This window comes from Herbaspirillum sp. RV1423 (genome assembly GCF_000577615.1).
Lineage (GTDB): Bacteria > Pseudomonadota > Gammaproteobacteria > Burkholderiales > Burkholderiaceae_D > Herbaspirillum.
This window is the reverse complement of sequence record NZ_CBXX010000056.1, coordinates 1-46,218: the sequence shown is the minus strand read 5'-3', so window position 1 is coordinate 46,218 and position 46,218 is coordinate 1. Positions and strand designations below refer to the sequence as shown.

43 protein-coding genes and 1 pseudogene are annotated in these 46,218 nt (G+C 52.5%); 23 read left to right on the top strand and 21 right to left on the bottom strand.

The annotated features are described in order from the left end of the window. From RV1423_RS26885 to RV1423_RS30225, 6 genes are all read left to right on the top strand, one after another. Positions 1-594, top strand: a 594-nt coding sequence (locus RV1423_RS26885) for an IS256 family transposase (protein ID WP_034303668.1), incomplete at its 5' end; no start/stop codon positions are given. Between the two features lie 749 nt (positions 595-1,343). Further along, positions 1,344-1,766 carry a helix-turn-helix transcriptional regulator gene (locus RV1423_RS26880; protein ID WP_034303667.1) on the top strand — a complete coding sequence of 141 codons (423 nt, stop codon included), beginning with the start codon at positions 1,344-1,346 and terminating at the stop codon, positions 1,764-1,766. Between the two features lie 207 nt (positions 1,767-1,973). After that, positions 1,974-2,690 carry a hypothetical protein gene (locus tag RV1423_RS26875; protein WP_155835325.1) on the top strand — a complete coding sequence of 239 codons (717 nt, stop codon included), beginning with the start codon at positions 1,974-1,976 and terminating at the stop codon, positions 2,688-2,690. Continuing rightward, on the top strand, positions 2,687-4,657 hold the full coding sequence (locus RV1423_RS30230) for a hypothetical protein (RefSeq protein WP_155835324.1): 1,971 nt from the start codon (positions 2,687-2,689) through the stop codon (positions 4,655-4,657). The genes RV1423_RS26875 and RV1423_RS30230 overlap by 4 nt, the downstream gene beginning before the upstream one ends. After that, the gene (locus RV1423_RS26865) at positions 4,657-5,643 is read left to right on the top strand and encodes an ATP-binding protein (RefSeq protein WP_081769036.1); all 987 of its coding nucleotides are present in this window, start codon (positions 4,657-4,659) and stop codon (positions 5,641-5,643) included. The genes RV1423_RS30230 and RV1423_RS26865 overlap by 1 nt, the downstream gene beginning before the upstream one ends. Next, positions 5,640-6,932, top strand: coding sequence for a hypothetical protein (locus RV1423_RS30225; protein WP_155835323.1), 1,293 nt, complete (start codon positions 5,640-5,642; stop codon positions 6,930-6,932). The genes RV1423_RS26865 and RV1423_RS30225 overlap by 4 nt, the downstream gene beginning before the upstream one ends. Here the strand turns inward: RV1423_RS30225 and RV1423_RS26860 are convergent. Continuing rightward, a complete protein-coding gene (locus tag RV1423_RS26860; protein WP_034303663.1) occupies positions 6,929-7,381 on the bottom strand; it encodes a hypothetical protein in 453 nt (150 codons plus the stop codon). The genes RV1423_RS30225 and RV1423_RS26860 overlap by 4 nt on opposite strands. Before the next feature lie 88 nt (positions 7,382-7,469). On the opposite strand from RV1423_RS26860, the gene RV1423_RS26855 reads away from it, so the two are divergent. Together RV1423_RS26855 and RV1423_RS26850 are read left to right on the top strand one after the other, a co-directional pair. Further along, a complete protein-coding gene (locus RV1423_RS26855) occupies positions 7,470-8,696 on the top strand; it encodes an IS256 family transposase (protein ID WP_034303662.1) in 1,227 nt (408 codons plus the stop codon). A 35-nt stretch (positions 8,697-8,731) separates the two neighbouring features. After that, positions 8,732-9,004: pseudogene (locus RV1423_RS26850) on the top strand (type II restriction endonuclease); the annotation flags it as partial. A 389-nt stretch (positions 9,005-9,393) separates the two neighbouring features. On the opposite strand, the gene RV1423_RS26845 reads toward RV1423_RS26850, so the two are convergent. Together RV1423_RS26845 and RV1423_RS26840 are read right to left on the bottom strand one after the other, a co-directional pair. After that, entirely contained in the window at positions 9,394-10,812 is a 1,419-nt protein-coding gene (locus RV1423_RS26845) for a heavy metal sensor histidine kinase (protein WP_034303660.1), read from the bottom strand. Then, the gene (locus RV1423_RS26840) at positions 10,809-11,480 is read right to left on the bottom strand and encodes a heavy metal response regulator transcription factor (protein WP_034303674.1); all 672 of its coding nucleotides are present in this window, start codon (positions 11,478-11,480) and stop codon (positions 10,809-10,811) included. Before RV1423_RS26840 ends, RV1423_RS26845 begins: the two co-directional genes overlap by 4 nt. A 242-nt stretch (positions 11,481-11,722) precedes the next feature. Here RV1423_RS26840 and RV1423_RS28815 point away from each other — a divergent pair, with 242 nt between their 5' ends. From RV1423_RS28815 to RV1423_RS26805, 5 genes are all read left to right on the top strand, one after another. Then, entirely contained in the window at positions 11,723-12,049 is a 327-nt protein-coding gene (locus tag RV1423_RS28815; RefSeq protein ID WP_051516991.1) for a DUF4148 domain-containing protein, read from the top strand. A gap of 164 nt (positions 12,050-12,213) precedes the next feature. Beyond that, on the top strand, positions 12,214-12,612 hold the full coding sequence (locus tag RV1423_RS26820) for a hypothetical protein (RefSeq protein WP_034303656.1): 399 nt from the start codon (positions 12,214-12,216) through the stop codon (positions 12,610-12,612). 75 nt (positions 12,613-12,687) lie between these two features. Beyond that, positions 12,688-14,025 carry a TolC family protein gene (locus tag RV1423_RS26815; RefSeq protein ID WP_051516990.1) on the top strand — a complete coding sequence of 446 codons (1,338 nt, stop codon included), beginning with the start codon at positions 12,688-12,690 and terminating at the stop codon, positions 14,023-14,025. Beyond that, positions 14,022-15,602 carry an efflux RND transporter periplasmic adaptor subunit gene (locus RV1423_RS26810; protein ID WP_034303654.1) on the top strand — a complete coding sequence of 527 codons (1,581 nt, stop codon included), beginning with the start codon at positions 14,022-14,024 and terminating at the stop codon, positions 15,600-15,602. Before RV1423_RS26815 ends, RV1423_RS26810 begins: the two co-directional genes overlap by 4 nt. Continuing rightward, the gene (locus tag RV1423_RS26805) at positions 15,599-18,757 is read left to right on the top strand and encodes an efflux RND transporter permease subunit (protein WP_034303653.1); all 3,159 of its coding nucleotides are present in this window, start codon (positions 15,599-15,601) and stop codon (positions 18,755-18,757) included. The genes RV1423_RS26810 and RV1423_RS26805 overlap by 4 nt, the downstream gene beginning before the upstream one ends. A gap of 161 nt (positions 18,758-18,918) precedes the next feature. On the opposite strand, the gene RV1423_RS26800 is transcribed toward RV1423_RS26805, so the two are convergent. The 16 genes from RV1423_RS26800 to RV1423_RS26745 form a co-directional block, all read right to left on the bottom strand. Then, positions 18,919-19,845, bottom strand: a complete 927-nt coding sequence (locus RV1423_RS26800) for a copper resistance D family protein (RefSeq protein ID WP_034303652.1) — start codon at positions 19,843-19,845, stop codon at positions 18,919-18,921. A 1-nt stretch (position 19,846) separates the two neighbouring features. Then, entirely contained in the window at positions 19,847-20,215 is a 369-nt protein-coding gene (locus RV1423_RS29480; RefSeq protein ID WP_081769035.1) for a copper resistance protein CopC, read from the bottom strand. Between the two features lie 92 nt (positions 20,216-20,307). Next, the gene (locus tag RV1423_RS26790; protein WP_231502527.1) at positions 20,308-20,577 is read right to left on the bottom strand and encodes a copper-binding protein; all 270 of its coding nucleotides are present in this window, start codon (positions 20,575-20,577) and stop codon (positions 20,308-20,310) included. 104 nt (positions 20,578-20,681) lie between these two features. Further along, a complete protein-coding gene (locus RV1423_RS26785) occupies positions 20,682-21,164 on the bottom strand; it encodes a plastocyanin/azurin family copper-binding protein (protein ID WP_034303648.1) in 483 nt (160 codons plus the stop codon). Positions 21,165-21,217: 53 nt separating this feature from the next. Beyond that, positions 21,218-22,609 carry a multicopper oxidase family protein gene (locus tag RV1423_RS26780; RefSeq protein ID WP_034303647.1) on the bottom strand — a complete coding sequence of 464 codons (1,392 nt, stop codon included), beginning with the start codon at positions 22,607-22,609 and terminating at the stop codon, positions 21,218-21,220. A 30-nt stretch (positions 22,610-22,639) separates the two neighbouring features. Continuing rightward, positions 22,640-24,046 carry a TolC family protein gene (locus RV1423_RS26775; protein ID WP_231502524.1) on the bottom strand — a complete coding sequence of 469 codons (1,407 nt, stop codon included), beginning with the start codon at positions 24,044-24,046 and terminating at the stop codon, positions 22,640-22,642. 2 nt (positions 24,047-24,048) lie between these two features. Beyond that, complete coding sequence (locus tag RV1423_RS26770; RefSeq protein ID WP_034303644.1) at positions 24,049-24,399, bottom strand: hypothetical protein; 351 nt, start codon at positions 24,397-24,399, stop codon at positions 24,049-24,051. A gap of 101 nt (positions 24,400-24,500) precedes the next feature. Beyond that, on the bottom strand, positions 24,501-24,914 hold the full coding sequence (locus RV1423_RS30220; protein WP_155835322.1) for a hypothetical protein: 414 nt from the start codon (positions 24,912-24,914) through the stop codon (positions 24,501-24,503). A gap of 182 nt (positions 24,915-25,096) precedes the next feature. After that, complete coding sequence (locus RV1423_RS26765) at positions 25,097-27,460, bottom strand: heavy metal translocating P-type ATPase (protein WP_081769034.1); 2,364 nt, start codon at positions 27,458-27,460, stop codon at positions 25,097-25,099. Then, on the bottom strand, positions 27,450-27,857 hold the full coding sequence (locus RV1423_RS30215; protein ID WP_155835321.1) for a hypothetical protein: 408 nt from the start codon (positions 27,855-27,857) through the stop codon (positions 27,450-27,452). The genes RV1423_RS26765 and RV1423_RS30215 overlap by 11 nt, the downstream gene beginning before the upstream one ends. Before the next feature lie 226 nt (positions 27,858-28,083). Further along, positions 28,084-28,401, bottom strand: coding sequence for a hypothetical protein (locus RV1423_RS30210; RefSeq protein ID WP_155835320.1), 318 nt, complete (start codon positions 28,399-28,401; stop codon positions 28,084-28,086). Between the two features lie 10 nt (positions 28,402-28,411). Beyond that, a complete protein-coding gene (locus RV1423_RS26760) occupies positions 28,412-28,690 on the bottom strand; it encodes a hypothetical protein (protein WP_034303642.1) in 279 nt (92 codons plus the stop codon). A gap of 86 nt (positions 28,691-28,776) precedes the next feature. Continuing rightward, positions 28,777-29,052, bottom strand: coding sequence for a HigA family addiction module antitoxin (locus tag RV1423_RS26755; RefSeq protein ID WP_034302315.1), 276 nt, complete (start codon positions 29,050-29,052; stop codon positions 28,777-28,779). Between the two features lie 19 nt (positions 29,053-29,071). Continuing rightward, positions 29,072-29,350, bottom strand: coding sequence for a type II toxin-antitoxin system RelE/ParE family toxin (locus RV1423_RS29475; protein ID WP_081769033.1), 279 nt, complete (start codon positions 29,348-29,350; stop codon positions 29,072-29,074). Between the two features lie 274 nt (positions 29,351-29,624). Then, the gene (locus RV1423_RS26750; protein WP_034303670.1) at positions 29,625-30,335 is read right to left on the bottom strand and encodes a hypothetical protein; all 711 of its coding nucleotides are present in this window, start codon (positions 30,333-30,335) and stop codon (positions 29,625-29,627) included. A gap of 135 nt (positions 30,336-30,470) precedes the next feature. Then, complete coding sequence (locus tag RV1423_RS26745; RefSeq protein ID WP_034303641.1) at positions 30,471-33,410, bottom strand: Tn3 family transposase; 2,940 nt, start codon at positions 33,408-33,410, stop codon at positions 30,471-30,473. A gap of 114 nt (positions 33,411-33,524) precedes the next feature. Between RV1423_RS26745 and RV1423_RS26740 the strand changes: the two genes are divergently transcribed. The 6 genes from RV1423_RS26740 to arsH all read left to right on the top strand — a co-directional run bounded on the left by RV1423_RS26740 (position 33,525) and on the right by arsH (position 38,200). Beyond that, positions 33,525-33,908: a helix-turn-helix transcriptional regulator gene (locus RV1423_RS26740; RefSeq protein WP_051516989.1), complete on the top strand. Its 384-nt coding sequence runs from the start codon at positions 33,525-33,527 to the stop codon at positions 33,906-33,908. 52 nt (positions 33,909-33,960) lie between these two features. Beyond that, positions 33,961-34,473: an arsenate reductase ArsC gene (locus tag RV1423_RS26735; protein WP_034303640.1), complete on the top strand. Its 513-nt coding sequence runs from the start codon at positions 33,961-33,963 to the stop codon at positions 34,471-34,473. A gap of 88 nt (positions 34,474-34,561) precedes the next feature. Next, a complete protein-coding gene (locus tag RV1423_RS26730; protein WP_034303639.1) occupies positions 34,562-35,845 on the top strand; it encodes an arsenic transporter in 1,284 nt (427 codons plus the stop codon). A gap of 2 nt (positions 35,846-35,847) precedes the next feature. Beyond that, positions 35,848-37,056: an MFS transporter gene (locus RV1423_RS26725; protein ID WP_034303637.1), complete on the top strand. Its 1,209-nt coding sequence runs from the start codon at positions 35,848-35,850 to the stop codon at positions 37,054-37,056. Between the two features lie 9 nt (positions 37,057-37,065). Continuing rightward, positions 37,066-37,497 carry an arsenate reductase (glutaredoxin) gene (gene arsC, locus RV1423_RS26720; RefSeq protein WP_034303635.1) on the top strand — a complete coding sequence of 144 codons (432 nt, stop codon included), beginning with the start codon at positions 37,066-37,068 and terminating at the stop codon, positions 37,495-37,497. Continuing rightward, complete coding sequence (arsH, locus tag RV1423_RS26715) at positions 37,478-38,200, top strand: arsenical resistance protein ArsH (protein WP_034303633.1); 723 nt, start codon at positions 37,478-37,480, stop codon at positions 38,198-38,200. Before arsC ends, arsH begins: the two co-directional genes overlap by 20 nt. 182 nt (positions 38,201-38,382) lie before the next feature. On the opposite strand, the gene RV1423_RS26710 is transcribed toward arsH, so the two are convergent. Further along, the gene (locus tag RV1423_RS26710) at positions 38,383-39,384 is read right to left on the bottom strand and encodes a DUF4238 domain-containing protein (RefSeq protein WP_034303632.1); all 1,002 of its coding nucleotides are present in this window, start codon (positions 39,382-39,384) and stop codon (positions 38,383-38,385) included. A gap of 210 nt (positions 39,385-39,594) precedes the next feature. Here RV1423_RS26710 and RV1423_RS26705 point away from each other — a divergent pair, with 210 nt between their 5' ends. Continuing rightward, positions 39,595-40,428: a hypothetical protein gene (locus RV1423_RS26705; RefSeq protein ID WP_034303631.1), complete on the top strand. Its 834-nt coding sequence runs from the start codon at positions 39,595-39,597 to the stop codon at positions 40,426-40,428. A gap of 14 nt (positions 40,429-40,442) precedes the next feature. Here RV1423_RS26705 and RV1423_RS26700 read toward each other — a convergent pair whose 3' ends face one another. Further along, the gene (locus RV1423_RS26700; RefSeq protein WP_034303630.1) at positions 40,443-40,751 is read right to left on the bottom strand and encodes a hypothetical protein; all 309 of its coding nucleotides are present in this window, start codon (positions 40,749-40,751) and stop codon (positions 40,443-40,445) included. A 196-nt stretch (positions 40,752-40,947) separates the two neighbouring features. On the opposite strand from RV1423_RS26700, the gene RV1423_RS26695 reads away from it, so the two are divergent. The 3 genes from RV1423_RS26695 to RV1423_RS26685 form a co-directional block, all read left to right on the top strand. Beyond that, complete coding sequence (locus RV1423_RS26695) at positions 40,948-42,192, top strand: TolC family protein (RefSeq protein WP_034303629.1); 1,245 nt, start codon at positions 40,948-40,950, stop codon at positions 42,190-42,192. Next, positions 42,189-43,673, top strand: a complete 1,485-nt coding sequence (locus RV1423_RS26690; RefSeq protein WP_034303627.1) for an efflux RND transporter periplasmic adaptor subunit — start codon at positions 42,189-42,191, stop codon at positions 43,671-43,673. The genes RV1423_RS26695 and RV1423_RS26690 overlap by 4 nt, the downstream gene beginning before the upstream one ends. Beyond that, the coding region (locus RV1423_RS26685; protein WP_034303626.1) for an efflux RND transporter permease subunit at positions 43,670-46,218 on the top strand (2,549 nt) is incomplete at its 3' end. The genes RV1423_RS26690 and RV1423_RS26685, both read left to right, overlap by 4 nt.

Sequence of the window (46,218 nt, the reverse complement as noted above, 5' to 3'; positions counted from 1 at the left end):
ACGGAAGGTGCCAAATTCTGGCTGCAGGTCGTCACCGAGCTGCGCAATCGTGGTGTGCAAGATATCTTCATCGCCTGCGTGGACGGCCTGAAGGGCTTCCCAGATGCCATCGAGGCCGTCTTCCCGGAGACCACGGTTCAGCTGTGCATCGTCCATATGGTTCGATACAGTCTGAATTACGTTTCGTGGAAACGACGCCCGGAAGTGGCGGCAGACCTTCGACTGATTTACCAGTCGGCCACCGCCGAAGAGGCAGAACTTCGACTCCGTGAATTTGAAGAGAAATGGGATGCAGAGTATCTACCTATCGGCCAATCCTGGCGGCGCAATTGGCCCCGCCTGATTCCGTTCTTCGACTATCCGCCGGAAATTCGTAAGGTCATCTATACGACCAATGCTATCGAGTCAGTCAACATGAGTCTGCGCAAGCTGACGAAGAATCGGGGGGCGTTCCCTACCGATGAGGCGCTCGTCAAACTCTTTTACCTGGCATTGCGCAACATCAGTAAAAAGTGGACACTGCCAATCCGGGATTGGAAAGCTGCGCTAACTAGGTTCACCATCCAGTTCGGTGAACGTATTTCTATGAATTAAACGAAACCCCGTTTACACAAAAATTCGCACACGCCCGAAAATAGAGTTGAAAACGAAGGATAACCAGCGATTTTCATTAGCCGGAATTCCCTTCAGTTGTTTTGATGCTCATGTCGACGGTCAGTGGCTTGCTCTTGACTGCTATCTAGCCCGCGAAAAAGGATAGCGTGTTCAAACGCACGTATTAGGACAGATTGTAGATTTATAAGTGCCGGGAACTCTCCATCTTTACTCTTCGCCCGTGGTCTCTATCCTTGAATGATTGTTTGAGTGCAACTTGCTCGGAGTTGCGCATCTTCTGCATCCAATCGCTCATAGTCAGGGCTGCCGAATTCCCTACCTACTGGAGGCGCATCTAGCCATGAACGATCGGGATCATTGGAAAACGAATAATGGAATTTATGCCGGAATCGTCGATATAAGGCAGTTTTTATGTCTTTGACTTTCATTTTTTTCCCTACGTCTCTTTACGAGTATCACTTTTAGTGATTGTCTTCTTAACGAGATCGGTAAATACATCTAATCAAACAGGTTATTGTTTAGTCACGTAAAAACAACATCACAACAAAAAATCTTAAAAATATTTTTCTCTCCTATGAAGAAAAATCATTTTTCAAATTTCGCGAACACGATCTTATATATTTCGTAGCCACGAAATATAGTATTTCGTGGTTACCCCGCATTCCTCATATTTGACAGCATTTTCCGCTTTGACTAGGCTATTTTTATAGCGTTGTTAAAGGTCGATAATGAGCCCCTTTTCTCTGTTCTTGCATAATCTTCGAATACGCCATGGTATGCGTCAATCGGAGCTTGCTGAAGCAGTGGGATATGAACCTAGCTACATATCTGCATTGGAACTCGGCATCAAGGGGCCTCCCACGGACGAATTCCTGGAACGCCTCATCCAGACTCTTTCCATGTCATTACCTGAGCAAGAGACATTGCGCGAAATGGCGTTAGCGTCGCAAAGAAAGCTAATCCTGGATGCAGATGCGCCAACGGACCTTTACTGGCTTCTTAACGATCTGCGCACAGCGCTAAATTATTTGCACCCAGTCCAAGTGAAGTTGATTCGCGAGGTAATTGATTTACCTCATTCGCTATTAAAAGACAGGGCAACCGCGCCGGTACGGATAAAACGAAAAAGAAAAGAGGAGGTATCTATGTAAAACGAGACAAACCTCGCGGCTTGTCTCGTTTTTGGGCAGTGGATACTGCTGATTGGCGTCTTTAGTATCCATATTCCTCTCAGACTCGTCAAGCCTCTTCCCTATTCAAATATCCGTTTTCAGTCAGATTTATTCTGATACGGGAAATGGTTTTTTCCCAAAAAAGCGGATCTTCCAAACCACTACTTGAAAGTGGAAGGAGAAGTCATGTCTGACGAATCTCAAGCAGTTAGTGCAGGTGTCGGATTTCCACACTTGCGCCATGTCCCTGTTTCACCGGCAATACGCAACAGGAAAAAATACCTATCGAATATTTGGATATTTGAATCTCCAAAAAACAATATCCGAATCGTGGTTGAAGGGGATGTCGCGTTTATGCATCTCGTTCTTCTCGAGGGAGATATCCATATAGCTAGATATAACGCGAATCCTGATCCCGTATCGGCAATCGTCGACGGAGAGGTGCGGCAAACAAAATTGGACGCCGTAGTCTATTTGCATAGCGGCCATTGTGAGTGGTGGGAATTTAAACGCGCAACCGATGCAACGGCACATAGGGTGGGCCGAGCTAAACCACAACTTACGGCGCAAGCACAAGCGGCCTCTATCGCCGGCGTTCCATATCGAATTAAGACTGACGCTGATCTGGCGGGCAAGGCAGTACGTTTCGACAACTGGCTTTTGTTGTGTGCAGCGATAACTCGTGTGCGTGGGATGTCGACGCATCACGAAGTAAAAGTTGTTAATCAAAAATTAGATATTCATGAGCAAATACTTTTTGGATCGTTGCTGTCAGATCAGACTATTGACGCTGCGCTCATGCTAGGTGCCGTTGCCAAGATGTTGCAAATCGGCTTGCTAGTTTGCGATTTGGATAACGAACTATTTGGGCCTGGCTCGTACCTTCAACGGGGAACGAAATGACCCGGGGGCCACAGCGACGCCTGATTCCCTATCCATTTTCGGATTTAAGTGCCTGGCCGGCGCCAGATTTAAACGTTATTAGTCTGGACGAGAAAAGTCGATATCTAGACCGAAAATTGGCGGTAGAGATGTATGCCGATAACGAGTCTTCTTCCAATATAAAAAATGCGACCGGGAAAAGCGCAAATGAAATAGTGCGCTTGGTCCGAAAATGTCTAGCGCCGAACGGGCAGGGTGGTATCGCAGGATTTACAGCACTTTTAACGGGAAGCCGGACTGGATCTTACATTCGCCAGAAAAAGATAGTGCGACGTCCTGGAGATCTTTCTGCAGGATGCGCTGGCGCGTTAGGGCAGCTCTTCTCGAAATTACCGGATGTGGAAGCGGCTGTTCAAGAATATCTGTTCAAAACAGCTTCTCGAGAAATTATCCATGAGGCTCGCATATCGTATCGGTCAATTCATCGAGAGTTCATTAAATTACTTCGCAACGCAAATATGGCGGACGATGAATGGCCGTTCAATACGCAAAATCGTGGCTACAACGCCTTAATAAAGTACTGTCATCGTCTACGAGACGACAACCTGGGCCGCTGGGTTAGCGCACGAGTAGGAAAGGACGCCGCCCGGCGTGGCGTTGTTGGGAATGGGTATAAGCCGCTTATTCCTGTTTTGAGGCCGTATTCGCATGTTCAGCTGGATTTTCATAAGATCGATGCGAGTTCAATTATTCTGCTTGAGAATGACTACGGTGGCCAGTTGGAAATACCACTCAGCCGTTGGCACATCGGCTTACTTATCGATGAACGGTCGTCAGCAGTATTAGGTGCTTGCATTGCTCTAGAAAACAATCCAAGCGGAGACTCGGTATTGGAAACAATAGAGAGTGCGCTCATCGACTATTCAGAAGAGCATCAGAGCCTGGCTTTTGCATTTCTATCGAAAGAAAAAATCCTTCCAAATCAATGCTTCTCGGAGTTGCGGCATCAGTGCTTTTCTTCACTGAAAATGGACAATGCTTGGAGCAATAGCGCCACGGAGGTCGTCAATAATGTGATTGATACCGTAGGATGTGCCGTCAACTTTGGCCCCGTTCGGGCTTGGTGGCGACGGCCATTGATTGAGCGGATATTCGGCGAGCTAACCAGAAAAGGATTGCAGAGGCTGCCGTCTACCTATGGAAATGGACCGAGTGATACAAGACGCGGCGATCCCACAGGAACAGCCGTCACCTTCAAAATAATGCTGTCCGAACTGATAGTGATAGTGTTTGGTTGTATCCAACAATATAACAACTCAATCTCTGAAGGTCTTCAATTCACGACGCCACTAAATGTGCTTCAGACTTCATTAGCCAAACCGTCAAGCGGATTTTTTCCTCAGCCGCTAGCCATTCAAACTCAATACAAACTAACGCTTCTATCACATGTCGAAGAAGGCTTTGTAAGAGGTAATCTCAACAAACATATTCGACCGCATATTCGAAGTGATAGATGCCGATATACGAATGATGTGCTGGCGAATTCCTATCATCTCGTAGGGAAGAAGCTCGTCCTCTATATTAATCGTCGAGATGTTCGGCAGGTAAGAGCGACAATTAAAGACACCGGTGAAGACATTGGATTCCTTCTTCCAGAACGCCGATGGTCTGGCTCTGCCATCTCTGTTCGAGAAAGAAAAATAATCAACCGCAGCGGACTTGCGATGCAAATTCACGACGAGCGTGAAGATGTGGTCGCGGCTTGGGGGCGGCAGAAAAAAGAGCAAATGATTTTGCAGCGAAAGGAAAAAAGAAAGCGTCTTCATCAGTCGAAAGAGGCGCTTTCCATTGCTCAACATGCAATGCGAAATACTCCTCCATCTAACGTTGTCGAACCGGAGTCTTCCCTGGATATTTCGACGAAATATCCAGATCCGTTTGGCCTTTATGACATTCCGAACATTAAATCTGTCGATCGGAGGCGCTAATGGACAGTGCAGATATCCGCCGCAATTTGTTTGATCATCATCCGCTCTTTACTTCTAGTGAGGTGCTGATTACGCCGCCAATTCAAGAGCTATTTATCCGTATATTTAGAGTCATTAAGCTTCGAGAGCCAGGCTGCTGTATTACGGGGCCGAGCGGTATAGGAAAGACCTATGCCTTGAATATGGTTCACGATATGTTGAAGGCAAAAATGCCGAAGCTAGTCATCTATGAACACGATGCCCAAAACCAGCAAATCCCTTCGATACGTGCGTTCTTCAAGCATTTCCTCAATACGGTCAGTCATAACGAAAGCAAAAGAGGGGAGACGTACGAACTTCGCCTTCGTTTAACGAATCGGATTATTGATGATACGAGAGCATCCGGTATTGACGCATGTGTCCTTTTTATCGACGAAGCTCAGGCGATGTCTATTCAGGATTTTTTGTTTCTGAAAGATGTGTACAACAGCTTGGATCGTGAAGGAGTGAAGCTAATTACCGTAATGATGGGGCAGCAACCTGACTTTCAGATCATTCTTGATCGTTTGCGAAGCGAGAGGCGCCTGGACTTGATGGCCCGATTCACAATGCGCCACAGTCCTTTTCGTGCGCTATCTACGCTGGAAGACCTGGACATAATACTGAATGGAATAGATACCGCAATTTATCCACCCGAAACGGATTGGACCTGGACTCAACTATTCTTTCCTAAAGCATATGAATCTGGATTTCGATTACGGAATGAAGCAAAGCGATTCATAGAGGCGTTGAATCATTCGGGCGATAAGGGAATTGGTCATCAATTTCCAGCACGACAATGTTTTCTTGCGATTCGCGCATTGATATTGGAGTGTAGCGGTCTGGACGCTGAGAACATGCGTTTGCCGGATAATGCTTGGAAAAACGCTATTCAGTATGCTCGGATAGACGAGGCAAGGGCGCTAATCGAAGGGACTGCACCAAAGACCATACAGGTGCAGACATGAAAAAACAAAAAGAGAAAAATTGGTCGGGGCTAGATATGTCGAGTTTGCCTCACGAATCTACCTTTTCCGTTTTGTTGAGATTCTCTTGGAGAAATGTTCTTAATGCAGAGACTCTGAGCAAAATTTGCCGGACCAATTCCTTTCGACCACTCAATCATTCGTTGTTTTCCCTGTCTTGGAGAAAGATTCATCAGATCGCAGACACCGACTGGAATTTTCCTCAAGCTGACGAGCAAATAATATTTGAAACGCTGGGAAACACTACCCCAATTTGGTTTCGTGAAAAGCTATGTATCTGCCCAATTTGCCATGAACATGGTTACCACAGTGTCTGGTTTCAGTTTCAACCGCTCTCCATCTGTCCTATCCATGCATGTAAATTAAGTAGCCGATGCAGCAGCTGCGGTGAAAGGCTACCCGAGTTTCGATTCTCTCCTGCGTTATTCGACAATCCATTTATTTGTCCTTTTTGCGGACTTTATATTTCTGGAGCGGAATCCAACCTCCGATTGCACCTCGATTACCGAGAGCAAGCAAGCTCGATACAGGAGGCATTCGATCCGTTTGTCACATGGCTTGCAACGCACATGGACAATTTAAAAGTGTTAACTACCATGATGGAGCAAAATCCCGCTTGGGAAAGTGCTTGGGAACGCTGGTGTCGACCGCGTGATTTTGTTATCTCCATTGGCGCCAACTTTGCACCGCTTCCCAAAGTTTGCAGTACCGTTCTATATCCAAACGTATCCAAGTTTCACGCCATCTTTGAGAATGCGCCGGAGCGAGAAGGGCGATATAGAGATCCAAGAAATGCAGGCGAGAGATTGCGGATCTGTTCGGAAGGATATCGGGAGGCGCTCGCCACAATTTCTTCGGCATTGAGAATTACCGAAGAAAGCGGCATGAATGAAATAAGTAGTCAAGTTTCATTGGATTTATGGCATTGCGACTTGAGTAATTTGGCATTGCGCCTACTTCGCATGAAGTTAGAAATATGTGATTGGGATATCAGTCGTCCAATTGATCGTGCTGAAGTTCGAGGGGAACCCGCATTTCCTATTCCATGGCAAGTAAGCCGAGTTTCTTCTACCGTGCTTTGCCAGATCTATTTGGCGATGTTTTGTAGCATCGTTCATATGTTAGAAAGAGCTAGAAAGCTGCGCTTCGTCGACTTGAACATGCTGGATTTGCGCGATCAGTCGTTAGTTGCGAGCGCTTGGTATTCTATCGACGGTGTAATGCATGGCCTGATAACTTCTCTATCAACGACTGATTTGCCAGACGTTTAGTAGTAAGCGATTTTCCAACGAATTACTACTCGCAACCACAGGCGCTGCCACTTCGGCGTGTCATACCTAAATGCCAGGCATGGGCGGCTCTGACTGGTTGTTCTCGCATAGACTCCGGCCGGACGATCTCGCAGCGACATGCCGGTTTCGAACGAGGCGTTTCGACTTTCAAGATCAATACTGCCGTAGGCTAACCGGACTTCGTCATCCGGCTCATTTACTTCGAATTGCGGAATCGAAAAGAGGCTGCCGTTCAACATCACATAGCCAAAATCTGCTATCCGCATTGGATGATCACACAAGCTGATGACATGCAAAAAATAGCCTGGACTAATTTGCGGATAGATCAAATCACAGGCAACCCGAATTTTGTCTTTTTTATCGCGAAACTTCCACCAGAGATTGAAGCCACTGCCGGCAGCGGCCAATACCGCGGCAGTGAGCGTCACCCAGCCCTGAATCGCTTGAATAGGGCCTGTACATAATTTTGTGTAAACGGACTATTGGCAGGAAACTGTCGCCTTGTCCGGAGCCACAATGAGTAAGAAGAAACACGACGTACCAGAAGAACTACTGGCTGGATTGCTAGCCAGTTACAAGAATCCCGAAGATTTGATAGGTGAAGAAGGCCTGTTGAAACATCTCACCAAGCTGGTGGTGGAACGGGCGCTGGAAGCCGAGCTGAGCGAGCACCTTGGTCATGACAAGCATGGGAGCGTCGCCAATGACACGGGCAACACCCGGAACGGCAAGAGTCGCAAGACGCTCAAGGGTGAATTTGGCGAGCTGCCGATTGAAGTTCCCCGCGACCGTCATGGCAGCTTCGAACCGAAGCTGGTGACCAAGCATCAGACGCGTTGGGCCGGGTTCGACGACAAGATTATGTCGCTGTATGCCCGTGGCATGACGGTACGAGAGATTCAGGCACACCTTGAAGAGATGTACGGCACCGAGGTGTCACCCAGCCTGATTTCGTCGGTCACTGACGCCGTCGTCGATGAGGTCAAGGCATGGCAAGCCAGGCCATTGAATCCGATTTACCCCATCGTTTATCTGGACTGCATCCATGTCAAAGTGCGTGAGGGAACGGTGCGGGTAAAGGCCGTCTATCTGGCCATCGGTATCACCATGGACGGCGAGAAGGAAGTGTTGGGGCTGTGGCTGGCGCAAACGGAAGGTGCCAAATTCTGGCTGCAGGTCGTCACCGAGCTGCGCAATCGAGGTGTGCAAGATATCTTCATCGCCTGCGTGGACGGCCTGAAGGGCTTCCCAGATGCCATCGAGGCTGTCTTCCCGGAGACCACGGTTCAGCTGTGCATCGTCCATATGGTTCGATACAGTCTGAATTACGTTTCGTGGAAACGACGCCCGGAAGTGGCGGCCGACCTGCGACTGATTTACCAGTCGGCCACCGCCGAAGAGGCAGAACTTCGACTCCGCGAATTTGAAGAGAAATGGGATGCAGAGTATCTACCTATCGGCCAATCCTGGCGGCGCAATTGGCCCCGCCTGATTCCGTTCTTCGACTATCCGCCGGAAATTCGTAAGGTCATCTACACGACCAATGCTATCGAGTCAGTCAACATGAGTCTGCGCAAGCTGACGAAGAATCGGGGGGCGTTCCCTACCGATGAGGCGCTCGTCAAACTCTTTTACCTGGCATTGCGCAACATCAGTAAAAAGTGGACACTGCCAATCCGGGATTGGAAAGCTGCGCTAACCAGGTTCACCATCCAGTTCGGTGAACGTATTTCTATGAATTAAACGAAACCCCGTTTACACAAAAATTCGCACACGCCCACTCCGGAATAGTGCGGATGCTAGATCTCGCCTTGGGGACGAAAGTCGGAGAAAACAGCACGCTCTTCCTCGTTGCCCCAGACAACCGCCGTACCGAGGTGGAACAGCAGCTTTGCCGGCCGGCGTTTTCCCGCGTAGCCGAGCTCGGCATACGCTATCTCCCTTACGGTGCCCTGCAGGTTCACCGAGAGGCTATTGCCAGATTCGGCGCAGGGATGAAGCCGCTTATCGAGATTTCACAGCAGCTGCACCCCGGCACCAAGCGTAGTTAGGGGTCAGATAGCACACTTACAACATGGCCGATTCCCCCCCTACTGCACACGCCTGGGAGTATCTCCACATGGTCCCCCACTTTGACCATTAGGGAGGCAGGTGCTTCCGCCAAATCTATATGAGCCCGGTTTCCATGTGGCGGGCGGAATTCTACCTGATAAAAGGACCGCTGCATGAAGTCAGTGGCAGTTACTTGTTTCAAGCAAGAAAATTGGCTTTGATCGTTGGTTTCAGGCGTAACAATCGAGAGGACCCGTGCATCAACAGCACCTGGATGGGTCGGCTTAGCCGTATGCAGAGGAGCAAAGCTACAGGCCGTCAGCAACCCGACCATAGCCAAGATGGTGACGAGGGATTTAGACGAAAACATAGCAATCCTTAAAAGTAGTTAGTTTGAAGAAACGAGATCGCTCGGAAAACGCAGTTTGAATGTCGTCCGCCCATTGTTTCCGCTACTCACCTCGACACTACCTGCATGTAAGCTCATAATCGATTGCACAATTGCCAGCCCTAAACCAGTCGACGACCCGGCATTCGATCGCGCCGCATCACCTCTATAAAAACGATCGAAGAGCCTTGAAAGGTGCTTCTCATCAATTTTTTCACCGGGATTAATGACGCTAATCGTTGCCATGCCCCCCATTGCTTCAGCACGCAGCTGAATTACGCCGCCTGGCGCGGTATAGCGAATCGCATTAGCCATCAGGTTGTTGACCGCCCTGCGTAAAAGAATCGGATCGGCAAGTATTGTTCCCGTAGCCTCTACTGCAATAGATACACCTGCATCGTCACTTACACCCTCAAAATAATCCGCAATACGCGCCAATTCTTCCTTAGCATCCAAACGAGCTTTGTTGACAACGACATGTGCGTGCTCCGCGCGCGCCAGAAAAAGCATGCTTTCCACCATGCGTGCCAGTCGTTCATATTCTTCTATGTTTGAAGATAATAGACTCTCATAATCGTCAATCGTTCGGGTCTTTGAGAGCGCTACATGCGTTTGGACCATTAAATTATTTAACGGCGTTCGAAGGTCATGGGCGAGGTCTGCTGAGAACTGACTTAACCGCTGAAAACTGTCATACAACCTATCCAACATGGCATTGAAAGCCTCGACCATTTCCTGCAACTCGTGCGGAGCAGACTGCACGTCAAGCCTTGTTTCCAAACGATGGGCGGTAATGGAATGGGCTTGACTGGCGATGCTCCGCACGGGACGCAAGCCCTGCCGCACCAGAAAATAGCCTAAGACGGTGGCGAAAAGCGTACCGAAAGCTGCGGCAATCCACACTTCTGCACGATAGTTTTCCAATAACTCCATCCGATCAGAGGTGGTGCGCGCTACGATGATGTCAACCGGCTCACCTGATTTACCAATACGGCCTTTCGCTGCGATAGCGCGCGCCGGTAAATTTGTCGACGTCGGCAACAAATGAATGGCGTCTTTTGTGGGACTCGTACCGTAGGATATCGTGGGTACGTTCGACAAATCGCCTTGATCGGCATGGTTATGCAGCAGAATTTTGCCATCGTCCGCTTTCAGAATCACAATCATATTGTCGTGATTGGCGGCGGCGTCTAAAAACAAATGGGGATCCTGCCTGATTGCCGCAACAGAATCAGCTTCTTCCGCGATATGACGCATCAGGTTAATTTTTCCAAGCAACTCTTGATCATCTCTTGACTCCAGTTGCGCAGACAGGGAGCGATATAGATAAGTACCTACCCCTGCAAAAGTGACCATCGCCACCAATGCGAACAACAGGCCCAATCGCGTTGTAATTGATGTAGGCCGCCATAGCTTCATTGCCTATCCTCCAGTACATACCCCATGCCACGTACGGTATGAATGAGTTTCTGAGCATGAGGATCATCAAGCTTGGCACGCAAGCGTCGCACGGCGACTTCAACGACATTGGTATCACTGTCAAAATTCATATCCCAGATTTGCGAAGCAATCAAGGATCGCGACAAAACTTCACCGCACCTTTTCGCCAACAAGTGCAACAAGGCAAATTCTTTGGCCGTTAAGTCGACGCGTTCGCCGCTGCGTATTACCTTGCGCTTGAGTACGTCAATTTGCATGTCTGCAATTTGAATAAGCTCGGCCTCACGCAATGGTGCTCGGCGTAGCAGGGTTCTCACGCGTGCAATCAATTCTGTAAAGGCGAACGGTTTGACCAAGTAATCGTCGGCCCCAAGCTCTAAGCCCTTAACGCGATCTTCGATCTCGTCGCGTGCGGTCAAAAAGAGAACCGGAGTATCGTGTGACTTACGCAATTGTTCGAGCAGTTGCCATCCGTCCATTAGCGGCAGCATGACATCTAGAATAATCAAATCGTAAGATTCGTGGAGTGCGAGGTGAAGTCCATCTGGGCCAGTCTGCGCCCAGTCGACAACGAAACCAGACTCGATCAGTCCCTTACGCAGATATTCCCCTGCTTTAACCTCATCCTCTACCAACAAGATACGCATTTTATTTTTCCCCATAAGGCGACATAGTCGTCATCTTCCTCCAGATAGTGCAAGGAAGTGATTACAAATTTGTAATCCTGACGCAATCTTCTCGTGTACTGGTGCTTCCTACAATGCATCTCATCGATACGTCACATCGCTCGATGGCGAACATAGCGTATCGCCCTGTTGCCTCGATAAGACAACAGCCATCTTTCTGATGAATCACCCACGGACACTTGTCCCTCTCTTGGAGAATTAACATGAACGCAAAATACATCCTCGCCATCGCTGCCCTGACAATCGTTTCTGGCTCCGTCTTTGCTCAAACATCGACGGCTATCGCAGCACGCGATCAAGCCAATGCGTCGGTACGCAACAACTACCCGGTTGTGCCTTTCGTCGCCTCCAAAACACGCGCAGAGGTCATCAACGAACTGAAGCAAGCACAAGCACAAGGTTTGATCACCAACGGCAACGACTATCCCATCGTGCGCATCGCCCCAAGTCATAAAGTCCGCGGCGAAGTTCAAGTCGATACCGCCCGCGCCAATGATAACGGCAATACAAATCTGTATTCCGGCGCTTAAAGCGCCATTGAAGGTACGCTAGCACAGCAAGAGTGATCAGAATCAATCAACTGCGATTCTTGTTGACCTTCACCCGGGGGCAAGCTTGATAGTGCAGCATAAGCAGGCTTGACAAGAACAAGAGATGCTACGTACCATCAATGCACTAAAAATTTGAATAACTCATGATCCTTTCGCGTCCGTCTCGCCTTATCGCAGCACTTATCGTGCTGTGTAGCGTGCTGTTTATGCAGCTCGCTGTGGCGGGATACGCCTGTCCTGGCCATACAAGCCCACAGGATCAAGAAGTCATGATGATGGATGGCGATGTATCCATGTCCTCATGCGAAGGCATGGATACATCACAGCCTAATCTGTGCCACGAGCATGAACAGGTCGGCAACCAGTCGTTAGATAAACCTCCTGCCCCTCATGTCGCACCTTTTGTGGCGTCAATATTGACGGTGGTATTTCAAGCTCTGATTTTTGACGCTGCCCCCATCACATCCCACCCGGCTGACATACTGCTTACCCGCTCTACCTCTCCACCGCTCGCCATTCGCAACTGCTGTTTCCGTATTTAACACTCCAGATCGCTTAGTCCGTCGCCGATGTACCTTGCGTACATCCGGTGCAGTCGCTTGCTATCTGGAGGTTTCATGCTATCCCCATTTCTTGCGTGTCGTACAGCGCGCAACAAGATTCCTCAGTATTTTCTGAGGGTCATTCTCGCCGCTTTGGCGGCAGCTTTTTCGATTGCATCCGATGCCTACGCCGTCGATACACCGTTGACGATGGCCGAAGCACAACGTCGCGCCGTCATACGTTCGCGTCAGCTAGTCGCACGAGATTATTCCGCCTCAGCGTCGCGTGACATGGCCGTCGCTGCTGGTCAGTTACCCGACCCTGTTTTGAAGGTTGGTGTCGACAATCTGCCAATCAATGGCAGTGACCGTTATAGCCTTACTAGCGATTTCATGACCATGCGCCGTATCGGCGTCATGCAGGAAATCACCCGCTCCGACAAGCGTCGCCTGCGTTCTGATCGCTTTGAACTCGATGCTCAGAAAGCACTTGCGGAAAAAAATGAGATTGCAGCGACAATCGAACGTGATACGGCCTTGGCATGGCTGGAGCGCTACTACGCCGACGCGATGGTAGCTGTTGTCGCCGAACAAGGCGAGCAAGCCAAATTTGAAATTCAATCGGCTGAAGGCGCTTACCGTAGCGGGCGCGGCAATCAAGCAGATGTGTTGGCAGCCCGCAGTGCCCAAGCAACCTTTGAAGATCGCGCCAGCGAAGCGCAACGTCGTGTTCGCAACGCCAATACCGTCTTAGCACGCTGGATCGGCACTGCCTCGGACATGACATTGGCCAGCAAACCGGCGACGGATACCATCCGATTCGATACCGACGGCATCGACAGCACACTAATGCGTCATCCTCAAATGGTCATTCTCACAAAACAGGTCGAAATGGCTGAAGCCGACGCCAAGCTAGCCAAGGCCAATGAGAATGCAGACTGGAGCGTTGAAGTCGCCTACCAGCAACGTGGCTCAGCTTATTCCAACATGGTCTCCTTCGGCGTTTCCATTCCGTTGCAACTGGATCGAAAAAATCGCCAAAACCGTGAGCTCTCTTCCAAACTCGCCATGGTCGAACAAGCTAAGGCCGAGCGCGACGACATGCTGCGAACGCTAGTAGCGCAAACACAGACCGTGATCAATGAATGGCAGAACAATCGTGAGCGCTATACGCGCTACGAGCGCGAGTTGATACCTCTAGCCAATCAGCGTGCACTGGCTCTCATCGTGGCCTACCGCGGCGGCAAGGCAAGCTTAGCCGACGTTCTCGCAGCACGCCGCAACGATATCGACGTCCGCCTCCAGGCGCTCCAGCTTGCCGCAGAAACCGATCGTTTATGGGCTCAGCTCAATTTCATCTTTCCGACCGATCGCGCCATGACTCAGACTGGATTTAACAAGGACACGCAATGAAGAACAACATTTTCAGTTTGACAGTCGTCGTCGCTAGTATTGCAGCAGCGGGCTATGGTCTCTATTGGCTAGGCATGCAACAAGGTAAGAAGGCTGCAGCCCCCGTGAACACATCGGCTATAGCGCCAGTGGCGGGCAATGAAGGTAAGAAGGTTCTGTATTGGCATGATCCCATGGTACCGAGCCAAAAATTCGATAAGCCTGGAAAGTCACCATTCATGGATATGCAACTCGTACCGGTGTATGCGGGCGAGACAGCCGACGACAGCAAAGTCAATATCAGTCCTCGTGTCCAACAAAACCTGGGGATACGCACAGCAGAAGTCACACGCGGCAATTTTTCCTCTGTAGTAAGGGCTGTGGGCAACATCGCTTACGATGAACGTGCTGTCGCCTTGATTCAGGCCCGCAGCAATGGTTTTGTCGAGCGCCTATATGTACGTGCCCCGCTCGACCCCGTCCGAAAAGGGCAGGCATTGGCTGAGATATATGTACCTGAGTGGGTTGCCGCACAAGAAGAGTATCTGTCAATAAAACGCATGCAAAGCTCAGGGCTAGGAGAACTGCTGAGTGGCGCCCGTCAACGTATGCGCTTAGTCGGTATGACAGACGATCAGATCCGCTTGATCGAGTCCACCGAAAAAGTACAGGCGCGCACGACGATCGTCTCTCCCGTCAGTGGTGTCGTTTCCGAACTGACTGTTCGGGAAGGAATGACCGTCATGGCCGGCGCTGCAATGTTCAAAATCAATGGGCTGAGCACTATCTGGGTCAACGCCGATGTCCCTGAGGCGATCTCTGCACAAATACGCCCAGGCAATACGGTAGAAGCACATACACCGGCACTCCCTGGCACGGTATTTAAAGGCAAGGTCAATGCCTTACTGCCAGACGTAGACTCCGTCACACGCACGCGCAAAGCTCGCATCGAACTAGCCAACCCCGATAATCAGCTCGTGCCTGGCATGTTTGCATCGGTCAGTTTCGCAACGGTCGCCCGTAAGGATGTCTTGGTGGTACCCAGCGAAGCAGTCATCACCACGGGCACACGTAATCTAGTGATGCTGGCACAAGGTGATGGAAAATTCATGCCTGTTGATGTGGAGATTGGTACCGAAAGCAACGGTCAAACCGAAATCCGCAAGGGACTCGACACAGGACAAAAAGTCGTCGTATCGGGTCAGTTTTTGATCGATTCAGAAGCAAGCCTGACCGGTGCCACTACCCGCATGGGCGGCAACGATCAACCGTCTCCGTCGACATCTATCACACCGGTCCACAGTGGGCAAGGAAAAATCGAGAATATCGATAAAGAAGAAGTCACCATCTCGCACGGTCCGATCCCTTCGCTGCAATGGGGGGCCATGACCATGAGCTTCAAGTTGCCGGCCGGAGGTTTGCCGAAAAATCTGAGGGTCGGTGACAATGTTGCGTTCGAAATTCGTCCCATCCACGACGACGCATTCCAAATTGCCAGGATTGCAACGGCAACAACGTCTCCGACGACCAAAGACCAAGGCAAGCCTAACGAGAAATCAATACCAATACCCCAAGCGCCTGCCGGAGGTACACGATGATCGCCAAGTTAATTCGCTGGTCCATTGCGAATCGCTTTTTAGTACTGCTAGCCACGTTGATGATGACAACATGGGGTATATGGTCACTCTCGCGCACGCCACTGGACGCGATTCCTGATCTGTCCGATGTACAAGTGATCATTCGCACCAGCTATCCGGGCCAAGCCCCTCAGATTGTTGAAAACCAGGTGACCTATCCACTGACCACGACAATGCTGTCGGTCCCTGGGGCTAAGACTGTCCGTGGCTATTCTTTTTTTGGCGACTCTTTCGTCTATGTGCTATTCGAGGATGGCACCGATCCTTATTGGGCACGTTCCCGTGTACTGGAATATCTGAATCAAGTTCAATCGCGCTTACCCCCTCAGGCTAAGACTGCTTTGGGCCCAGATGCGACCGGTGTGGGTTGGGTCTATGAATATGCCTTGGTCGACCGCAGTGGAACAATGGATTTGTCGCAGCTACGTGCATTGCAGGACTGGTTTCTCAAGTACGAATTGAAGTCCGTTCCCAACGTATCCGAAGTAGCGAGTATCGGCGGCATGGTTCGCCAATATCAGATCGTGCTCGATCCAGACAAGATGCGCGCATTTAATATTCCCCACGGCAGGATCATTGATGCTGTGCAAAAGTCCAACCAAGAAACCGGGGGCGCAGTCCTTGAACTAGGCGAAGCAGAATACATGGTTCGCGCTTCCGGCTATCTGAAGTCATTGGATGATTTCCGAAAAATTCCACTGATGACCAATGATGCGGGCGTCGCAGTACGTTTAGGTGACGTAGCACGCATTCAGATCGGACCGGAAATGCGACGCGGAATCGCCGAACTCAACGGGGAAGGAGAAGTCGCTGGCGGCGTCATCATCATGCGATCGGGTAAGAATGCTTTAGATACCATTAACGCCGTCAAAGCGAAACTGGATAAGCTGAAATCCGGTCTGCCACCTGGCGTGGAAATCGTACCGACCTATGATCGATCAAACCTTATCAAGCGAGCTGTCACCAATCTGCAGGAAAAGCTGATCGAGGAATTCATCGTCGTTGCTATTGTTTGCGCGATCTTCTTGTTTCATCTTCGCTCGGCGCTGGTGGCCATCATTACGTTACCGATCGGCATCCTGATAGCCTTCATCATCATGTACTACCAAGGAGTCAATGCCAATATTATGTCGCTAGGTGGCATAGCGATTGCCGTTGGTGCAATGGTCGATGCGGCCGTCGTGATGATTGAAAACGCCCATAAGCACATCGAAACCTGGAATCACACGCATCCCGGTCAAGAGTTAAAAAGCAACGAACGCTGGCATGTCATTGGGGACGCGGCTGCCGAGGTAGGCCCTGCGTTGTTCTTTTCTCTCCTCATCATTGTCCTGTCGTTCATCCCTGTCTTTACCCTAGAAGCGCAGGAAGGCCGACTATTCTCGCCGCTGGCTTTTACCAAAACCTATTCAATGGCAGCAGCCGCAGCTCTGGCGGTAACGCTCATCCCGATTTTGATGGGCTATCTGATCCGAGGTCGAATTCCCGACGAACAGAAAAATCCATTAAACCGCTTCCTGATCACCCTGTACCGTCCGCTACTCGATATCGTATTGCGTTTTCCAAAACTAACCTTACTGGCAGCTGCATTCATCGCCGTATTGACCATCTGGCCGATGACGAGGCTGGGCAGCGAATTCATGCCACCGTTGGACGAAGGTGATGTGCTCTATATGCCTTCGGCACTTCCAGGCCTGTCCGCGGGGAAAGTCTCACAATTGCTTCAGCAAACAGACCGTCTGATCAAGACCGTCCCTGAAGTGCAAAGCGTTTTTGGTAAAGCCGGACGTGCCGAGAGCGCAACCGACCCCGCGCCATTGGAAATGTTTGAAACGATGATCCAATTCAAACCGCGCGACCAATGGCGAATCGGCATGACGCCGGACAAGCTAGTCCAGGAACTAGATAGCGTGGTCAAAGTGCCAGGATTGTCTAATATCTGGGTACCGCCGATACGCAATCGCATCGATATGCTCGCAACAGGAATCAAGAGCCCGGTAGGAATCAAGGTAGCGGGTGTCAACCTTCAAGAAATTGATCGCATTACCGGGGAAATAGAACGTGTCGTCAAAAAGGTATCTGGTGTTTCTTCCGCCTTGGCCGAACGCCTCAATGGTGGGCGCTACATTGATGTAAACATTGACCGAGACGCGGCAGGCCGCTACGGCTTGAACATCGCGGATGTCCAAAATGTCGTATCGGCGGCTATTGGCGGCGACAATATCGGAGAAACGGTCGAAGGATTACAGCGTTTCCCAATCAACGTACGTTATCCGCGTGAGGTGCGCGATTCGGTCGAAAAACTTCGTCAGTTACCGGTGCTCACGGAGCGTGGCGCACAAATTAGGCTGGGCGACGTGGCATCTATTCGCATCGATGATGGCCCACCAATGTTAAAAAGTGAAAATGCGCGGCTATCCGGATGGGTCTATGTTGACATACGGGACCGAGACCTCAGCTCGACGGTACGGGACATGCAACAGGTCGTGGCACGAGAAGTCCAACTCCCTGCAGGCTACGCCGTCTCTTGGTCCGGGCAGTTCGAGTATCTGGAACGCGCTACCCAAAAACTCAAAATCGTCGTGCCGGCGACACTATTCATCATATTTGTGCTGCTGTATTTGACCTTCAAACGTTTCGATGAGGCGGCCTTGATTATGGGGACATTACCCTTTGCGCTTGCCGGGGGTATCTGGCTGCTATGGGTACTCGGCTACCATTTTTCCGTGGCTGGAGGCGTAGGTTTCATTGCCCTAGCAGGCGTTTCAGCCGAGTTCGGCGTCATCATGCTCCTTTACTTGAAGCAAGCATGGCATGAACGGCTGGACAACAATCAGAACACCGAAGCCGATTTGCTTGACGCCATACGTGAAGGAGCGGTTCTACGTGTTCGTCCCAAGGCAATGACTGTTGCCGTGATCATAGCGGGTCTGGTACCCATCATGCTTGGTACGGGAACAGGCTCAGAGGTAATGCAGCGTATTGCTGCACCTATGGTCGGAGGAATGATTACTGCGCCGCTTCTTTCCATGTTTGTTGTGCCGGCTGTCTATCTGCTAATGCGACGCCGTCAGACTTCATCGACACCCGTAGCGCTTCGACTGGAATCATCATGAGATCTGTGCACTCTCTCAGCACCGAAGCTTTCATACAGGTTCTTGCGATGGCTATCGGCTGGTTCCGGCTATAAGGGAGGCCGTCAGCTCAACCATCTGCTCATGATGGTTTCAGATGTCGATATCGCTATGACATCGACATCTTCGTTTCGATTATCGCATTACGAAGCGTCGGGCCCAACTGCTGTCGTCAGAATAGCCGTGGTGGCCAGAATGAGCAACGCCAACACAATTTCACTTCGAATCGAGAATCGCAGAGTACGAATTGCAGACCAGTCCCCCTCCATCAATCGAGGAGTCAGGCGAGTTTTATTCAATGCGGCCAAGCCAAGTAGCAAAGCGACCCAAAACATCTTGATCACAAACAGAGTGCCGTATTCCGACGACCAGAGCGCCTTGGGCGTACCCAAGATAATCCATAGCAACCAGATTCCACAAAGCAGCAGAATACCGACCGCCGCAGCGGCGTACTGACCAAAACGATGTGAAACAGCAGCGATATTCGGCAAGCTGTCGCCATACGTAAGACGATGCAACGGCCACAAAGCCCCTATCCAAAATGCGACGGTCACCAAATGCAATGACACGAGAAGCTGCGGTAGCCATTTAATTTGCGGGGCGATCGCGACTTCTCCGGCATGTCCGACCAGCGCAAAGGAGGCAACGGCAACAACACCGCCAAAGCTAGCGATAAGCTGAGTTCCGGCCCTCATCTGCGAACGCCGCACTAGTAAAACGATAGTCAAAAGACCGGCGACATGTAAAAACGTTGCAGGGCCTTCGGTGGATTCGACAACCATCCGTAACATGGGCCCATCTAGCAGACCTCCCACATCGCCCGTCATCATGGCACTCATGATGCAGACCCGGAAAAGCGACAAAACAATCCCAACAACACCAGTTACCGAAATGAAATTCTTTATCGAGGCATTTTCCTGCTCAGTCAGCCTCCCTGAAAATATGGCCAAAAAGAAAACCCCACCTGAGGCAGCGAAGCTGGCGCCGTAAGTGAAGGCCTTGGTAACGATGGCAGAAATCTGCCATACATCGAGATCATAGTAAAACGACAATGATGCGAGACCTAGCATGTTATTTGCCAGATACAGTAAACGAGGCAGAACCTGTCATCGCGTGACCGTCATCGCCCAGCGTGGACCATTTTGCGTGGTATTTACCGGCTGTGAGTGGGGGCAAGGAAACATTGAAAGTTGTCGATGCCGCCGCCGCCGGATCAACTGGGACAGCAATCTCTTCCGATTCTTTATTCAATTTAAACTTCGTCAGCTTTGCTGCATGACCAAATTCCAGATGAAAAACTTTTGGTGCATCAGTCAGAACAGCCCCATTGGCTGGTGTTGACGATTTCAAGGTTGCGTGTGCCGAAGCCGAGCCGGGAACGAAGAGTGCTGAGGAGATCAGTGCAAGAGTGAGGGCGGATAAAATGCGTTTGTTAAACATGGGACTTCCTTATGGGAGGAACTACGATAAAAATACTGGATACAGCAGGCCGGCCAAGACGATCCTCGTGTGTTACCGGCCTACAGTTTGATTTACTTCGCTGCGTCGATCTTGGTGACGGTCAACGCACCACCCACTTTTTCTGCAATGAAATGAATCTGATCGCCAGCCTTGACCTGGTCGAGCATCGCAGGATCTTTTACGCGAAAGACCATTGTCATACCGGGCATATCCAAGTTGGCCAATGGACCGTGTTTGATCGTTACTTTGCCGGCATCCTTGTCCACTTTTTTGACTTCGCCAGAAGACATTGCCGATGCGCTATCCATTTTCATATCGCCCATCGCACCCGGCTTAGACATATCTTCGGCAGCCATTGACGAGAGTGGCAACGTCATCGCCAACAACACTGTTGCACACAACATCGAACGTGATTTCATGATCATTTCCTTAATTTAAAAGTTAATTATTTGACAGCAACTGTGCCCTTCATACCGGCTTCAAAGTGACCCGGTTGAAGGCATGCAAAATCAAAAGTACCTGCCTTTGTAAACTGCCAGACGATTTCACCTGTTTTACCTGGATCAACGGAGACTTGATTTTCATCGGCATGCTCCATCTCTGGATTCTTACGCATGACCTCGGCGTGCTCCTTCAGTTCTTGCATTGTCCCCAGCACCATTTCGTGCTTGATCTTGCCGGAATTTTTAACAATGAACTTCACTGTTTCGCCGCGTTTAACGTTGATCGTCGCTGGGGTAAAGCGCATGGCGTCGCTCATGTCAACGGTCATCGTACGCGTCACTTTCGCAGGATTTCCGGGCTTTCCAATGGCCGAGGCATGATCGTCATGACCGGCGCCATGCGCGTGTTCTCCGGTGCCGCTGGCAACTGCGGTGAGGGACAGGGAAGATAAGAGTAATGTCGAAACGAACAATAATTTTTTCATGATTATTCCTTTTTGATAAACGGTATTAAATGAATGGTTGATAAGATAGGAAGTCAATGGTCGCTGTGTGATCCTCCCTTAGTCACCTTGAGTATTTTTTCTCCAGGCTTAGCGGCCATCCGCTGTGTATCCGGGGAACGAGTCGCTGCCGGCATATCGGCATCAGCACCTTTCCATTCATAGGCGACGGTGCCAGCCGGATGCTTGTACCAGCCAGGATCCTTGTAATCGTTACGCGCTATGCCTTTGCGCACTTTGACAGTCGTAAACATGCCCCCCATTTCAATCCCACCGAAAGGACCAGTACCGGTCATCATTGGCAAGGTATTGTCTGGAAGTGGCATTTCCATCTCTCCCATCGAGCCGCCTTTATCTCCCATGACCATATAGTCAGGAATCAAGGTATTGATTTTACTCAGTGCACTGCGCTGATCGACGCCGATCATGGTGGGAACGTCATGCCCCATCGCATTCATCGTGTGATGCGACTTATGGCAATGGAATGCCCAATCGCCAAGATCCGTGGCATCGAACTCGATGGCCCGCATCTGACCAACTGCGATATCAGTTGTCACTTCTGGCCAACGTGACGCTGGGGGCGTCCAGCCGCCATCAGTGCCAGTGACCACGAATTCATGACCATGCAAGTGAATCGGATGATTAGTCATTGTCAGATTGCCGACGCGAATACGTACACGATCTCCCTGATTGCAGACCATGGAATCAATACCGGGGAACACACGACTGTTGAAAGTCCACAGGTTGAAATCGAGCATGGTGCTGGTTTTAGGTGTGAAACTGCCCGGATCAATGTCGTAAGCATTCAACAGAAAGACGAAGTCACGATCTACCTTGTGCTGGCTCGCATCTTTTGGATGTGTGATCCAAAACCCCATCATGCCCATGGCCATTTGTGTCATTTCGTCTGCATGGGGGTGGTACATAAATGTCCCGGGACGCTTGGCGACAAATTCATATACGAAGGTTTTTCCTGGCTGAATGCCGGGCTGAGTCAACCCAGTAACACCGTCCATGCCATTGGGCAACCGTTGACCATGCCAATGAACGCTCGTGTGTTCTGGCAATTTGTTGGTCACAAAAATACGAACACGGTCACCTTCCACGACTTCGATGGTAGGCCCCGGCGATTGGCCGTTATAGCCCCACAAATTGGCTTTCATTCCTGGCGCCATTTCGCGCACAACGGGCTCGGCCACCAAATGAAACTCCTTCACGCCATTTTTCATGCGCCAAGGAAGAGTCCAGCCATTGAGGGTGACCACCGGGTTGTAAGGGCGACCGTTAGGAGGCACCAGAGGAGCTTGCGTGTTAGGGCCGTCCATGGTGACAGCTTCAGGCAACGAGGCAGCACCGACACGGCTTACCAATCCAGCACTCAAGGCAACGGCGCCGGCACCGGTAAAGAAATTTCGACGAGAAACCATAATATGTATCCTTTGAAAAACTGTTCGCGATTAATCAGCAGAGGCCCCAACCTTGGCGCTGCCAAGGCCTGCCGCATCGGCAGAGCGGCCGGTTTGTGCCATCTTCAGCGCGGACTCTGCAATCCAGTAGTCGCGCAAGGCGTCAATGGCGCCATTGACACTCATGACCTGATCCCGTGCATCTGCCAACAAAGTAAAAACACCGATCAGCATTCCGTTGTAGCGCAGCATCTGCTCCTCAGAGATGCGCTTCTTTAACGGAACGACTTCATCTCGATAATGTCTGGCAATGTCATATGCGCCGCGATAGGTGGAATAGGCTTGCCGTACTTCGGAGCGAGCATTGATCGCCAGTTCGGCCGATCTGTTAACGGCTTGCATATACATTGCTTCGGCCTTGGAGACACGTGCCGTACCCCAGTCAAACAAGGGAATCTCAAAGCTCACTTCGAACCCGTTTTCGGTAGTCGGTGATTCGCGATAGGAGTTATGCAGGAAACCGACGTCCAGGACGTTCACAAAACGAGTGGCCTTTGTCAGCCCCAGCGAATCAGCAAGCCCAGACAATTCGCGTTTGGTCATGAGAATGTCCAGACGATTTTGCATGGCACGCGCTTCGGCATCGTTGATTTCTTCAGGCGCCTTAGGCAGTGCTGGCAACCGGTCCGGTAATTTGAAAGCAGTGTTAGTGCCCCACAGCCCCATAAGTCGTGTCAACTTCTCACGTTCAATGGTGGCCGTTTGCATTGCTTTGGCCAGTTGTACCGTCACGTCAGCATAAAACCCCTGTTCACGCGAATGTTCCAGCTTGCTCCAGTTACCCACGGAGGTCATCTTGCGTGCGAGCTCAGCACTTGCTTCCGTTGAGTCTTTGACCTGACGCATATATTTCACGGTTTCCTGCGCAGCCACAGCAGAGAAATAAGCGCGACGTGTTGCATCTACCACCGCCAAAGCATCACCGGCGGCCCGTAGTTGCGCTTGCTCGAAGCGGCGACTTTCAATCTTGGTCGCAAACGGCATCGTCAGCAGGCTCATGACAGGAATCATCAACTTGCGATCGACTTCCAGGTCACCGCCGCGGCGAACACGGCCAAAGGTAAAGCTTGGGTTGGGAATTCTGCCGGCTTGCACCAGACTCGATTCCGCAATACCCAGCTCTGCGTAGTTGGCTTGCAAGCCACGATTGTTGAGCAGAGCGATCGTGACGGCATCATCTACGCTCAGCGGCTTGGCAAGCAACGGATCAATGGTCTTGCGGACATCGGACGCATCTTCGTCGGTTTTGACCCATTTCACATTTTGACCGGTGCGTTCTTTGGTCAGGCTCTGCACGGTATTAAAGCCGCCATCAGCCGAAAAGGATGCACAGCCACCGAGGAACAATACGGATACCGCGATTGCTACGGGGCGCAGGGATTGAGAAAATTGGCGCATCGTCATTCCTTTGCTTTCCTAGAGCCCATCGACGACATATCGTGAGCTGGCGCCGGTGCCATTGATTTATCTTTACCTGATGTCGGCATCTCCGCCTTCATCGAATCCATGTTATGAGTGGCTTCACCGTCACCTGCTTGACGCACGGTGTCGTTCGATTGGCGCCAAGGGATCAATTTGGCTTCTTGGAAAGACTGGTAGCCAGAAAACGCTGAGTCATAGGTCGTAGCCGGTACAACTGCAGCCGGATCCAACGGATCGTTGCTCTTTTGTGATGTCTGCGCAAAGACGGTGACGGGCAAAACAAATGCCACAGCAAGCGTCGCGCTCTGCCAGGAACGGAGATTGGTCATGATTGCCCCCTAAAGGGATAGATGATGTTAATAGGTACGGATTTCCGCGAAAGCGGAGCTGCTACGGCAGCCGTCGGCCAAAAAATGGACGAGGCTAGGGTTTACAGCAGGAAGGAGTGAGGCGGACGTTCGAGGCCATCGGGAAAATTGATGGCGAAACGCTTCTCTGGAGAAATGTGAACAGGCAAACGGCTAATTGACGGGGAAAGGACGGCAGGAATGGGTTGCGAAAGCGCGGTACCCAGGCAACAACCGGCGCAGGCACTGCATTTCCCATCAAGGTCATGCCCGCCAGGGGAATGAGCGCTATCGGAACTCACGTGCACTTCTACCACGACATGAGGCTCGGCCTCATCAGCGTGATGATGAGACGCCACTTCACGTGACGCGGTGTGCGACATCGCACCGTGGTGATGACTTACTCCACAATCGAGCATGATGGCCGTGGCAAAGCTTTGCACAGGGAGTGCAAGCATGACCAACCATATCAGCACGATTTTTAGTTTCGGAAGCATCTGAGCAGTATAAGTTAAAAGATAGAGGTGAACAATTAGAGAAAAAACACATCCCTACCGCGACGTTGCCTTCAGAAAACTTGCTAAAACAAAGCTTTGACGACGGTTACCATCCTAACGAAGTCAAGATGACTCAAAGATATCTCTTAGATTACAAATTTGTAATCTAAGAGATATCAATCTCATTTCCGGCTGCGTAGCCTCAGAGCATTGGTGATGACGGAGACCGAACTCAAGCTCATTGCGAGAGCCGCAATCATTGGCGAAAGCAATTGCCCGGTAAAGGGATACAAAATACCTGCGGCCAAGGGAATACCTAAAGCGTTGTAGACGAAAGCAAAACCTAGGTTCTGTCGCATATTTCGCACGGTTTCCAAAGATAGGAGCCGTGCACGGGCAATTGCTCTCAGATCCCCTTTAACTAAAGTGAGGTGAGCACTATTGATTGCAACATCGGTACCGGTCCCCATCGCGATGCCGACATCTGCTTTAGCGAGCGCCGGAGCGTCGTTGATGCCATCGCCCGCCATAGCAACGATTTTTCCTTGCTTTTGCAGCCGCTCGACCAAGGCCAACTTGTCTTGCGGCTTGACCTCCCCATACACCTCACTGATACCCAGTTTTTTTGCCACGGCCTTCGCTGTTGTAAGACCATCGCCGGTTGCCATGATGATGGTTATCCCGGCTTCCGTTAAGGTATTGAGCGCATCCACCGTCGTCGCTTTGATGGGGTCTGATACCGCCACGAGACCCGCCAGCGCGCCATCGATGGCAAGATACATAACGCTCGCGCCTTCACTTCGCAATATCTCTGCCTGATCAGCAAGAGGATGCCAATCTATTTTCTCAGCATCCATCAGTGCAGTATTGCCAAGAGCAACCGGCAACCCTGACACACTACCACGCACGCCTATACCGCTCGACGACTCAAATCGATCTGGTTTAATCAAGGGCAAATCGCGTCGACGCGCTTCAGCCACAATGGCATGTGCAAGCGGATGTTCGCTACCCTGGTCAATACTGGCCGCAATCTGAAGAACAGAGGATTCAGTATTGTTTGCCGCAGCTATGACGCGATCAAATTCGGGGCGGCCTTCGGTCAAGGTGCCGGTCTTATCCACAATCAGGGTGTCTACCTTTCTCATAGATTCAATTGCCGCCGCATCACGAAATAACATCCCTTGCGTAGCTGCACGTCCCGTAGCGGCCATAATGGACATCGGCGTCGCCAATCCGAGAGCACAAGGACAAGCGATAATCAGAACTGCAACGGCATTTACAAATCCATAGACCCAGCTTGGATCTGGCCCAAACAATCCCCAACCGAATAGAGTCAATATCGCGATGCTCACAACGACAATGACAAAATATCTGGCAACAACGTCCGCTAGCCGCTGCATCGGAGCACGTGAACGTTGAGCTTGCGCCACCATCTGGACGATCTGCGATAGCATGGTTTGCGAGCCTACTTTTTCGGAGCGAATAACCAGACTCCCGCTAGTATTAAGTGTCGCCCCAATAACTTTGTCGTCGACCCGTTTAGTGACCGGCAACGGCTCCCCCGTAAGCATGGACTCGTCAACGGCGCTTTCCCCTTCGACAACGACGCCATCCGCAGGTAACTTTTCTCCTGGCCGTACCCGCAATAGATCGCCTAAATGCACATGGGTCAGTGGAATATCTTCTTCAGTACCGTCTTCCAGAATACGGCGTGCTGTCTTGGGTGCCAAACCTAAGAGAGATTTGATTGCAGCCGACGTTTGCGAGCGGGCCCGCAATTCCAGCATTTGCCCCAATAAGGTCAATGAAATGATGACCGCTGCAGCTTCATAGTAAACACCGAGCCGCCCATGCGCCATGAAAGATGTCGGGAAGACACCTGGCACCACTGTGGCAACAACGCTATAGCCGTAAGCGGCAGTAACGCCGAATCCAATCAAAGTCCACATGTTGGGACTGCGCTGTGTCAGGGACTGAAAGCAACGCACGAAGAATGGCCAACCAGCCCAGAGAACGACGGGCGTACTTAGGGCTAACTCGATCCAGTTTTGCTGCGGTACCCCGGCAGGAAGAAACTGATGGGCCGCCATCGCCAATACGGTCACAACAACCGTTGCTGGCAATGTCCACCAAAAACGTCTACGGAAATCAACAAGCTCCGGATTCTCCTCTTCCTCCAAGGATGGCATTACGGGTTCCAATGTCATACCGCATTTTGGACAGCTACCGGGCGTCGACTGGCGAATCTCCGGATGCATCGGGCAGGTGTAGATGGCTCCTTCTTGCGCTTCTGGCAGAGACGGAGGCTTCTGAATATCAACATAGCTGGTAGGAGATGCCTGGAACTTCCTCAGACAGCCTGTGCTGCAGAAATAATAGTCATTGCCCTGATAGGCAAGGTATTTTTTTTCATCTGCTGCCACAGTCATGCCGCAGACCGGATCGGTGAGTGTTTTGGCCGTCGTAGTAGTCAATGAAGAAGCCGCATTATTTACGTCTGAATGCACGTAGTCACCATGTGCATGTTGATGTGAATCATGTGTCATAAGCCAATCCTTCAAGAAATGAGGGCGATGGAGATCTGCAGCTAAGTGTGGACCAACGAATAAGGCTCGCTATCGGGAACTGTGATGTTACGACCTTCCACCAGGGGAAGGTCAAGTCTGCCTTCTCAGTGTTGGCCCACACTTTCATGCCTTCACCGGCGCGGGTTACGTAGACTATCCATACATCCTGCGCAACGATGTCGGCGAGACTATTACCGCCGAGTCGTTTTTTTCCTTGCTTGGCAAATCTGCCGGTCAATGTCGGCCCCGCCGATTCCAGCGTTGGAACGGCCATGGGCCGGTGCCAGGAACGGGAAGAAGCAGGGTCTCTCACTACTTCCGAAACATTCGTTATATCAATGCGAAACGCGCCGCGCAGTATCTTGCCGACGAACATGAGAGCGCTCCCCGAGCTGCTCGCTCAGTGAACCTTTTGCCAGATGCCTGGGATGATCTGAAAATTTACTCTCGGCGTCTCCGTAGCTGGAAACAATTTCGCAAAACACAATGGCGTTGAACGTCAGATCAAATGCTACCGAAGTTAGTCATTATGGTTAATTCCTGGCTACGCTTATCTTTCCGGGATTTTTATCTTGGGATGACCGACTCTAGGATTAATAGACCTAAATCGCCTTTCGCATGCGAAAGACTTCGGACTTAAGCGTGTTGCCATACAAGATATCCACAATTTCAAGATGGGATTTTGCCGACTTCGCTTCTTCGATAATTGACGTCAAGGACGCTTCAGCGTCATTAGAAGTTCGCCAAAAAAGCGCTTGAGAAATAACATCATCGCCTTCTTCACTTTCGCCTCTAAATAACACGGTAACGACGTGAAGTGCTGTTGGCCGATTCCTTGCGGTCGAGAACACGCTTTTCAAGCTCGTCGGCGTTCTTCCGCGTCGTTTCGTAATGCTTACGCTGGTGGTCGTGATCGCCATGACGTTTTACTCACTCAAAAATTTCGGCAAGCGCCGATAGAGCATCTTCCCTAGCCGATTCTTTCGAGGGGGACATCCCGCACCTCAAGCCGCTCCGCGTATTGGCCGCCCAATACGTTAGCCCAGTCTCCAAAATTTCCCCACTTTCAAAATCGACCCTAGCGTCCCAATTTGCAAGTTTTAATGCTCCAATATCCTCTCGCATAACCTCGTTGCCACTCGCTTCAAGCCACCGTTCCAACGGGACTGCCAACTGCTTGGCTGCTTCTTGAAGATTGTCGTAGTTCATTAATTTCCCCCTAACGAGGCTTGATTGTGCGACATTGCCCAATACCTGGCATTTATCAACTGTTATCCGGCGAGCATACAAGCTTCCTATGCTGCGATGCGTTCAATTTTGGGGCGCTTGACCTTGCCAGCCTGGTATAAGTCGAATTGCAGCTGCATTCCTGCCCACAATTCAGGGCTGGTACCGAAGGCAGAACCAAGGCGGTACGCCATGTCAGGCGAAATACCGGCCGCACCTGTAACGACACGTTGAAGCGTGACCCGGCCAACGCCAAGACGAGTGGCGGCTTCAGTCACGGTGACATCCCCCAGATACTCTCTCAATACCTCTCCGGGGTGAGGCGGGTTATGCATGCGAGTCATATAAAAACCTCCGTAAAATTCAGTGATAGTCGAGATAATCCACAAGGATCGCGTCCGCACCCTCAAAAGCGAAAATCAATCGCCAGTTTCCATTGACCGTAATTGCCCAATGTCCCTTTAGATCACCTTTTAAAGGATGCAGCCCCCACGATGGGGCTGATAAATCTTCCGGCTGTACAGCTTGATCCAGTGCTGCCAGTTGAAGCCGCAATTTGGTCGCGTGTGCGGCCTGGATTCCAGCTTTGCTACCCGTTTCAAAGAAGCGGTGCAGTCCTTTGTGTCGAAAGCTTTTAATCATGAGATGAATTGTATCGTGTATCGCTACACAGCGCAATGAATGGGCGGGATTATGAGTGTTCTGTTATCTTGCGGTGATGCCACGCAGTTTCATGCAAGCAGCACACATCCACATTTTTCTACCATTGCGGTTCAAGTAAGAGCCCGCCTGCGCGTCTCCATATCCTTGATGATACCCACAGAATAACTTGCCGGTAGCAAGTGCCACATTGGATGTCAGTCGCGATTTTTCATTCGCGCTTGTCGTTTCAGATGAATTCATAGTCGTAGAAGGCTCAGTGATGCATGCTGGTCAACAGATGCAAAACGGATTTTGCATTCGAATCAATTTCTTCCAAGACACCCAGCCAGTGGCCAATAACACGCTTAACACTCGGTCCAGGTTGTGTATCCCGCCATACGGATAGTATCCGGCGGTATCCAATCATATCGGCTCGCTGCACGCAATAAGAAGTGGCCAACTGGGTCTTCTCAACATCGCTGAGGGCCGTAGAAATGCCCGCAGCCCGTTGCAACAATACAATTTGTTCGGCTGTATTTTCTTGAACATCCCGTAGATGATCGATAATCAAAGGAAGGCCCAACGGATCTGGATGGGTAATGACCTTGATCTCCTCCTCGTCGCTATTTCCAGTCCTTACTTTCAAGATGTCGTACTTATCGCAGGCCACCAGGCGTACCGATGGAATATTGATCTTGGTCCAAGGAAATAGATCATTCTTTTGTGCCACAAGCATGCGAAGCTCATCTTTAAACCCACGCTCTAGCCTTGGGGAAGCCTGTGCTGGAGTGTCGGCATCCCCCATCTCCCAGATGCGGCTAATGTGATTTTCACGCTCCTTCGGGTCTGGGAACAAGCTGATGTTCCAGGCGAGACAGCACACCATCGCCGTTTTGTTTCTCGCTTCCAAATCACGAATAAAAAGAAGATGAGGAAGCACAAAGGTGGAAAAACAAGATGCTACCGAAAACTGTTTTATTTTCATGTCCATACACTCGTTTCTAAACGACTTCGCAGGGCCGATGTCGTTATCTGGGAGTTCTTGCACATCGAGGCCGGCGCTGCCCTAACCAATGAGACATGTCCGTCGCATGTTCCTTTGCGGTAGAAAACAGCATGATTATGACCGTTTCCGGACAGCATCCACAGTAGCTGCGATGCTATTAGGCAGAATGCGTTGCGCATAATCCGCCAGCGGGAATTCGAACGTGCCTCGCAGGTTGATGCCTTCCAGATTGGTAGGCGCAATACGACGCAGGTCTTCTGGTGGCAGGCTTTCCCCACCGACGGCCTCTATTCGCTCGACCGCGTGTTGCATGTGCTGGGTATTCCACGCCATCAGGGCGTTCGTTAAGAGCGACAGGCTCGATGACACGGCGGCCAGCGATTCCGGCCGCTTGGCCAGTTCGGTCGGTATCTTGCCAGTATGGACGGCGCGTTGCACAGCATGGACAGCCTCACCACGGTTCAAGGCGTGCCGTAGTTCGCGTCGGAACGCAGGGTTGGTGAAATAATCTATCAGGAAAATCGACCGCAGCAACCGCCCGAGCTGCACGCCACCATCGTACACATCCTGACCACGAGCGGCCGAACCGAAGCGTTGCAAAGCCTGCACTGCCGTACAGCGACCGCTCTGGATGGACGCAACCACACGTACGAATTCGTCGTAGATCGCCTCAATCGCATGAAGGTCTACATCGCCGGCGACCACAGGGACGACTTCGCCCGGCACCTCGTGGCCAACTGGCACATGCAGATAGCGGTCACGCATGTGTTGCAGGACCGGGCATAGGTCAAATTTCAGGCCCTTGGCCACGGCAATGCCGAAATCGGTGTAGCCGTGCGTGTCGACTGCGAGTTGGGCAACGTCGTCGGTGCCGGCTTGCCGTACCACCCCTTCGATAGCGGCGCCGACCTGGCGCTCCTTGAGCAGAATGGGCGTGTCGTAAAAGATACCCCAGCGATCCCGTACATGGGTGTAGATGCCAATCGATGCGGTGCGGCGGCGCGGATCGGCACGCGCCTGCCAGACGGTGCGCGTCGTCTCCAGGCTCATCATGTCGCTCGATGCCAAATCTCCGCGTCCCCAGTGTGCAGCAATCGGATGGCGGTGCATGTAAGCCAGTATGGCATCCGCCGCTTCGCGTAACTTGCGCTCGTCGGCGACCAGCTTCATCATCTGACGGATAGCCGATGCCTTCAGTTCTGGGATCATGCGGGAAATGTCAGCGGCCGATAGCGACGTGCCGTGCGCAAGAACGGCAGCGTAGACCAGCAGCAGTTCGCTGCGCGAGCGTGGTTCACGACCGAGTAACAGCCAGGAAAACCGCACCTCGCTGTCGATGTCCAGGATAATTTTCGGCAGCTGCCCTACGGGCCGCTCTTCGAAAATCGCCCGACGCAGGGCGTCTAGATGCGGTGCCTTGTCCTCGGCCTTGAGCACCTCGTTACGGATACTCCCGTCTTCGATCCGGACCTCACCGCGCAGATAGGCATCCCGAAGTCGTTCGAGCCCCTGATCGAGGTGATCGACAACCTTGCCCAGAAAAACCTTCGGGTCTTGCGGCATTTCGAGATGGCCATAATAGTGATGGCGCTTGGCCTTCCATTCCGCCTCTGAAATGAGCAGCGTCGCCCGACTACGGAAGGAAAAACTGTGGTCGACATACACCGAACCGTTGCGCAATGCCATGCGCAACGCTGAGATGGTGGCCCATTCGAATGCGCGCATCGCCTCAATGCGGTCTACTCCGTAAATGAGGTCTCGCCACACGCGACCGAGCTTGATCTCGATGCTCGCCGGCAGTTCGTTGCCGCCATTCTGCCCATAAAGACTGCGTAGTACGTTTATCGCATCAATGACGGGATGCTGCGTTTCAGATTCAAAGGGAAGCTTGACAAGCTTGTGCAGCATAGCGCGTGCCTGGGCGCTTTTGGTCATCAACTGTAGGCGGATCAAGCTGCGCCGGCTCGGCGCATGCTGGGTGAGCATCTGGTCGGCCAGATCGGCAATCTGAGCGAGCGTCTCGTCTGCGGGGTGAGTCTTGTCCTGTGCCAGCGCCTTGACTGCTTCAGCGAAGCTGCAAAGTTGCTTCTTGAGATCGGGGCGGCCGCCGTCGACCTGTCTGCCGGCCTCGTTGGTCACATCAATCGCCCAGCGCCGGAACATCGCCAACAACTGGTCTGTCGCTGAGCACAACGCATAGCGCATGAAGCAGGCAGCTTCCAGCTTGCGTGACTGAGACTGAACACGCTTACTGACCGATGGCGGCCGGTTCGCGCAGCGGCGCGCGTAATAGCGCACCAAGGTCTCGTTCACGTCTATCGGCCAAGTTGCCGTTACCTTCAGCGCATAAAGCCTGTCGATCTTGTCGAACAGTTCAGCCATCTGGACTGTCGAATGCTTCAGCGGCACGGCCCACAGCCATTGCTGCAGGCTGCCGTATTCGCCCTCTGGCGCGGGGAGTTGCCGACCCCATTCGGTGATTGTGGCGTTACCCACCGATAGCAGCAATGCCTTCTCCAGGAATGCCTCATGGCTGCGAATCGCTTCGGCGATCACGCGTTTAAGCAAGCGATCATGAGCGATCAGGATACGATGTTCGTACAGCCAGCATTTGACCTGCATAAGCAACGTTGACGTGTCAGGCCGTCCGACTAGCGTCTCCTTGAGCCAACGCACAAGATAGCGGCGCTGGTGCTCGGTCATGCTCCCAAAGCCAAGTGTCTGATAAGCAAGCTGTTGGTGGTCGACCAACGTGCGCGGACGAGTGTCGTACAGCGAACGGAGCGTGCCAATGTCCGGCGGCGCAATCTCCAATTGCTCGCCAACATGCGTCCAAAGCGCCTTCGGGATCTGCTTATAGGCATCAAGCGTACGGCCGGTCATACGCACAAATCCGAGATGTAAGGCCAGCGCCAGCTTGTATAGATCACGGCGCCGATCGTTGATCAGGGCTCGTTCTTTGACGGAAAATGTGAAGAACGTATTGAGTTCAAACTCGTTCAGCTCAGCCGGAATGTGGCGCAAGCCAAGGTAGGGAGCATGCCAGTGGTCCATTTTGATTCTTCGGGGAAAGAAAAATGACTTCCATCATACTCGGCGAAAATGGCAATCAGCAAGTAGCTGATTTAAAAGGAAATATTGCGATGAGTACCGCTGGAACCCGCATGAATGCTAGGAGTCGCTACCGTCGTAGAGTGCAGGGGAATCAAAGGAACCCCGAATACCAAGGAAACAATCGCAGCGCTTGCAGCGCTCGCTCAAGATTCACGTCTCGCCGTCTTCCGCTTGCTGGTTCAAGCTGGTCCAGAGGGACTCGCCGCCAGCAAAATCGCTGAGCAAATCTCGGTCACGCCTTCCGCATTGTCCTTCCACATGAAGGAGTTGTCCCACGCGGAGCTGGTGACCTCTCGTCATGAGGGGCGATTTGTCATCTATTCAGCCAACTTCAACACCATGAACGGCCTAATCGGCTTTCTTACCGAAAACTGCTGTGGTGGCAATGTGTGCTCCCCCGGCAACGCATGTCTCGTAACAGAAGGATCCACGACCTGATCAGCGGTGGTGGTCATCTCAGCCTCTACATTCCACACGAATAAGGATTTCCATGAGCTCTCCTCAAACTGACAAAACTTATAACGTTCTCTTCCTGTGTACGGGCAACTCCGCCCGCAGCATCATGGCCGAAGCTTTGTTGAATACGATGGGTAAAGGTCGTTTCAATGCGTATAGCGCAGGTAGTCATCCTGGGGGTACCGTCAATCCGCTCGCCGTCGAGCAAATCAAGAGCACCGGCTATCCATTGGAAAAACTTCGCAGCAAAAGCTGGGACGAGTTTGCGGCAGCAGATGCGCCAAAGATGGATTTCATCATTACCGTCTGCGACAACGCTGCCGGCGAAGTCTGCCCAATCTGGCCTGGCCAGCCTATCTCTGCGCACTGGGGCTTTGAAGATCCTGCTGCAGCGACCGGGACCGAAGAGCAAAAGCGCGCCGTATTTTCGAAAGTGGCGCGCCAAATCACCACCCGCGTGAACATCTTCAATAGTCTGCCGTTCCATACGCTGGAAAAGACTGCCATCAAGCGTGAAATGGACGCTATCGGCGCCAGCCAAGTCTGATCATGATCGGAAAGAGTACGCCCGCAAGGGCGTGCTCTTTCGCCTTAAAAGCCCATCCGTCCCGGATATTCGAAGTCATAGGAACAACGTGGTTACTGCATTCACCATCTTCTTGCTCACCTTGGTTTTTGTCATCTGGCAGCCACGTGGCCTTGGCATCGGCTGGAGCGCATGCGCAGGCGCTCTGGTGGCCCTGGCATTCGGCGTCATTCAGTTGTCCGATATTCCAGTGGTGTGGCACATCGTCTGGAATGCGACGGGTACGTTCATTGCCATCATTATCATCAGCTTGCTTTTGGATAAGGCCGGCTTCTTCGAATGGGCAGCATTGCATGTCGCCCGCTGGGGCGGTGGTAGTGGTCGCAAGCTGTTTGCGTTGCTGGTATTGCTGGGCGCGGCCGTCTCTGCGCTGTTCGCCAACGATGGTGCCGCGCTTATTCTTACTCCGATCGTCATTGCCATGCTGTTGGCGTTGCGCTTTTCGCCGCAAGCCACGCTGGCATTTGTGATGGCCGCCGGCTTCATCGCTGACACTGCAAGTCTGCCGCTGGTTGTCTCGAATCTGGTGAACATCGTCTCGGTGGACTTCTTCAAAATCGGCTTCTCGCAGTACGCGGCCGTCATGATCCCCGTCAATGTCGTTTCCGTGATCATGACTTTGGTGGTGCTGTTTTTGTATTTCCGTCGCGATATCCCCGTCGACTATGATCTCAAGCAGCTCAAGAAACCAACCGATGCCATCCATGACCGCTCAACCTTTATCGCTGGCTGGTGGGTACTCGGTCTGTTGCTGGTCGGTTTCTTCTGGCTAGAGAGCCAGGGCGTGCCGATCAGCGCCGTCGCCGCAGTCGGCGCGCTTATCCTGCTTGCTGTCGCTGCAAAAGGCCATATTATCTCCACCAGGGAGGTGATCAAAGGGGCGCCGTGGCAGATCGTCTTCTTCTCGTTGGGGATGTATCTGGTGGTCTACGGGCTGCGCAACGCTGGCCTGACGAACTATCTCACCGGTCTCTTGAATGGTTTCGCTCAACATGGCGTCTGGGGTGCGGCTATCGGCACGGGCTTGCTGACCGCTTTCCTGTCCTCGATCATGAACAACATGCCCACGGTCCTAGTCGGTGCGTTGTCGATCGATGCTGCCACAGCGCAAGGCGTCGTCAAGGAGGCCATGATTTACGCCAACGTCATCGGCAGCGATCTGGGGCCGAAGATCACCCCGATCGGCAGTCTGGCGACGCTGTTGTGGCTGCACGTGCTTGCCGCCAAGGAAATCCGGATTTCGTGGGGCTACTACTTCAAGGTGGGTGCCGTGCTCACCATTCCGGTTCTGCTGGTGACGTTATCCGCACTGGCCTTGCGATTGAGTGTCTGAGCATGGATACCAGCGCCCGCAAGCCTGCCTGGCTGATTCCGTCTCTTGGACTGACTCAAATCGTCGGATGGGGCTCGATGTTCTACGCGTATGGCGTGCTCATGCAGCCCATGCAAACAGAGCTGCAAGCCTCCAAGCCAGTCATCGTCGGCGCTTATTCGCTTGCGCTCCTGATTTCAGGCCTGCTGTCGACACTGGCAGGAAGCATCATCGATCGCGTGGGTGGTCGCTTGTTGATGGGCGCAGGAACAGTCTTGGCTGCGGTAATGTTGGCACTGCTTTCCACTGTGCAAAGCGTGACTGGCCTGTATTTGATCTGGGCAGGTATTGGTGTGGCGATGAGCGCTACCCTTTATCAGCCAGCGTTCGCAGTTCTCACCCAGATCTTTGAAGGCGGCTTCAGGCGCGCAATCACCATGCTCACGCTGTTCGGTGGTTTCGCAAGCACCGTGTCTTGGCCGCTGACGCAATGGCTCTTGGAACATTACGGATGGCGTGAAACCTGGATGATTTATGCAGTAGCCAATCTTGCTATTTGCTTGCCGATCCACGCCTTGTTGCCAAGGGCCGCCAGCATCAAAGCAAAGATCAAGGACAGCGCAGCAAAGAGCATCGGCCTGGCAACCGTGCTGCGTGAACCCAGCTTTTCTCTCCTCACGGCAGCGGTCACATTGAATGCCCTGGTGTTTTCAGCGATGTCGCTGCACTTGATTTCCATTCTTCATGACCGAGGCATGTCGGCGTACTACGCAGCGGGCATTGGCGCGTTGATCGGGCCGATGCAGGTATTGGGGCGCATCTTGGAGGCGACGTTCGGCAAGAATTCCACGACCAGGCAAATTGGGATCATCGCAATTTGCCTGCTGCCTGTGGCCCTGATTTTGTTGTTCGCACCGGCTGAATGGCTACTTATCTATGGGCTATTTGCCGCCATGTATGGCATCGGCAACGGTGTCATGACTATCGTCCGGGGGACCTTGCCGGCGGAGCTCTACGGTCGCGAAGCTTATGGGGCGATCAGCGGAGCCATGGCTACACCGGTAACAATTGCCTTTGCCGCCGGTCCCTTCGTTGCATCTCTTCTCTATGCCGCTGGTGGCGGCTATCCAGGTGCCATCGTCGCGCTGATTGGCATTGCCAGCCTTGGCGCCGGGCTGTTCTTCTATGCCACTACGCCTTCACGCTCCAAAACAATTTCTTCTGTTCCTTAGGAAAACGTCATGACTACCACGATCTATCACAACCCGGCCTGCGGCACGTCCCGCAATACGCTCGCTTTGATCCGTAACAGCGGTGAAGAGCCGACCGTGATCGAGTATCTTCAGCATCCGCCGTCGCGCGACACTTTGATTGCACTGATCAAGGACGCTGGCTTGACCGTGCGCGAAGCGATTCGCCAAAAAGGCACGCCTTATGCCGAGCTCGGCCTGGACAATCCTGCGCTGACGGATGAGCAACTGCTCGATGCCATGCTCGCCAATCCGATCCTGATCAATCGCCCGTTTGTTGTGACTTCCAAGGGCACGCTGCTGTGCCGTCCGTCCGAGGCAGTGCTGGATATCCTGCCGAATCCTCAAAAAGGACCATTCACTAAGGAAGACGGCGAAGTCGTCATCAACGCGGAGGGCCAACGTGTCGCACCAGCTAAATGACCTTCCTAACATCGCCGGCGACCTGTTCAAAGTGCCGACGGCAACGGACTTCGCCAATGTCGCCAGCTCGACGCACGCACCACGGTTCTTGCTGCTGTATGGTTCGGTACGCGAGCGGTCCTACAGTCGGCTGCTGACGATGGAGGCTGCACGCCTCCTCGAAGCAATGGGTGGTGAAGTTAAAATCTTTGATCCGCGTGGCTTGCCACTGCCGGACAGCGAGCCAGAAACACATCCGAAAGTTCAGGATCTGCGCGAATTGGCCATGTGGTCCGAAGGGATGGTGTGGTGCTCGCCAGAGCGTCACGGGGCCATGACCGGCATCCTCAAGGCACAAATCGATTGGATTCCGCTCACGCAAGGCTCCGTTCGTCCGACTCAGGGAAAAGCGCTAGCCGTCATGGAAGTCTCAGGCGGGTCGCAGTCCTTCAACGCTGTCAATCAAATGCGGGTTCTTGGTCGATGGATGCGGATGATCACCATCCCGAATCAATCCTCTGTTGCCAAGGCATATCTGGAATTCGGAGAGGACGGCCGCATGAAGCCTTCGCCGTACTACGAGCGCGTAGTGGATGTGATGGAGGAACTCTTCAAGTTCACACTACTGACTCGTGACGTCTCTCCCTTCCTCGTCGACCGCTATAGCGAGCGTCGGGAGTCTGCAGAAGAACTCGCTAAACGCGTCAATATGCGTTCAATTTGACGACAACGGTCATATCGCTCCTCTTTAACGACGTGACCAAACTTACTTTAGGGTATCCGACCTCTTGAGAACGGTCGGCGTCGTCTGGCCTTGGTCCAGCCCGAGGCGCTCACTCCAGAAGACATGATTTGCATGATCGGATTTGGATCGCCCTGGGAATACCGATATGGCGATACGGGTAGCTAGGTCGGCACGGCACGATCGACGGAAACTTTTCGATAGCGTCGTCCAATATGACTTTTGAAGAAACGAATAACCTCCTCAGTATCACCGATGATGTGCCGCATGGCTTGCGCCGCAACTTTGGAATTAAATTCCAGAACTGTAGCTTCATCAACCTGACTCTTACCAGAGGCGAACCTTTTAGAATCGCATACGATGTAGGCGATTCTCGGAGAGATTGGGTAGTAGAAGTCGGCATGCTCAGGGGCGCCGAATTCAGTCTCTGAAACACACGAGTGGACATTGACTATAGGTTGGTCGGACGTAATGAAAGGTACCGTGGTGTCATTTATTAGCAATGCATGTCTAGCGTTGTGACGATCTGTATACAGGCTAAATCCCAACTTCGTCCCGTACATGTAGCTCAAAAACCACCATGCATGCTCCATTGCGTCTGCTACCTCAATTTCGAGTGGGGTGCGCCGAAATAAAACCTTGATGAGGCTATCTCGCCAAGTTTTTGTACGAGAAATCTGATGACCTAAAAACATCATGAACTGGATCATGCGCTGTTGATCCTGAAGCACATCGAGGTTCTCACCGGCCAGCTCGGTCAACACTGGACTCGCTGATCTCTCATGAGCCGCGTGGAGATTTTCTAGTGCGTTGCAACTCATGACGTGAAGGCTAAGTTCAATTTCCGAATTTTTAATACCTGACTTAAGATAAAGAGCCTCAGCTTGCTGTATCCGTAGAAAGTCATCAAGGAATGACATGTTCTGCTGATGAAGCCGGCTGTTGCCTGGCCGGGAGAATCCTTTAATGATCTCAACATGTCTGTCGGTAAGTGTGGTGGTTTTATAGAAATAATCATCGGCGACGATGGCACGCACACTGTCCCAGGCAATCTTCCCAGTCTTCGTGGTGTAAAAAACATTCTTCGTGCCGTTACCCCAGCGTGTCAGATACTCCGCCCAAACGTAGTGATGCCGCTTTTTGGCTTCGAGGTGTTTCGGTAACATAGGCCGCCCTTCCGTTGAATGTGGACTCTCTGTCTCATTTTATAAGCTTCCTGGCAATCTATAGGCATAAGTAGCGTGTCAGCTATGAGTAGCCGCACTGATATGAACATCACACATGTGTCAGCGGTTATGTTGCGAACCCAAGAACGTAGTGGTGTGCAAAGGAAGAGGTACCGCTACAATAGAAAAAAATCTTATCCAGGAGAAGGAATGAAGTCATGGCTTTTGATCGGCTCTAAAATCGTTGCTGCTCTCTGGATATTCGTGGCGTCAATCGCGGCGATATCGCTTTGGCGAACGAATGCGGATTCGAGCATAGTGGGGTTCTTTTGGGAGTTTTGCAAAGTCGTCTTGGGACCATTTGTTGGTGCCGGCCTAGCATTTATAGTGAACGATTACGTACATAAAGAGCGCAAAACTGAGGAAGAAAAAAGCGCCGCCCGAACAGCAGCGTTCTCTATTCGAGCTATGTATGATGACTTCACCAATTATCGGTACGTCATTAGATATGAAACGGCAAGTCTTCATCAGAAACACAGCCGATGGCCTGATGGCCCCGCCCCAATCTGGGCCTATGCTAAGCCGCTCATCTTCACCTTTAGTTCCAATAGCCTTCCTGACCTAAAAACGCTGCAGTTCCTATTGGCACATCCAGAGGGACAAGTAGCATTCACAAAAATGCAGGTTCTTGAGCGCGCGTATAAAGATTTAGCCAACGCCCATACCTTCTATATAGAGACATCAGAGGCACTACAAAACAAAATCGAGAACATTGAGCCGGGAGCCTCCTGGCAGGTGGATGCCGATGCTATCGGGCCCCGGTTGACAGCTAAAGCTCGTGATGCCCTTCTGGCTATACTTATACGAATCAACGATGAACAGCTATATCTTGATACGCGAGATAGCCTTGCCCAGGCTGCCACTGCTTACTTCAAAGGAAAACTAACGATAGGAGAGATCGCTGTTCACAACGAAAAGCTCAAAACAGAAAATCTTCCTTCGCTCCCTGAACATATTGCGCAATGCTTGAAGAATGAGCAATAGAAGATGGCATGTTTTTAGGCTCCAATATCGGCTGATAAAACATCGTCTATAATCCAACCCATGAAAATGCTGCGTACATTTCTGATCCTGTTGTTAGCCATTGCCATTCCCCTTGAGGGACTGGCAGCGGTACGCATGGTCGAAATGATGCGCACAAATTCTGCGTCTATGGAAATGGCGACATCCGCGAACGCCGCAGATGAGCCTTGTGTGATGAATATGTCGGACACCGATAAGTCATCCAAATCGACGGCGCCGTGCAAAATGGGCGACGCCTGCAAGATTTGCCAGGTTTTCCCATCGACGACATCTTCCGTCGACATCAATCCATTGATCCTTCCGCTGATCGACACCGTTTCACTGTTGCCTGAGTCATTTCTGCCTTCTCATGACCCATCCGGGTTGTGGCGTCCCCCTCGTTCACTCTAAATCTCATTGATTCGTTGATGCGTCCGGCCTAGCTGCCGGGCGACTGTTTGCGCGCTTTTGTACGCGCAGTCACGCTATGGAGTGAACAATATGTCCTTTCGCAGGATATCCAGTACCTTGCTTGCTTTGCTCGCAGGGATGTCCGGCCTTGCCCAAGCTGGTCCCTTGTCTTTTAACGCGGCGCTCGACATTGCCGAACGCCAGTCCCCCAATCTCGCCTCTAACAGGGCACAAATCCAGGCGGCTCAATCGTCTGCGATATCCGCCGGCGCTTTGCCTGATCCAAAGATTTTCACCGGGATCGACAACTATCCCGTGTCCGGTCCGGATCGGGGCCGGCTCAATGCCGACTCAATGACGATGCAAAAGATTGGCGTCATGCAGGAGTTTCCCAATGCGTCGAAACGCCAAGCCCGCGTTGCTGTTGCTGAAGCTTCAATCGAAACAGCCGAAGCACAACGGCAGGTCGAGCGTCTGAAATTGCGCCGGGCGACTGCCTTGGCATGGCTCAATCGATACTACTTGGAGCGCAAGATCGCTTTGTTCGACAACCTGGACAAGGAGAATCAGCTCTGGGCAGAGGCAGTACGTGCCCAAATCGCCTCCGGTCGTACGCAGATTGCCGATAGCGTCATGCCGAAACAGGAGGCGGTGCAGCTTGCCGACCGTCGCGACGATCTGATTCGCGACCTGGTCAAAGCGAAGGCTGGCTTACGTCGTTACGTCGGCGGCGAGGCGGATGAGCCGCTGGTGGATGCCTTGCCCGCCCTGAGCATCGACGCGAATCATCTGCGGGAGCATTTGCATCGGCATCCGGAACTGCAAGCCTTTGCCGCCGAAACACGCAAGGCAGAAGCCGAGGTCCGGGAAGCGCAAGCCATGAAAAAGTCGGACTGGGGTGTCGAGCTTGCCTATCAGCGACGCGATGCGCGGTTCGGCAACATGGTCTCGGTCCAGTTCACGTTTGAGATTCCTGTCTCCCCTTCAACCCGACAGGATCCCCGTATTGCCGCTAAACAGCAGGAGTTGTATCGGATCGATGCCGACCGTGAAGCCATGCTGCGCGATCACACCAACGAACTGGAAAACGATCTTGCCGACTACCAGACGTTGACCCGCCAACTGGAGCGCGCCAATCAGACCGCCTTGCCTCTGGCACAGCAAAAGGTCGATCTCCAGTACGCAGGCTACCGCTCGGGTAAGAGCGACTTGACGACGGTATTGACTGCACGCCGCGAAATCGTCGATCAACGTTTAAAAATCATCGATATAGAAGCTCAGCGTACGGCGATGGCCGCGCAGCTCTATTTTGCTTACGGAGAAGACCTGCAATGAAGAAAAATACCTATCAAATTGCCGTACTGATGATTGCGGTTGCTGCTGTGAGTAGCGCAGGCGGTTATTGGCTTGCCCAACAGAATAAGGGCGGTCAAACCATGCATAGCGAAACTGCAGGCCCGACTACGCAAGTGGAACGTAAGGCGTTGTATTGGTACGACCCCATGATGCCGAGTCAACGCTTCGACAAGCCGGGTAAGTCACCTTTCATGGACATGCAACTGGTGCCGAAATACGCCGATGATCAGGTAGATGGCGCCGGCGTCAAGATCGATGCCGGTATTGTCCAGAATTTGGGAATGCGTACTGCGAAAGTGGAGCGAGGCAACTTATCGGCAACGGTGAACGCCGTCGCCAGCGTGCAACTGAATGACCGCCAGGTTGCGATCGTTCAGTCACGTAGCAGCGGCTTCGTGGAGCGCGTGTATGCACGGGCTCCTGGCGATGTCGTTGTACGCGGTGCTCCTCTGGTTGATTTGCTGATTCCTGAATGGGCCGGTGCCCAGTCGGAATTCTTGGCGGTGATCAAAACAAACGATCCGGCATTAATTCAGGCCGCCCGTGAGCGTCTGCAACTACTCGGGATGAGCAGTGATCTGATCAGCCGCGTCGAAAAGAGCGGACGTCCTCAAACCGTGGTGACAATCGTCGCTCCCATCGCAGGCCTGATTCAGACGCTCGATATCAGAAGCGGAATGACAGTGACAGCGGGCGCGCCTCTGGCCAAGATAAATGGCCTGGATTCCGTATGGCTGGAAGCGGCCGTTCCCGAAGCGCAAGCCGGACAGATCAATGTCGGCGGCAAGCTGGAAGCTCGTTTTTCTGCATATCCAGGTGAAAACTTCACTGGCAAGATCCTGGCCATTTTGCCTGAAACGAATGCCGACAGCCGCACGCTTCGAGTCCGTATCGAATTACCCAATCGCGACGGCAGGTTAAAGCCTGGTATGTATGCCCAGATCAATTTGGACGCAGGCAAAGCGGCACCAGGCTTGTTGGTGCCGTCTGAAGCGGTCATTCGCACCGGTACCCGCAATGTCTTGCTGGTCACTACGGGTGACGGGCGATATCAGCCGGTCGAAGTTCAACTTGGCCAGGAAGCCGACGGCAAGAGCATCGTGCTGGGTGGCGTCACCGAGGGGCAGCAGGTTGTCACGTCAGGGCAATTCCTGATCGATTCCGAAGCAAGTCTTAAAGGCGTGCTGGCGAGATTGAATACATCGTCATCCTCCACTGCTGCGACAGCGCAGGCCGCAATCAATGAGACAACCGGGAAAATCGAATCGCTGAAGGGGCTCGAAATCACGCTCTCGCATGGTCCGGTCAAAACGCTGGGTTGGGGGCCGATGACGATGACATTCAAATTGGCTCAGCCCGACATGGCATCAGGCCTCAAGGCCGGGGACAGCGTGCATTTCAGTTTCAGTGAGAAGAATGGCGACTATGTGATCGAGAAGCTGGATCGGAGCGCGCCATGATAGAGAAACTCATCAAATGGTCGATTGCGAGCCGTTTTCTGGTCTTGCTCACCGTCCTGTTCCTCGGGGCATGGGGTGTCTGGGCGCTTAAGACGACACCGGTGGATGCTTTGCCGGATCTGTCCGATGTCCAGGTCATTATCCGCACCAGCTATGCCGGCCAGGCGCCGCAGATCGTTGAGAACCAGGTGACCTATCCGCTGGCGACCACTATGCTGTCGGTGCCGGGAGCGAAGACGGTACGCGGCTATTCCTTCTTTGGCGATTCCTTCGTCTATGTCCTGTTTGAAGACGGCACCGACATGTACTGGGCTCGCTCCCGGGTACTGGAGTACCTCAACCAGGTGCAGGGACGCCTTCCGGCTTCGGCCAAGGCGTCGTTGGGGCCGGACGCCACTGGGGTCGGCTGGATCTACGAGTACGCTTTGGTCGACAAGACGGGGCAACACGACCTGGCGCAGCTGCGCAGCCTGCAGGACTGGTTCCTGAAATATGAGCTCAAGAGCTTGCCCAATGTGGCCGAAGTTGCGACGGTCGGCGGGATGGTCAAGCAATACCAGATCGTGCTCGATCCGGTGAAACTGGCTGCCTACCGCATCACGCAAGACAAAGTCGTCGACGCCATCAGAAAAGCCAACCAGGAAACCGGCGGTTCGGTGCTGGAGATGGCGGAAACCGAATACATGGTGCGAGCTTCCGGCTATCTGAAGACGCTGGCGGACTTCCGCAATATCCCGTTGGCGACGGGACAAAACAGCGTCCCGGTCAAGTTGGGTGACGTGGCGACCATCCAGCTGGGGCCGGAGATGCGGCGCGGTATTGCCGAGCTCAACGGCCAGGGGGAAACCGTCGGCGGCGTCGTCATCCTGCGCTCCGGGAAGAATGCGCGCGACACCATTGCCGCGGTCAAAACCAAACTGGAAGAACTCAAGAAGAGTCTTCCATCGGGTGTCGAGGTCGTTCCTGTCTACGACCGCAGTCAATTGATCGACCGGGCCATCGACAACTTGTCGCACAAGCTGCTAGAGGAGTTCATCGTCGTCGCGGTGGTGTGCGGCCTGTTCCTGTGGCATCTGCGCTCGGCGCTGGTGGCGATCGTTTCCTTGCCGCTCGGCGTCATGATTGCCTTCATCGTGATGCGCTACCAGGGCGTCAACGCCAACATCATGTCGCTGGGCGGTATTGCCATCGCCATCGGCGCCATGGTCGATGCCGCAGTCGTCATGATCGAGAATGCTCATAAGCATATCGAAGCCTGGAAGCACGAACATCCGGGGCAATCTCTTCAAGGGGACACCCATTGGCGCGTAATCGGCGAGGCGGCGGCCGAGGTTGGGCCGACCTTGTTCTTTTGCCTGCTGATCATTACCTTGTCGTTCATCCCGGTGTTTACGCTGGAAGCACAGGAGGGACGCCTGTTCGGGCCGTTGGCGTTCACCAAGACCTATGCCATGGCCGGCGCCGCAGGCTTGTCCGTGACGCTGATTCCTATCCTGATGGGCTACATGATCCGCGGGAACATCCCCTCGGAAAACAGCAATCCGTTGAACCGCTGGCTGATTCGTTGCTATCGACCTTTATTGGAGGCCGTCCTGCATCGCCCGAAAACGACGTTGGTCATTGCCGGACTGGCCTTGCTGACGACGCTATGGCCGATCAGCCGACTGGGCGGCGAGTTTCTGCCGCAGATGGATGAGGGCGACTTGCTTTACATGCCGTCAGCATTACCCGGTTTGTCTGCGTCCAAGGCTGCGGAACTGCTGCAACAAACTGATCGCCTGATCAAGACCGTCCCGGAAGTCGCCAGCGTTTTCGGTAAGGCCGGCCGGGCCGAGAGCGCGACCGATCCGGCGCCACTGGAAATGTTCGAAACCACCATCCAGTTCAAACCACGCGATCAATGGCGCTCCGGCATGACACCGGCGAAATTGATCGATGAACTCGACCGTGTCGTGAAAGTGCCAGGCTTATCGAATATCTGGGTGCCGCCCATCCGCAATCGACTGGATATGCTAGCCACCGGGATTAAGAGCCCGATTGGCGTCAAAGTGTCCGGAACCAGCCTGGCAGACATCGATAAGACGGCGCAAGAAATCGAACAGGTTGCCAAGCTTGTCCCTGGGGTGAGTTCTGCACTTGCAGAGCGTCTCAGCGGCGGACGTTACGTGGACGTCGACATCGATCGGCTTGCGGCCGCCAACTACGGGCTCAATATCGCCGACGTGCAAAGTATCGTGTCTTCGGCAATCGGCGGCGAGAACGTAGGCGAGACGGTCGAGGGGCTGGCGCGTTACCCGATCAGCGTTCGCTATCCGAGGGAAACTCGGGATTCGTTGGAGAAGCTGCGCGACTTGCCGATCCTGACCGGCAGCGGCCAGCAGATCACGCTGGGAACCGTCGCAAAGCTGAAGATCAGTGACGGCCCTCCAATGCTCAAGAGCGAGAATGCGCGACCGAGTGGCTGGATCTACGTCGATGTCCGGGATCGGGATTTGGCTTCCGTCGTTGCCGACCTGCGCACCGCAGTGGCTGCCAAGGTGAAACT

Excerpts from the sequence above, each read along its gene's own strand:
- RV1423_RS30230 (WP_155835324.1), top strand. The coding sequence starts at position 2,687 with ATGACCCGGGGGCCACAGCGACGCCTGATTCCCTATCCATTTTCGGAT.
- RV1423_RS26775 (WP_231502524.1), bottom strand. The coding sequence starts at position 24,046 with ATGCGCCAATTTTCTCAATCCCTGCGCCCCGTAGCAATCGCGGTATCC.
- arsC (WP_034303635.1), top strand. The coding sequence starts at position 37,066 with ATGACTACCACGATCTATCACAACCCGGCCTGCGGCACGTCCCGCAAT.
- RV1423_RS26765 (WP_081769034.1), bottom strand. The coding sequence starts at position 27,460 with ATGACACATGATTCACATCAACATGCACATGGTGACTACGTGCATTCA.
- RV1423_RS26770 (WP_034303644.1), bottom strand. The coding sequence starts at position 24,399 with ATGACCAATCTCCGTTCCTGGCAGAGCGCGACGCTTGCTGTGGCATTT.
- RV1423_RS26760 (WP_034303642.1), bottom strand. The coding sequence starts at position 28,690 with ATGAACTACGACAATCTTCAAGAAGCAGCCAAGCAGTTGGCAGTCCCG.
- RV1423_RS26695 (WP_034303629.1), top strand. The coding sequence starts at position 40,948 with ATGTCCTTTCGCAGGATATCCAGTACCTTGCTTGCTTTGCTCGCAGGG.
- RV1423_RS26710 (WP_034303632.1), bottom strand. The coding sequence starts at position 39,384 with ATGTTACCGAAACACCTCGAAGCCAAAAAGCGGCATCACTACGTTTGG.
- RV1423_RS26700 (WP_034303630.1), bottom strand. The coding sequence starts at position 40,751 with ATGTCGACGGAAGATGTCGTCGATGGGAAAACCTGGCAAATCTTGCAG.
- RV1423_RS26855 (WP_034303662.1), top strand. The coding sequence starts at position 7,470 with ATGAGTAAGAAGAAACACGACGTACCAGAAGAACTACTGGCTGGATTG.
- RV1423_RS26790 (WP_231502527.1), bottom strand. The coding sequence starts at position 20,577 with ATGTCTAAGCCGGGTGCGATGGGCGATATGAAAATGGATAGCGCATCG.
- RV1423_RS26820 (WP_034303656.1), top strand. The coding sequence starts at position 12,214 with ATGATCCTTTCGCGTCCGTCTCGCCTTATCGCAGCACTTATCGTGCTG.
- RV1423_RS26750 (WP_034303670.1), bottom strand. The coding sequence starts at position 30,335 with ATGAAAATAAAACAGTTTTCGGTAGCATCTTGTTTTTCCACCTTTGTG.
- RV1423_RS30215 (WP_155835321.1), bottom strand. The coding sequence starts at position 27,857 with ATGTTCGTCGGCAAGATACTGCGCGGCGCGTTTCGCATTGATATAACG.
- RV1423_RS26690 (WP_034303627.1), top strand. The coding sequence starts at position 42,189 with ATGAAGAAAAATACCTATCAAATTGCCGTACTGATGATTGCGGTTGCT.
- RV1423_RS28815 (WP_051516991.1), top strand. The coding sequence starts at position 11,723 with ATGAACGCAAAATACATCCTCGCCATCGCTGCCCTGACAATCGTTTCT.
- RV1423_RS26810 (WP_034303654.1), top strand. The coding sequence starts at position 14,022 with ATGAAGAACAACATTTTCAGTTTGACAGTCGTCGTCGCTAGTATTGCA.
- RV1423_RS29475 (WP_081769033.1), bottom strand. The coding sequence starts at position 29,350 with ATGATTAAAAGCTTTCGACACAAAGGACTGCACCGCTTCTTTGAAACG.
- RV1423_RS26740 (WP_051516989.1), top strand. The coding sequence starts at position 33,525 with ATGCTAGGAGTCGCTACCGTCGTAGAGTGCAGGGGAATCAAAGGAACC.
- RV1423_RS30220 (WP_155835322.1), bottom strand. The coding sequence starts at position 24,914 with ATGCTTCCGAAACTAAAAATCGTGCTGATATGGTTGGTCATGCTTGCA.
- RV1423_RS29480 (WP_081769035.1), bottom strand. The coding sequence starts at position 20,215 with ATGTTTAACAAACGCATTTTATCCGCCCTCACTCTTGCACTGATCTCC.
- RV1423_RS30210 (WP_155835320.1), bottom strand. The coding sequence starts at position 28,401 with ATGGCGATCACGACCACCAGCGTAAGCATTACGAAACGACGCGGAAGA.
- RV1423_RS26780 (WP_034303647.1), bottom strand. The coding sequence starts at position 22,609 with ATGGTTTCTCGTCGAAATTTCTTTACCGGTGCCGGCGCCGTTGCCTTG.
- RV1423_RS26805 (WP_034303653.1), top strand. The coding sequence starts at position 15,599 with ATGATCGCCAAGTTAATTCGCTGGTCCATTGCGAATCGCTTTTTAGTA.
- RV1423_RS26735 (WP_034303640.1), top strand. The coding sequence starts at position 33,961 with ATGAGCTCTCCTCAAACTGACAAAACTTATAACGTTCTCTTCCTGTGT.
- RV1423_RS26845 (WP_034303660.1), bottom strand. The coding sequence starts at position 10,812 with ATGAAGCTATGGCGGCCTACATCAATTACAACGCGATTGGGCCTGTTG.
- RV1423_RS26880 (WP_034303667.1), top strand. The coding sequence starts at position 1,344 with ATGAGCCCCTTTTCTCTGTTCTTGCATAATCTTCGAATACGCCATGGT.
- RV1423_RS26725 (WP_034303637.1), top strand. The coding sequence starts at position 35,848 with ATGGATACCAGCGCCCGCAAGCCTGCCTGGCTGATTCCGTCTCTTGGA.
- RV1423_RS26745 (WP_034303641.1), bottom strand. The coding sequence starts at position 33,410 with ATGGACCACTGGCATGCTCCCTACCTTGGCTTGCGCCACATTCCGGCT.
- RV1423_RS26785 (WP_034303648.1), bottom strand. The coding sequence starts at position 21,164 with ATGAAAAAATTATTGTTCGTTTCGACATTACTCTTATCTTCCCTGTCC.
- RV1423_RS26865 (WP_081769036.1), top strand. The coding sequence starts at position 4,657 with ATGGACAGTGCAGATATCCGCCGCAATTTGTTTGATCATCATCCGCTC.
- RV1423_RS30225 (WP_155835323.1), top strand. The coding sequence starts at position 5,640 with ATGAAAAAACAAAAAGAGAAAAATTGGTCGGGGCTAGATATGTCGAGT.
- RV1423_RS26840 (WP_034303674.1), bottom strand. The coding sequence starts at position 11,480 with ATGCGTATCTTGTTGGTAGAGGATGAGGTTAAAGCAGGGGAATATCTG.
- RV1423_RS26800 (WP_034303652.1), bottom strand. The coding sequence starts at position 19,845 with ATGCTAGGTCTCGCATCATTGTCGTTTTACTATGATCTCGATGTATGG.
- RV1423_RS26875 (WP_155835325.1), top strand. The coding sequence starts at position 1,974 with ATGTCTGACGAATCTCAAGCAGTTAGTGCAGGTGTCGGATTTCCACAC.
- RV1423_RS26815 (WP_051516990.1), top strand. The coding sequence starts at position 12,688 with ATGCTATCCCCATTTCTTGCGTGTCGTACAGCGCGCAACAAGATTCCT.
- RV1423_RS26705 (WP_034303631.1), top strand. The coding sequence starts at position 39,595 with ATGAAGTCATGGCTTTTGATCGGCTCTAAAATCGTTGCTGCTCTCTGG.
- RV1423_RS26755 (WP_034302315.1), bottom strand. The coding sequence starts at position 29,052 with ATGACTCGCATGCATAACCCGCCTCACCCCGGAGAGGTATTGAGAGAG.